Origin of the sequence: Agromyces sp. NPDC056523, assembly GCF_042794545.1 — a bacterium.
Lineage (GTDB): Bacteria > Actinomycetota > Actinomycetes > Actinomycetales > Microbacteriaceae > Agromyces.
Map to the genome: position 1 here is coordinate 595,023 of NZ_JBHTTM010000002.1, position 56,823 is coordinate 651,845.

The 56,823-nt window shown below is 71.5% G+C and carries 54 protein-coding genes, 2 tRNA genes and 1 riboswitch (2 of these 57 running past the window's edge); of the genes, 19 read left to right on the forward strand and 37 right to left on the reverse strand.

What is annotated here, in order from left to right:
• A protein-coding gene (locus ACFQ58_RS09735; RefSeq protein WP_376951119.1) for a globin crosses the window boundary here: on the forward strand, positions 1–339 show its 3' portion. It extends 45 nt beyond the left edge of the window; 339 of the gene's 384 nt are visible here — the last part of the coding sequence; its start codon lies beyond the left edge, outside the window; it ends in the stop codon at positions 337–339.
• Positions 340–432: 93 nt separating this feature from the next.
• Positions 433–2,112, forward strand: a complete 1,680-nt coding sequence (locus ACFQ58_RS09740; protein ID WP_376950870.1) for an FAD-binding dehydrogenase — start codon at positions 433–435, stop codon at positions 2,110–2,112.
• A 39-nt stretch (positions 2,113–2,151) separates the two neighbouring features.
• On the opposite strand, the gene ACFQ58_RS09745 is transcribed toward ACFQ58_RS09740, so the two are convergent.
• Complete coding sequence (locus ACFQ58_RS09745) at positions 2,152–2,841, reverse strand: hypothetical protein (protein WP_376950871.1); 690 nt, start codon at positions 2,839–2,841, stop codon at positions 2,152–2,154.
• A gap of 98 nt (positions 2,842–2,939) precedes the next feature.
• Here ACFQ58_RS09745 and ACFQ58_RS09750 point away from each other — a divergent pair, with 98 nt between their 5' ends.
• The 3 genes from ACFQ58_RS09750 to ACFQ58_RS09760 all read left to right on the forward strand — a co-directional run bounded on the left by ACFQ58_RS09750 (position 2,940) and on the right by ACFQ58_RS09760 (position 4,962).
• Complete coding sequence (locus tag ACFQ58_RS09750) at positions 2,940–3,821, forward strand: acyl-CoA thioesterase (protein ID WP_376950872.1); 882 nt, start codon at positions 2,940–2,942, stop codon at positions 3,819–3,821.
• A gap of 126 nt (positions 3,822–3,947) precedes the next feature.
• Positions 3,948–4,403, forward strand: coding sequence for a ubiquinol-cytochrome c reductase iron-sulfur subunit (locus tag ACFQ58_RS09755; RefSeq protein ID WP_376950873.1), 456 nt, complete (start codon positions 3,948–3,950; stop codon positions 4,401–4,403).
• A 7-nt stretch (positions 4,404–4,410) separates the two neighbouring features.
• Positions 4,411–4,962, forward strand: coding sequence for a hypothetical protein (locus ACFQ58_RS09760; protein WP_376950874.1), 552 nt, complete (start codon positions 4,411–4,413; stop codon positions 4,960–4,962).
• Positions 4,963–4,983: 21 nt separating this feature from the next.
• Here the strand turns inward: ACFQ58_RS09760 and ACFQ58_RS09765 are convergent, their stop codons facing one another.
• The 5 genes from ACFQ58_RS09765 to msrA all read right to left on the reverse strand — a co-directional run bounded on the left by ACFQ58_RS09765 (position 4,984) and on the right by msrA (position 8,978).
• Complete coding sequence (locus ACFQ58_RS09765; protein ID WP_376950875.1) at positions 4,984–5,463, reverse strand: acyl-CoA thioesterase; 480 nt, start codon at positions 5,461–5,463, stop codon at positions 4,984–4,986.
• Between the two features lies 1 nt (position 5,464).
• Positions 5,465–7,147, reverse strand: a complete 1,683-nt coding sequence (gene ettA / locus ACFQ58_RS09770) for an energy-dependent translational throttle protein EttA (protein WP_376950876.1) — start codon at positions 7,145–7,147, stop codon at positions 5,465–5,467.
• Positions 7,148–7,150: 3 nt separating this feature from the next.
• Positions 7,151–7,645 (reverse strand): DUF6993 domain-containing protein, encoded by a 495-nt coding sequence (locus ACFQ58_RS09775; RefSeq protein ID WP_376950877.1) that lies wholly within the window; start codon positions 7,643–7,645, stop codon positions 7,151–7,153.
• 98 nt (positions 7,646–7,743) lie between these two features.
• Entirely contained in the window at positions 7,744–8,277 is a 534-nt protein-coding gene (locus tag ACFQ58_RS09780) for a single-stranded DNA-binding protein (RefSeq protein WP_376950878.1), read from the reverse strand.
• A 176-nt stretch (positions 8,278–8,453) separates the two neighbouring features.
• A complete protein-coding gene (gene msrA, locus ACFQ58_RS09785; protein ID WP_376950879.1) occupies positions 8,454–8,978 on the reverse strand; it encodes a peptide-methionine (S)-S-oxide reductase MsrA in 525 nt (174 codons plus the stop codon).
• A gap of 17 nt (positions 8,979–8,995) precedes the next feature.
• Between msrA and ACFQ58_RS09790 the strand changes: the two genes are divergently transcribed.
• The gene (locus tag ACFQ58_RS09790; RefSeq protein WP_376950880.1) at positions 8,996–10,003 is read left to right on the forward strand and encodes an aldo/keto reductase; all 1,008 of its coding nucleotides are present in this window, start codon (positions 8,996–8,998) and stop codon (positions 10,001–10,003) included.
• A 66-nt stretch (positions 10,004–10,069) separates the two neighbouring features.
• Positions 10,070–10,780: a hypothetical protein gene (locus tag ACFQ58_RS09795; protein WP_376950881.1), complete on the forward strand. Its 711-nt coding sequence runs from the start codon at positions 10,070–10,072 to the stop codon at positions 10,778–10,780.
• A 21-nt stretch (positions 10,781–10,801) separates the two neighbouring features.
• On the opposite strand, the gene nadE is transcribed toward ACFQ58_RS09795, so the two are convergent.
• Positions 10,802–11,626, reverse strand: coding sequence for an ammonia-dependent NAD(+) synthetase (gene nadE / locus ACFQ58_RS09800; RefSeq protein WP_376950882.1), 825 nt, complete (start codon positions 11,624–11,626; stop codon positions 10,802–10,804).
• A gap of 132 nt (positions 11,627–11,758) precedes the next feature.
• On the opposite strand from nadE, the gene ACFQ58_RS09805 reads away from it, so the two are divergent.
• Positions 11,759–12,940, forward strand: coding sequence for a cation:proton antiporter (locus tag ACFQ58_RS09805; RefSeq protein WP_376951120.1), 1,182 nt, complete (start codon positions 11,759–11,761; stop codon positions 12,938–12,940).
• Here the strand turns inward: ACFQ58_RS09805 and ACFQ58_RS09810 are convergent.
• Positions 12,902–12,974 (reverse strand) — tRNA-Arg (locus ACFQ58_RS09810). The genes ACFQ58_RS09805 and ACFQ58_RS09810 overlap by 39 nt on opposite strands.
• A gap of 87 nt (positions 12,975–13,061) precedes the next feature.
• Between ACFQ58_RS09810 and orn the strand changes: the two genes are divergently transcribed.
• The 4 genes from orn (at position 13,062) to ACFQ58_RS09830 (ending at position 15,685) form a co-directional block, all read left to right on the forward strand.
• Positions 13,062–13,727, forward strand: a complete 666-nt coding sequence (orn, locus tag ACFQ58_RS09815) for an oligoribonuclease (protein ID WP_376950883.1) — start codon at positions 13,062–13,064, stop codon at positions 13,725–13,727.
• Positions 13,728–13,765: 38 nt separating this feature from the next.
• Positions 13,766–13,841: transfer RNA gene (locus ACFQ58_RS09820), tRNA-His, on the forward strand.
• A 224-nt stretch (positions 13,842–14,065) separates the two neighbouring features.
• Positions 14,066–14,413 carry a metallopeptidase family protein gene (locus tag ACFQ58_RS09825; protein ID WP_376950884.1) on the forward strand — a complete coding sequence of 116 codons (348 nt, stop codon included), beginning with the start codon at positions 14,066–14,068 and terminating at the stop codon, positions 14,411–14,413.
• Between the two features lie 24 nt (positions 14,414–14,437).
• A complete protein-coding gene (locus ACFQ58_RS09830; protein ID WP_376950885.1) occupies positions 14,438–15,685 on the forward strand; it encodes a hypothetical protein in 1,248 nt (415 codons plus the stop codon).
• Between the two features lie 9 nt (positions 15,686–15,694).
• On the opposite strand, the gene ACFQ58_RS09835 is transcribed toward ACFQ58_RS09830, so the two are convergent.
• From ACFQ58_RS09835 to ACFQ58_RS09915, 17 genes are all read right to left on the reverse strand, one after another.
• Entirely contained in the window at positions 15,695–15,943 is a 249-nt protein-coding gene (locus ACFQ58_RS09835; RefSeq protein WP_376950886.1) for a hypothetical protein, read from the reverse strand.
• Between the two features lie 50 nt (positions 15,944–15,993).
• Entirely contained in the window at positions 15,994–16,557 is a 564-nt protein-coding gene (locus ACFQ58_RS09840) for a hypothetical protein (RefSeq protein ID WP_376950887.1), read from the reverse strand.
• On the reverse strand, positions 16,554–17,351 hold the full coding sequence (locus ACFQ58_RS09845; protein ID WP_376950888.1) for an energy-coupling factor transporter transmembrane component T family protein: 798 nt from the start codon (positions 17,349–17,351) through the stop codon (positions 16,554–16,556). Before ACFQ58_RS09845 ends, ACFQ58_RS09840 begins: the two co-directional genes overlap by 4 nt.
• Positions 17,348–18,850, reverse strand: coding sequence for an ABC transporter ATP-binding protein (locus ACFQ58_RS09850; protein WP_376950890.1), 1,503 nt, complete (start codon positions 18,848–18,850; stop codon positions 17,348–17,350). Before ACFQ58_RS09850 ends, ACFQ58_RS09845 begins: the two co-directional genes overlap by 4 nt.
• A gap of 3 nt (positions 18,851–18,853) precedes the next feature.
• Positions 18,854–19,525, reverse strand: a complete 672-nt coding sequence (locus ACFQ58_RS09855) for an ECF transporter S component (RefSeq protein ID WP_376950891.1) — start codon at positions 19,523–19,525, stop codon at positions 18,854–18,856.
• A 38-nt stretch (positions 19,526–19,563) separates the two neighbouring features.
• Positions 19,564–19,674: riboswitch (TPP riboswitch) on the reverse strand.
• A 56-nt stretch (positions 19,675–19,730) separates the two neighbouring features.
• Entirely contained in the window at positions 19,731–20,063 is a 333-nt protein-coding gene (locus ACFQ58_RS09860) for a hypothetical protein (RefSeq protein WP_376950892.1), read from the reverse strand.
• Positions 20,064–20,128: 65 nt separating this feature from the next.
• Positions 20,129–21,430 (reverse strand): DNA polymerase IV, encoded by a 1,302-nt coding sequence (locus tag ACFQ58_RS09865; protein ID WP_376950893.1) that lies wholly within the window; start codon positions 21,428–21,430, stop codon positions 20,129–20,131.
• 37 nt (positions 21,431–21,467) lie between these two features.
• Entirely contained in the window at positions 21,468–22,133 is a 666-nt protein-coding gene (locus ACFQ58_RS09870) for a hypothetical protein (RefSeq protein WP_376950894.1), read from the reverse strand.
• A gap of 66 nt (positions 22,134–22,199) precedes the next feature.
• A complete protein-coding gene (gene gatB / locus ACFQ58_RS09875; RefSeq protein WP_376950895.1) occupies positions 22,200–23,717 on the reverse strand; it encodes an Asp-tRNA(Asn)/Glu-tRNA(Gln) amidotransferase subunit GatB in 1,518 nt (505 codons plus the stop codon).
• A complete protein-coding gene (gene gatA, locus ACFQ58_RS09880) occupies positions 23,717–25,246 on the reverse strand; it encodes an Asp-tRNA(Asn)/Glu-tRNA(Gln) amidotransferase subunit GatA (protein ID WP_376950896.1) in 1,530 nt (509 codons plus the stop codon). Before gatA ends, gatB begins: the two co-directional genes overlap by 1 nt.
• Positions 25,243–25,542: an Asp-tRNA(Asn)/Glu-tRNA(Gln) amidotransferase subunit GatC gene (gene gatC / locus ACFQ58_RS09885; RefSeq protein WP_376950897.1), complete on the reverse strand. Its 300-nt coding sequence runs from the start codon at positions 25,540–25,542 to the stop codon at positions 25,243–25,245. The genes gatA and gatC overlap by 4 nt, the downstream gene beginning before the upstream one ends.
• A gap of 37 nt (positions 25,543–25,579) precedes the next feature.
• A complete protein-coding gene (locus ACFQ58_RS09890) occupies positions 25,580–27,346 on the reverse strand; it encodes an alkaline phosphatase family protein (protein ID WP_376950898.1) in 1,767 nt (588 codons plus the stop codon).
• Positions 27,347–27,358: 12 nt separating this feature from the next.
• A complete protein-coding gene (ligA, locus tag ACFQ58_RS09895) occupies positions 27,359–29,650 on the reverse strand; it encodes an NAD-dependent DNA ligase LigA (protein ID WP_376950899.1) in 2,292 nt (763 codons plus the stop codon).
• A gap of 147 nt (positions 29,651–29,797) precedes the next feature.
• Entirely contained in the window at positions 29,798–30,637 is an 840-nt protein-coding gene (locus ACFQ58_RS09900) for a hypothetical protein (protein ID WP_376950900.1), read from the reverse strand.
• 189 nt (positions 30,638–30,826) lie between these two features.
• On the reverse strand, positions 30,827–31,540 hold the full coding sequence (locus tag ACFQ58_RS09905) for a hypothetical protein (RefSeq protein WP_376950901.1): 714 nt from the start codon (positions 31,538–31,540) through the stop codon (positions 30,827–30,829).
• Between the two features lie 107 nt (positions 31,541–31,647).
• On the reverse strand, positions 31,648–32,769 hold the full coding sequence (gene mnmA, locus ACFQ58_RS09910; RefSeq protein ID WP_376950902.1) for a tRNA 2-thiouridine(34) synthase MnmA: 1,122 nt from the start codon (positions 32,767–32,769) through the stop codon (positions 31,648–31,650).
• Between the two features lie 52 nt (positions 32,770–32,821).
• On the reverse strand, positions 32,822–34,057 hold the full coding sequence (locus ACFQ58_RS09915; RefSeq protein ID WP_376950903.1) for a cysteine desulfurase family protein: 1,236 nt from the start codon (positions 34,055–34,057) through the stop codon (positions 32,822–32,824).
• Positions 34,058–34,107: 50 nt separating this feature from the next.
• Here ACFQ58_RS09915 and glgX point away from each other — a divergent pair, with 50 nt between their 5' ends.
• A complete protein-coding gene (glgX, locus tag ACFQ58_RS09920; RefSeq protein ID WP_376950904.1) occupies positions 34,108–36,273 on the forward strand; it encodes a glycogen debranching protein GlgX in 2,166 nt (721 codons plus the stop codon).
• A complete protein-coding gene (gene ybaK, locus ACFQ58_RS09925; RefSeq protein WP_376950905.1) occupies positions 36,273–36,770 on the forward strand; it encodes a Cys-tRNA(Pro) deacylase in 498 nt (165 codons plus the stop codon). The genes glgX and ybaK overlap by 1 nt, the downstream gene beginning before the upstream one ends.
• Positions 36,771–36,902: 132 nt before the next feature.
• Here ybaK and glgP read toward each other — a convergent pair whose 3' ends face one another.
• Entirely contained in the window at positions 36,903–39,467 is a 2,565-nt protein-coding gene (gene glgP / locus ACFQ58_RS09930) for an alpha-glucan family phosphorylase (protein WP_376950906.1), read from the reverse strand.
• A gap of 110 nt (positions 39,468–39,577) precedes the next feature.
• Here glgP and ACFQ58_RS09935 point away from each other — a divergent pair, with 110 nt between their 5' ends.
• The 3 genes from ACFQ58_RS09935 (at position 39,578) to glgB (ending at position 45,061) form a co-directional block, all read left to right on the forward strand.
• Positions 39,578–40,780 (forward strand): Fic family protein, encoded by a 1,203-nt coding sequence (locus ACFQ58_RS09935; RefSeq protein ID WP_376950907.1) that lies wholly within the window; start codon positions 39,578–39,580, stop codon positions 40,778–40,780.
• A gap of 64 nt (positions 40,781–40,844) precedes the next feature.
• Positions 40,845–42,860, forward strand: a complete 2,016-nt coding sequence (locus tag ACFQ58_RS09940) for an alpha-1,4-glucan--maltose-1-phosphate maltosyltransferase (RefSeq protein WP_376950908.1) — start codon at positions 40,845–40,847, stop codon at positions 42,858–42,860.
• A complete protein-coding gene (glgB, locus tag ACFQ58_RS09945; protein ID WP_376950909.1) occupies positions 42,857–45,061 on the forward strand; it encodes a 1,4-alpha-glucan branching protein GlgB in 2,205 nt (734 codons plus the stop codon). Before ACFQ58_RS09940 ends, glgB begins: the two co-directional genes overlap by 4 nt.
• Position 45,062: 1 nt before the next feature.
• On the opposite strand, the gene ACFQ58_RS09950 is transcribed toward glgB, so the two are convergent.
• Entirely contained in the window at positions 45,063–46,025 is a 963-nt protein-coding gene (locus tag ACFQ58_RS09950) for a co-chaperone YbbN (protein ID WP_376950910.1), read from the reverse strand.
• Positions 46,022–47,905, reverse strand: coding sequence for a hypothetical protein (locus tag ACFQ58_RS09955; protein ID WP_376950911.1), 1,884 nt, complete (start codon positions 47,903–47,905; stop codon positions 46,022–46,024). The genes ACFQ58_RS09950 and ACFQ58_RS09955 overlap by 4 nt, the downstream gene beginning before the upstream one ends.
• A gap of 246 nt (positions 47,906–48,151) precedes the next feature.
• On the opposite strand from ACFQ58_RS09955, the gene ACFQ58_RS09960 reads away from it, so the two are divergent.
• Both ACFQ58_RS09960 and ACFQ58_RS09965 read left to right on the forward strand, forming a co-directional pair.
• On the forward strand, positions 48,152–49,762 hold the full coding sequence (locus ACFQ58_RS09960) for a DivIVA domain-containing protein (protein ID WP_376950912.1): 1,611 nt from the start codon (positions 48,152–48,154) through the stop codon (positions 49,760–49,762).
• Between the two features lie 27 nt (positions 49,763–49,789).
• Positions 49,790–50,854 (forward strand): AI-2E family transporter, encoded by a 1,065-nt coding sequence (locus tag ACFQ58_RS09965; RefSeq protein WP_376950913.1) that lies wholly within the window; start codon positions 49,790–49,792, stop codon positions 50,852–50,854.
• A 6-nt stretch (positions 50,855–50,860) separates the two neighbouring features.
• Here ACFQ58_RS09965 and ACFQ58_RS09970 read toward each other — a convergent pair whose 3' ends face one another.
• From ACFQ58_RS09970 to rpsB, 9 genes are all read right to left on the reverse strand, one after another.
• Positions 50,861–51,598, reverse strand: a complete 738-nt coding sequence (locus ACFQ58_RS09970; RefSeq protein WP_376951121.1) for an alpha/beta hydrolase — start codon at positions 51,596–51,598, stop codon at positions 50,861–50,863.
• Between the two features lie 11 nt (positions 51,599–51,609).
• Entirely contained in the window at positions 51,610–51,918 is a 309-nt protein-coding gene (locus ACFQ58_RS09975) for a hypothetical protein (protein WP_376950914.1), read from the reverse strand.
• A gap of 46 nt (positions 51,919–51,964) precedes the next feature.
• Complete coding sequence (locus ACFQ58_RS09980) at positions 51,965–52,627, reverse strand: lytic transglycosylase domain-containing protein (protein ID WP_376950915.1); 663 nt, start codon at positions 52,625–52,627, stop codon at positions 51,965–51,967.
• A 155-nt stretch (positions 52,628–52,782) separates the two neighbouring features.
• Complete coding sequence (locus tag ACFQ58_RS09985; RefSeq protein ID WP_376950916.1) at positions 52,783–53,337, reverse strand: DivIVA domain-containing protein; 555 nt, start codon at positions 53,335–53,337, stop codon at positions 52,783–52,785.
• A 20-nt stretch (positions 53,338–53,357) separates the two neighbouring features.
• The gene (locus ACFQ58_RS09990; protein ID WP_376950917.1) at positions 53,358–54,350 is read right to left on the reverse strand and encodes a phosphatidate cytidylyltransferase; all 993 of its coding nucleotides are present in this window, start codon (positions 54,348–54,350) and stop codon (positions 53,358–53,360) included.
• Between the two features lie 7 nt (positions 54,351–54,357).
• The gene (gene frr, locus ACFQ58_RS09995) at positions 54,358–54,912 is read right to left on the reverse strand and encodes a ribosome recycling factor (protein WP_092669610.1); all 555 of its coding nucleotides are present in this window, start codon (positions 54,910–54,912) and stop codon (positions 54,358–54,360) included.
• Between the two features lie 30 nt (positions 54,913–54,942).
• Positions 54,943–55,674: a UMP kinase gene (gene pyrH / locus ACFQ58_RS10000; RefSeq protein WP_376950918.1), complete on the reverse strand. Its 732-nt coding sequence runs from the start codon at positions 55,672–55,674 to the stop codon at positions 54,943–54,945.
• Positions 55,675–55,857: 183 nt separating this feature from the next.
• Positions 55,858–56,688 (reverse strand): translation elongation factor Ts, encoded by an 831-nt coding sequence (gene tsf, locus ACFQ58_RS10005; RefSeq protein WP_376950919.1) that lies wholly within the window; start codon positions 56,686–56,688, stop codon positions 55,858–55,860.
• Positions 56,689–56,716: 28 nt separating this feature from the next.
• On the reverse strand, positions 56,717–56,823 hold the final stretch of the coding sequence (gene rpsB / locus ACFQ58_RS10010) for a 30S ribosomal protein S2 (RefSeq protein ID WP_376950920.1). 808 nt of this gene lie beyond the right edge of the window; 107 of the gene's 915 nt are visible here — the last part of the coding sequence; the start codon falls outside the window, past its right edge — the gene reads right to left on this strand; its stop codon occupies positions 56,717–56,719.

Below are 56,823 nucleotides of genomic sequence, written 5' to 3' on the forward strand. Positions count from 1 at the left end.
TTCGTACGGCTCGTGCACGAGTTCTACCGTGGTGTCGCAGACGACCCGGTGCTTCGCCCGATGTACCCCGAGGAGGACCTCGGCCCGGCGGAGGACCGCCTGCGCATGTTCCTCGAGCAGTACTGGGGCGGCCCGACCACCTACAGCGAGCAGCGCGGGCATCCGCGCCTCCGCATGCGTCACCTGCCGTTCAAGGTGAACCCCGATGCGCGCGACCGCTGGCTCGCGCACATGCGCGCCGCGGTCGACACGCTCGACCTTTCGCCCGTCGCTGACGCGACGCTGTGGGACTATCTCCAACGGGCGGCCTTCGCGATGGTCAACACCTTCGAGGAGTAGTCCCGGCGACCGCCCACCCCCGCACCTCGCGGCATCCTTCGAGCCATCCGGCCGACCGCATGCCGCGACCCGCCCGAGACGAAGGAGTCCCACGTGGCCGCACCCTCCCCCGCCCCGCACCCCGAGTTCGACGCCATCGTCGTCGGCCACGGCCTCTCGGGCCTGGTCGCCGCCGCCGAGCTCGTCGATGCCGGCAAGCGGGTCGCCGTCCTCGACCAGGAGTCCGAGGCGAACCTCGGCGGACAGGCATGGTGGTCGTTCGGCGGACTGTTCCACGTCGACTCGCCGGAGCAACGCCGGCTCGGCGTGCACGACTCGCTCGAGCTCGCGCGCGAGGACTGGCTCGGCAGCGCCGGCTTCGACCGCGACGAGGACGAGTGGGGCCGCCGCTGGGCGGAGGCGTACCTCGAGTTCGCCGCGGGCGAGCAGCGATCGTGGCTGCACGAGAAGGGAGTGCGGTTCTTCCCGATCGTCGGCTGGGCCGAGCGCGGCGGCGGCATGGCGATCGCGCACGGCAACTCGGTGCCGCGCTTCCACATCACGTGGGGCACGGGCCCGGCGCTGGTCGCGCCCTTCGAGGCGAAGGTGCGTGCGGGCGAGGCGGCCGGCCTCGTGGCGCTGCGGCCTCGGCATCGCGTCGACGAGCTCGTCGTCGAGGACGGCGCGGTCGTCGGCGTGCGCGGCGCCGTCCTCGCAGAGGACGACGCTCCGCGCGGCGAGCGCTCCAACCGAGAGGAGGTCGGCGGGTTCGAGCTCCGCGCGCCGGCGGTCGTCATCGCCTCCGGCGGCATCGGCGGCAATCACGAACTCGTGCGCGCCGCGTGGCCCGAGCGGCTCGGTGCTCCGCCGGCCACGATGCTGTCCGGCGTGCCGGAGTACGTCGACGGTCGCGGGCTCGGCATCGCCGAGGCATCCGGCGCACGCCTCGTCAACGGCGACCGGATGTGGCACTACACCGAGGGGATCGAGAACTTCGACCCGGTGTGGCCCATGCACGGCATCCGCATCCTGCCCGGCCCGTCGTCGATGTGGTTCGACGCGACCGGCCGACGGCTCCCACCGCCGCTCTTCCCGGGCTTCGACACGCTCGGCACGCTCGAGCACCTCGCGAAGACCGGCCACGACCACTCCTGGTTCGTGCTCACGCAGCGGATCATCGAGAAGGAGTTCGCGCTGTCGGGCAGCGAGCAGAACCCCGACCTCACCAACAAGGACGTGATGCTCCTCACCCAGCGGGTTCGCGCCGGGGCGACCGGGCCGGTGGAGGCGTTCAAGCAGCAGGGCGCCGACTTCATCGTCGCCGACACGCTGCCCGAGCTGCTCGACGGCATGCGTCGGCTCTCCCCCGAGGGGCTGCTCGACACCGCGAACGTCGAGCGCGAGCTCGTGGCGCGCGATCGCGAGGTCGCGCACGAGTACTCCAAGGACCTCCAGCTCACGGCGGTCCGCGGGGCCCGGAACTTCGTCGGCGACAAGCTGCTGCGCGTCGCGCCCCCGCATCGCATCCTCGATCCGAAGGCCGGGCCGCTCATCGCGGTGAAGCTGCACATCCTGACGCGCAAGAGCCTCGGCGGCATCCAGACCGACCTCTCGTCGCGCGCGCTCGGCGCTGACGGCACGCCGGTGCCCGGCCTCTACGCGGTCGGCGAGGCCGCGGGCTTCGGCGGCGGCGGCGCGCACGGGTACCGCGCGCTCGAGGGCACGTTCCTCGGCGGATGCCTGTTCACGGGGCGCGCCGCCGGGCGGGCGATCGCGGGGCGCTCGCCGGCATGATCCCGAGCGGATGGCGCGACGCCGCGCCATCCGCCGGCCTCACGACTTGAGCGACCAGGCCTTGCGACGAACCAGCACGTGACCGCGCCGCGAGCTGAGTCGGGTCCACGGTCCGGTCTCGAAGACCGCGATCGGGTCGTCGCCGAGGAATCCGAGGCTGAAGGCGGCGAACGCCGCACCGGCCGGCACGTACTCGAGCCCGTCGATCCCGCGACCCCACACCTCGGACCGGACGCGCTGCACGAGCTGCTCGCCCGTGCCGTCGGGGATCGCCTTCGCCACCTCGTCGATGCCCTCGCGCGCCGCGCGCTCGACCGTCGCGGCATCGGTCTCGCCCAGGGCACGCCAACCGCCGCGCGGCGGCGAGATGCCCGCCCACGTCACCGTGTTCACCTCGGGAGGGCGGGTCATCGTAACCGGGCGGCCCTCGGCATCGTCGTCCTCCTCGCCGATCGCGCCGCGCGCGCGCACGATGCGATCGACGACCGAGCGCATCGGGACCACGACGTCGAAGTCCTCGGTCTCGAACAGCTGGAAGGTCCGCAGGCCCAGCACCGTCGGGCTCTCATCGAGGATGCCGCGCGGATACAGGATCGCGGTGTACACGGCGAGGATGCCGTTGCCGGCCACGAGGCGCACCGCACCGTCCTCGACGCGCGCCGCACGCTGGAGGTAGGTGTGAAGGTCGCCGAGCGACAGGCTGTCGGCGAGCGTGAATTGCTGGACCATGGCCTGTCTAGACTACCGAGAGAGCGGCGCGGCCCCCGCCGCAGCGCGCCCCGCCCGCGCGGGCGATGAGGCGGCCGACGGACCCAGACGGAGGAACGATGAGCGGTTCGATCGACGGCCTGCTGAGCACGCTGCGGCTCACCGACACGGGCGCGCGCACCAACGAGGACATCTTCACCGGTCCCTCGCAGTGGATGCCGCTCGGTCGCGTGTTCGGCGGCCAGGTGCTCGCGCAGTCGATCGTCGCCGCGACCCACACGGTGCCCGACGAGCGCAGCATCCACTCGATGCACGGGTACTTCCTCCGACCCGGCGACGTCCAGCATCCGATCACGTTCTCGGTCGACCGCATCCACGACGGCCGGTCGTTCTCGACCCGCCGCACGCAGGCGTTCCAGCACGGCGAGCCGATCCTGTCGCTCATCGCGTCGTTCCAGAGCCACGACGACGGGCTCGAGCACCAGCTCGAGATGCCCGACGACCTCCCCGACCCCGAGGGCCTGCCCACCACGGCCGACATCCTCGGCCACCTCGAGCACGACGTGGCGCGGTACTGGTCGAGCGAGCGCGCGTTCGACGTGCGGCACATCCCCTCGCCGGTGTACCTGACCGTCGACGGCGAGCGGATGCCTCGGCAGGCCGTGTGGATGAAGGCCTTCGGCCGCCTCCCCGACGACCCCCGACAGCACCGCGCGGCGCTCGCGTACGCGAGCGACTACTCGATCCTGGAGCCCGTGCTGCGCGCGCACGGCGTGGCCTGGGCGACGCCCGGCCTCAAGGTCGCGAGCCTCGACCACGCGATGTGGTGGCACCGCGATGCGCGCGTCGACGAGTGGCTGCTGTTCACGATGGAGTCGCCGTCGGCGAGCGGGGGTCGCGGCCTGTCCCTCGGTCGCATCTACACGCGCGAGGGCATGCTGGTCGCCAGCGTCGCTCAGGAGGGCATGGTCCGTGTGCGCGACCCGGAGGCCACTCCCTGACTCGGCCCCGCATCCCGCGGCGCGCCGCGGCTGGATGATCGCCGCACAATCCAGCGCGACGGACCCCGGGTATCGCAGAATGGCAGGAGTGCCGCGGGACCGGCGGATCGACGAGGAGGCAGCACGATGGACGACGCCCGTGATCTGACGCGCCGGACGGCGATCGCCCTCGGCGGCGCCGGCGCGCTGGCCCTCGCCGGCTGCGCGCCAGGTGGCGACGGCGGAGGCGGCACTCCCTCCGATGACGCTCCGGACGGCACAGGTTCGGGATCGACGCCCAGCGCGGCCGCCGGCGAGGAGATCGCCGCGCTCGCCGACATCCCGGTCGGCGGCAGCATCTCCGCGACGATCGGCGACGAGCCCGTGCTCCTCGCGCAGCCCACTGCCGGTGAGGTCGTCGCGTTCAGCGCGATCTGCACGCACCAGAATTGCGTGGTCGCCGCCGCCGGCGAGCGGTTCGAGTGCTCGTGCCACGGGTCGGCGTTCGACGCGGCGACCGGCGAGGTGCTCAACGGACCGGCGCTGAAGCCGTTGCCATCAGTCGCCGTGGCGGTCGAGGGCGACCGCGTGGTGACGGGCTGATCCGCTCATGCTCGACTTCCAGTTCGCGGGGCTCCCGCTGCACGTCCTGCTCGTGCATGTCATGATCGTCGGCGTACCGCTCGTTGCGATACTCCTCGTGGTCGTGTGCGCGTGGCCCGCAGCGCGGCGCGTCCTCTGGCTGCCGACACTGCTCGGCGCGCTCCTGCTGCTCGGCGTGATGAACCTCACGATCGAGGCGGGCAAGTGGCTGCAGGCGCGCGTGCCGGAGGCGCCGCTCATCGAGGCGCACACCGCCCAGGGCGAGGACATCATCCCGTGGATGATCGGGCTTGCGACCATCGCGGCGCTCGTCGGCGCGCTCGCGATCGTCGAGAACCGCGAGCGACGCGGGCGCACCGACCCCGAGGTCGCTGCGAACCGCGGTATGTCCGTGCCGCCATCACGCAGGCGCCCGGGCCGCATGGCGATCGTGGCCCTGCTCCTGATCGCCTCACTCGGCGCCGGCGCGGGCGCCGTGTGGACGATCGTCCAGATCGGCGAGTCCGGAACGCGCGCCGTCTGGGAGGGCTCGTTCAGCGACCAGCCTCTCTCGGGCTGAACCCGCGACCCGACAGCGGACTCAGCGTCGGCGGAACTCGAGCGACTCGCCGAGGTACGGCTCCCACGCGGCGCGCTCCGCGTCGGTGATCCGCCGCGGCCGCTCGGTGGCGGCATCGACGAGCACGATCGTCGTCACTGCCCGCGTGTAGAGCGTCCGGTTCTCGGCCGCTATCGGCGAGTAGACCTCGTAGCAGACGTCGAGGCTCGCGCCGCCCATGTGGCCGATCCACAGCTCGATGTCGAGCGGGAGCCGCTGGTACGGGATCGGAGCGAGGTACTCGACCTCCTGCCGGGCGATGAGCGTGAGCGTGGCAGAGCCGGGCGTCGCGTCGAGCACCGCGGTGGACGCGCCCACCGCGTGCTCGGCGGTGCCGTCGTCGTTCACCCAGAACGCCTGGATGCGAGCCTCTTCGAGGAGGCTCAGCATCCGGGCGTTGTTGACGTGCCCGTACGCGTCGAGGTCGCTCCACCGGAGTGGAGACGGCACGTGCAGTCGCACGTCAGTCCCTCGTGAGCTTGCGGTACGTGGAGCGGTGGGGCTTCGCGGCCTCGGGGCCGAGGCGCTCGACCTTGTTCGCCTCGTACGCCTCGAAGTTGCCCTCGAACCAGTACCAGTTCGCGGGATCCTCGTCGGTGCCCTCGTACGCGAGGATGTGCGTGGCGATGCGGTCGAGGAACCACCGGTCGTGCGTGATGACCACGGCGCAGCCGGGGAACTCGAGCAGCGCGTTCTCGAGGCTGCCGAGCGTCTCGACGTCGAGGTCGTTCGTCGGCTCGTCGAGCAGGAGCAGGTTGCCGCCCTGCTTGAGGGTGAGCGCGAGGTTCAGTCGGTTGCGCTCGCCGCCCGAGAGCACTCCGGCGCGCTTCTGCTGGTCGGGGCCCTTGAACCCGAACGTCGACACGTAGGCACGGCTCGGGATCTCGGTCTTGCCGACCTGGATGTAGTCGAGCCCGTCGGAGACGACCTCCCACAGGGTCTTGTTCGGGTCGATGCCGGTGCGCGACTGGTCGACGTACGAGATCTTGACGGTCTCGCCGATCTTGAGGTCGCCCCCGTCGAGCGGCTCGAGGCCGACGATCGTCTTGAAGAGCGTGGTCTTGCCGACGCCGTTCGGGCCGATGATGCCCACGATGCCGTTGCGCGGCAACGAGAAGCTCAGCCCGTCGATCAGCTGGCGGTCGCCGAAGCCCTTCTCGACCTTCTTGGCCTCGAGCACGACGTCGCCGAGCCGGGGACCCGCGGGGATCTGGATCTCCTCGAAGTCGAGCTTCCGCGTGCGCTCGGCCTCGGCAGCCATCTCCTCGTAACGCGCGAGACGCGCCTTGGACTTGGCCTGCCGGCCCTTGGCGTTCGAACGCACCCACTCGAGCTCGTCCTTGAGGCGCTTCTGGAGCTTCTGGTCCTTCTTGCCCTGGACCTGGAGGCGCTCGGCCTTCTTCTCGAGGTACGTGGAGTAGTTGCCCTCGTAGGGGTACAGGCGTCCGCGGTCGACCTCGCAGATCCACTCCGCGACGTGGTCGAGGAAGTACCGGTCGTGCGTGACGGCGAGGACGGCGCCGGGGTACTTCGCCAGGTGCTGCTCGAGCCAGAGCACGCTCTCGGCGTCGAGGTGGTTGGTGGGCTCGTCGAGCAGCAGCAGGTCGGGCTTCTGCAGCAGCAGCTTGCAGAGCGCGACGCGACGCTTCTCACCGCCCGACAGCACCGACACCGGGGTGTCGCTCGGCGGGCACCGGAGCGCGTCCATCGCCTGCTCGAGCTGCGAGTCGAGGTCCCACGCGTCGGCCGCGTCGATGTCCTCCTGCAGCGTGCCCATCTCGGCCAGCAGTGCGTCGAAGTCGGCGTCGGGGTCGGCCATGGCCGCGGAGATCTCGTTGAACCGGTCGATCTTCGCCTTGATCGGGCCGACGCCCTCCTGGACGTTCTCGAGCACCGTCTTGGACTCGTCGAGCTCGGGCTCCTGCATGAGGATGCCGACCGAGTATCCGGGGGTGAGGCGTGCCTCACCGTTCGAGGGCTGGTCGATGCCGGCCATGATCTTGAGGATCGTGGACTTGCCCGCGCCGTTCGGACCGACGACGCCGATCTTCGCCCCGGGCAGGAACGCCATCGTCACGTCGTCGAGGATGACCTTGTCGCCGACCGCCTTGCGGGCGCGCACCATTGAATAGATGTAATCCGCCATTTGCTACCAGTCTATGGGGCGCGTCTCGCCGATCAGGCAGTCGCCCGTGCCGAGCGCGGAGCCGACGCCGCTGTGGTACCCCTCGGACCGCGGTCCGTACTGGCCGATGAGGCACCCTTCCCCGAACCGCACCGAGAACTGGATCGAATCGGCGGGATCGCCGATGGTCGTCGCGTCGGCGGTGACCTCCATCGTCGCCTTCTCGAAGCCCGCCGCGACGAGGGCGTCGACGAACGCGCGCCCGCCCGCGCCGGCATCGGCGTCGATCACCGCACGGTTGATCGCGTCGAAGTAGGGCAGGTTGTCGGTCGCCGAGCCGTCAGGGAGGAGGGCCGGCGGCGCGGAGCCGGGTGGGGCGGTCGCGCCGGCCGACGCCGTCGCGGTCGGACTCCCCGAGGCCGGAACCATCGGATCGGCCTGACCGCCTGACGTGCACGCGGCGGCGGCGAGCGCCGTCAGGACGGCGATCGCCGCCGCCCACGCCACCCTCCGCCGCATGCCGCCCCTCGTGTGCCGGTCGTCGCCCGACGCGTATCGCTCGCTCGGCAGCGCCGAGTCTATGGCCGACGGGTCGGCCGTGCGCGCCGCCCCGCGCCTCAGGCGGGGACGTGCTCGACCACGTCCTCGTCGGCATCGAGTATCACGGCTTCCGGTGCCGAGTCCTCTTCGGACACAGCCCAGCCCGCGCCCGGCGTCGCCCATGCATCGGCAACGAGACCGCCTTCGGTCGTGGATTCCACGGTCGAATCCTCGGACGACGACGCCGACGCGCGGGCCGTCGACTTCGTGTACTCGGACGTGCCCCACGCCAGGTCGTGGCCCACCGAGTCGGCCTCGAGCTCGATCGCCAGGCCGGACTTCTCGGCGGTCTGCCACTTGCGGACGCGGACGCGCCCGTGGACGACGACGCGCTGGCCCTTCCGCAACGACTCGGCGGCGTTCACCGCGAGCTGGCGGAAGGTGGAGACCGTGTACCAGTTGGTCTCGCCGTCGGTCCACTGGCCGGTCGCGCGGTCGAAGTAGCGGCGCGTGGAAGCCAGTCGGAAGTTCGTGATCGGCAGTCCGGCGGGGGTGACGGTGTGGCGCGGGTCGCTGCCCACTGCGCCGGTCACGGTGATCTGGTCGGTCATGATGTGCTCCTCGGGTCGGCGCCGCCGCGGATCGGCGACTCGCGGCATCCGGGGCCCTCGTGCCGGGACGACCCCGGATGCCGCTGACCACAGCGTCGCGCTCGCCCCGTGGCATCCGTCGCCCTCACGATCGGCCCGTGGGGAACCGCACGTGCCGCGCGGCTGTCGAGGAGGACTCAGGCGACGACGTAGTCGGCGTACGACCGCCGGATCTTGTTGACCTTCGGCAGCGCGACCGCGAGGCAGTAACCCTGGCCCGGGTTCTTCGCGAAGAAGTCCTGGTGGTAGTCCTCAGCCGCGTAGAACTCGCCGAGCGGGTCGATGGTGGTCACGACCTCGCCCGGCCACCACTCCGCCGCGCGCTCGCGGGCCTGCTCGAACAACTCGCGCTGCGCGTCGCCCTGGAAGAACATCGCCGACCGGTACTGGGTGCCGAGATCGGCGCCCTGGCGGTTCAGTTGCGTCGGGTCGTGCAGCGTGAAGAAGACATCGAGGATCACCTCGCGCGGGATGACGTCGGGGTCGAAGTCCACCCGGACCGCCTCGGCGTGACCGGTGGCACCGGTGCAGACGAGCTCGTAGGACGGGTCGGCGACGGAACCGCCCGTGTAGCCCGAGACCACGTCGTGCACGCCGCGAAGCGTGCGGTAGACGGCATCCAGGCACCAGAAGCATCCACCGGCGAGAACGAAGCTTTCCATCGCCTTAGGCTACCCACATGACCTTCGCCGCCTCCCCCGATCGCTACGACCAGATGACGTACAACCAGATCGGGAGAAGCGGGCTCAAGCTGCCGGCGCTGTCGCTCGGGCTCTGGCACAACTTCGGCCACGACCGGCCGCTCGACACCCAGCGCGCGATCGTTCGTCGCGCGTTCGACCTCGGCATCACGCACTTCGATCTCGCGAACAATTACGGCCCACCGCCCGGCAGCGCCGAGGAGAACTTCGGGCGCCTGCTCGCGACCGACCTGAAGCCGTACCGCGACGAGCTCATCGTGTCGTCCAAGGCCGGGTACCTCATGTGGGACGGCCCGTACGGCGAATGGGGCTCGCGCAAGAACCTGCTCGCGTCGCTCGACCAGAGCCTCGGACGTCTCGGGCTCGACTACGTCGACGTCTTCTACTCGCACCGTCCCGACCCCGAAACCCCGGTGGAAGAGACGATGGGTGCGCTCGCGCACGCGGTGCGCCAGGGCAAGGCGCTCTACGCCGGCATCTCGAACTACTCGCCCGAGCAGACCCGACGCGCGGCCGAAGCGCTCGCCGCCGAGGGCGTCCCGCTCACCATCCACCAGCCGCGATACTCCATGTTCGACCGGCACATCGAGGACGGCCTGTTCCCCGTGCTCGACGAGGTCGGCGCATCGGCGATCGTGTTCTCACCCCTCGCGCAGGGCCTGCTGACCGACCGCTACCTCTCGGGCGAGGTGCCCGCCGGGTCTCGGGCCGCGACGAGCCACTTCCTCCCCGCCGACCGGATCAGCGAGGACTACCTCGAACGCGCCCGCGCCCTCAACGACATCGCGCTCGGGCGAGGACAATCGCTCGCGCAGCTCGCGCTCTCGTGGGTGCTGCGCGTGCCGCAGGTCGCCAGCGCCCTCATCGGCGCATCGAGCGTCGCCCAGCTCGAGCAGAACGTCGCAGCCCTCGATGCCGCCCCGCTGACGAGCGACGAGATCGACGCGATCGAGCCGCACGCGGCCCACGGAACCGCGCTCGGCTGATCCGCGAGCCGGGGCACGCCGCGCGGCCTGCCGAGGGGCGGACGCTCGCGGCGCTAGCCTGCGCACATGCAGTGGTGGAACGACTTCGTCGACTGGCTCATCTCGGATGCCGCACGCCCGATCCTGTTCGCGGCGGCGGTCATCTTCGTCTCACTCCTCGCCGCCGGCCTGCTGTCGGCATGGATCGCCCGGCGCGCGGTGCGCGGCATCATCCGCCAGCGCGATCGCGAGCTGCGCAACTCGGCCGTCGCGGCGCTCGTCGACGCCGCCATCGAGGCGTCCGTGTGGAACTCGCTGACACCGCAGGAGCAGGTGCTCGCCGACCGGGCCGTGGGCCAGGCCGACATCCAGCTGCGCCTCCTGCCCATCCGAGGGGCGGATGTCGCGGCCGACTGGGCCGCCCACCAGCTCCACGAGCTCAAGCGCGCGTCGGCGACGTTCGGGTACCAGCTCGACCCTGCGGTGGTCGAGTTCCGCGAGCGGATGCTCGAGTGGCAACGGCATCCGTCTCGCACGCGGCGCGACTTCAAGAACGACCTCGAGCGCTGGCGTATGCAGCGTGACGAGCCCGGCGAGCAGCTCGTCGACGCGCAGGACTCCTGGGTGGCGACCCAGCATCACGACCGGTACTCGCCGCCGATGGTCGATGAGACGCAGCCGGTCGCGGAGACGCAGCCGGTCGCCTTCGACGGGTCGCCGTCCGACGACGACGACGTGGCCGACGCCGACACCGACCGGCGCCCGGTCGGCCACCGCGACGCCGTCAGCGCCGACTGATCATCCGGCCGACGCCGGCGGTCATTCCTGCCACCACTCGTCGAACATCGTGACCGGCTCGGCGCGCTTGTGTCGCGTCTGCAGGAAGCGCGCCTCGATCTGTTCGGCCACCGCCGCGTCGATCTCGCCGCCCTCGAGGAACTCGTCGATGTCGGCGTAGCGCAGCCCGAGGTTCGCCTCGTCGGACTGCCCGGGGTCGTGGTCGAGCAGGTCGGCGGTCGGCACCTTGTGGTAGAGACGCTCGGGTGCGCCGAGGTGCACCATGACCTCGCGACCCTGTCGCTTGGTCAGGCCCGAGAGGGGCAGCACGTCGGCACCGCCATCGCCGTACTTGGTGAAGAACCCGGTGACGGCCTCGGCTGCGTGGTCGGTGCCCACGACGAGCAGGCCACCCTCGCCGGCGAGCGCGTATTGCGCCACCATCCGCATGCGCGCCTTGATATTGCCCTTGCCGAAGTCGCTGATCGGCGCGCCGAGCGCCTCGGCGTAATCGCTCGCGAGGCCGTCGACGCCGCCCTTGACGTTGAAGTCGACGACCTCGGCGGGCTGGATGAAGTCGAGCGCGAGCTGCGCATCGGCCTCGTCGCGCTGCACGCCGTACGGCAGGCGCGCGGCCACGAATCGGGCGGCTCGGCCCGCAACGCCCAGCTCCTCGACGGCGAGCTGGCACAGCCGACCGGCCAGCGATGAATCCTGCCCGCCGCTGATGCCGAGGATCAGGCCCTTCGCGCCCGAGGCGGCGAGGTAGGCCTTCAGGAAGTCGATGCGCCGACGCACCTGCTCGGCCGGATCGATGGAGCGCTCGACGTGCAGTTCTTCGATGATCCTGGCCTGGAGGTCGCGCATGCCACGACCCTACGGCACGCATGTGACGGGCGGATGTCGCGGCGACCGGGGCTGCCCGGCGGCGCCGTCGTCGGCTAGCATGCCGACCAGCGCGAGAGGGGGATCCGCGTGACCGTCGACCTGTCCACGCTCGTGCTCGTCCCGGCGATCGCGGCGATCGCCCCGCTCGCGACTCGGGCCGTCGGGCGCTGGCTCGCGATCCCGCTCGTCGTGTTCGAGATCACGCTGGGCATCCTGCTCGGCCCCGACATGCTCGGCTGGGTCGAGCCCGACGCGTTCATCTCGCTGTTCGCCGACTTCGGCCTGGCGATGCTGTTCTACCTCGCCGGGCGCGAGATCGACTTCGCAGCGATCCGGGGGACGCCCATCGTCCGCGCGGGCGTCGGCTGGCTCGTCTCGCTCGCGCTCGCGCTCGCGGTCGCCCTCCTGATCGAACCGGGCGTCGGCGCCGCCTTCGTCGCGGTGGCGCTGACCTCCACGGCGCTCGGCGCGCTCCTGCCGATCCTGCGGGACGCCGGGCTCGTACGCACGCCGTTCGGGGCATCCATCCTGGCGATCGGCGCCGTCGGCGAATTCGGGCCGCTCCTGGCCATCTCGCTGTTCCTCAGCGGCCGCTCGCCGCTGCACGCGGCGCTCGTGCTCATCGCCTTCGCCGTGATCGCGGGCGTGCTGATGGTCATCGCCGCGCGGGGCGACGGGGCCCGGCTGCATCGCGCCATCGAGGCGAGCCTGCACACCAGCGGTCAGTTCGTGGTCCGGCTCGTCATGTTCGTGCTGCTCTCGCTCGTCGCGCTCTCGATCTTCCTCGGGATCGACATGCTCCTCGGTGCCTTCGCCGCCGGCGTGCTCGGCAGGCTGCTGCTCGAGGGTGCCCCGAAGCGCGAGGCCGAGATCACCGAGGCGAAGATCGAGGCGGTGGGCTTCGGGCTCCTCGTGCCGGTGTTCTTCATCAACACGGGCATCACGTTCGACCTGCACGCGCTCGTGAGCGACACGCGCACCCTCGTGCTGCTGCCCGTGTTCGCCGTGCTGCTGCTGGTGACCCGCGGCATCCCGACCGCGCTGCTCGCGCCGAAGGGCTCGACCGTGCGCGAACGCGTCTCGACCGGCTTCTTCGGGGCGACGGGCCTGCCGATCATCGTCGCCGTCACCGCGCTCGGCGTGGACGCCGGCGACCTCGACCCGGGCATGGCCGCCGCGCTCGTCGGCGCCGGGCTGTTCTCGGTGCTGGTGTACCCGCTCGTGGCCCTGAGCGTCCGAACGACGCAATCCCGGCGCCCTCGGCAGGAATCGAACCTGCGACCAAGAGATTAGAAGGCTCCTGCTCTATCCGCTGAGCTACGAGGGCCGATCGCCACCACGATACCCCAGCCGCCCGCGACCCTCCGGGCACCGGCGCCCGGTCGGTGTCGGGCCACCGGATTAGACTCGCGGCATGGCATCCTCGAGCGACCGACTGGTCTGGATCGACTGCGAGATGACCGGGCTCGACCTCGAGGTCGACGAGCTGGTCGAGATCGCGGTGGTCATCACCGACTACGACCTGAACCCCGTCGACGCCGGGATCGACATCGTGATCAAGCCCGACGCGAGTGCACTGGTGTCCATGAGCGACTTCGTGCGCGCCATGCACACCGAGTCGGGCCTGATCGACGAGATCCCGAACGGCGTCTCGCTCGCCGAGGCCGAGTACGAGGTGCTCGAGTACGTGCTCAAGCACGTTCCCGACGAGCAGCGCGCGCCGCTCGCCGGCAACTCGATCGGCACCGACCGCGCCTTCCTCTCGCGATTCATGCCGCGGCTCGACGCGCACCTGCACTACCGCAACGTCGACGTGTCCTCGATCAAGGAGCTGGCCAAGCGCTGGTACCCGCGTGCGTACTTCAACGCCCCGGCGAAGGACGGCGGTCACCGCGCCCTCGCCGACATCCTCGAGTCGATCCGCGAGCTGCAGTACTACCGCCGCGCGGTGTTCGTCGCCGACCCCGGGCCGACCAGCCAGGAACTGCAGGCCATCGCCGCCGACATCGTGGGCGAAGGTGCTCCCGAGGCCTCGGCCGAGCCCTCCCCCGTGTCAACGACCACGCCCAACGTGGTGTAATCTCGTAGGGTTGCCGATCGCGACGCGATCCGCACATGGTGGGTATAGCTCAGTTGGTAGAGCGCCTGGTTGTGGTCCAGGAGGTCGCGGGTTCAAGCCCCGTTACTCACCCCAATGAGCGCCTGGTTGTGGTGCAGTACTCTGGGACGGGTCGCGGGTTCAAGCCCCGTTACTCACCCCAATGAGCGCCTGGTTGTGGTGCAGTACTCTGGGACGGGTCGCGGGTTCAAGCTCCGTTACTCACCCCAAAGAGCGCCTGGTTGTGGTGCAGTAGTTTGGGACGGGTCGCGGGTTCAAGCCCCGTTACTCACCCCGAAGACTCCCGAACGGAGCCGCCCGTGGAACTCGACGCCGAGGCCTTCGAGCGGCTCGTGATCGATGAGCTCGACGAGCTCCCCGACGACATGGTCGACGGCCTCGAGAACGTCGTGTTCGTCGTCGAGGACCGCCCCGAGGACGGCTCGCTCGACCTGCTCGGCCTCTACGAGGGCACCGCTCTGACCGAGCGCGACCGGTACGGGTTCGGCGAGATGCCCGACCGCATCGTGCTGTACCGCGAGCCGCTGCTCGCGGTCGCCGACAGCGAGGCCGAGCTCCGCGATGAGATCCACGTGACGCTCGTGCACGAGATCGCGCATTTCTACGGCATCGATGACGACCGGCTGCACGATCTCGGCTGGGCGTGACCGGCGCCGGGTTAGCCTGAGCGCATGAGTCCCTCCCCCGCCCGCGTGATCGGCATCGCCGTCGGCACGCTCGCGATCCTCGCCGTCGGCGTCTACGGCCCGGCGATGCTGCTCGGGCCCCTTCCTGCCGTCACGGTCCGCGTCGACGAGGCGCAGGCGGCCGCTGCCGAACCGGCCGCCGTGGTCCTGCCCGACGACGGCGCGTCCGCCGTCGCGCTCGTCGGCGAGTCCGGCGAGGCAGCGCTCGTCGCGTCGTTCGCCGACGACGAGCCGGCCCCGATCGGCGGAGCGGCCAAGCTCGTCACCGCGCTCGTGACCGTGGACTCCCTGCCGCTCGAAGAGGACACGAGCGGTCCCGACATCCGGATCGGGGCCGCCGACTACTCGGCGTACCTGAAGTACCAGGCCGAGGGCTCTCGCGCCCTCCGGGTCTCGCCCGGCGAGACGTGGAGCGAGCGTGACGTGCTCCGCGCGCTCGTGCTCGCCTCGAGCAACAACCACGCCGACACGCTGGCGACGTGGTCGTTCGGCAGCGTCGAGAACTACGTCCGCGAGGCGAACGGATGGCTCGAGGAGCAGGGCTTCGCCACACTCCGCATCGCCGACGCGACGGGCCTGTCGGGCGAGAACGTGGGTACCGCCGCCGAACTCGCACGACTCGCGGCCCTGGTGCTCGCCGACCCCACCCTCGGACCGATGTTCCTCGCCGGGGATGGACCGCTGGCCGCCGATGACCGCCGCATCCCCGACGTCATCGCGCACCTCGGGAGCGACGGCATCCGCGCGATGAGCCGCAGCTACACCGACGAGGCCGCGCTCTCGTTCGTGTTCACGTCCGAGGTCGAGGTCGGCGACGAGACGCGGCGAATCGTCGGCGCCATGACCGGCGTCGACGACTACGAGACCCTCGACCCGGCCGTCCTGGCCGCGGTCGAGAGCATGCAGGCCGCCTCGGCGCCCATCGAGATCATCGCCGCAGGCGCACCGTACGGTGAGGTCGAGGCCGCATGGGGCGAACGGGCGCGCCTCGTCGCCTCAACCGCCCGGACCGATGCGGCCTTCGGCGCGGCGCCCGACGATGCGACCGTCGCCGTCGAGGCGTTCTCGACCGCGGCCGCGGGCCGGCAGGTCGGCACCGTGACCGTGCGCCTCGGCGAACGCGATGTGAGTTCGGCGCTCGAACTGGATGCGGCGATCCGCGACCCGGGTCCGGTCTGGCGGCTCACCCATCCCGGCGAGCTGATCGGCGCGTTCCTCGACGGCAACGCCTGACGCGACGCCTCAGTCGTTCTCCTCGTCGTACTCGACCGGGTCGGAGTCGTCGGCATCGAAGCGGAATCGCACGCGCAGCTGCCCGTTGACCTCGTGCTCGTCGACCGCGTCGTACCAGAACAGGGACTCGAGCCCGTCGACGGCGGCGACCATGCCCACGCGCTTCTCGGGCTTGCCGCCGACGAGCGCGCGCTGCTCGAAGTCGCCCTCGAGGGGGCCGTCGATGAACTCCGCGACGTAGGTCGATGCATCTGCCATGCCCCCACCGTAGTCCCGCGCGACGGCTCCGGTCATGCGCCGCGCGCGGCTCAGCGGCCGAGTCGGACCCGGACGACCGACTCCTCGCGCAGGCGCGCCTGGCCAAGGTACCGGCGCCAGTCCGCCTCCCAGCCGTCCCAGTACGGGTCGAATGCCCCGCAGTCGCGCGCGAGCGCCCGCTCGCGGCGCTCGGCGTGCGGCGCATCGAGCCAGACGCGGATCGCGTCGGGCCGCTCCCGTCCGGCCAGGAACGCGCCGCACCCGTCGATGACGACCGGCCCGCCCGGACGGATCCGGTGCACGCCAGCCGGCCCGTCCGCGAGCCAGTCCCACCGGTGCACGGCACCGGTCGTGCCGCGCGCATGCGGCGCCAGGAGCGAGGTGGCGAGTGCGTCGGCGCCCCGACGGAGGCCGCGCCATCCGGGTATCGCCTCGTCGACCCGCACCGCGATCGGTTGGATGCCCGGCCACGCATCGATCAATGCCGCGGTGAAGGTCGACTTGCCGGCACCGCTGGGTCCGTCCACGAGGACGAGCGGATGGCGCCGCGCCGCTGCACCGCGTCGGACGATCCGCACCGCAGGCTCGAGCGCCAGCAGGCCGCCGCGAGTCACGCCCACACCGGGTGGAAGGTTCCCGCCCAGACCGAGCCCGCGATCGCGACCGCGGCGATCGCGGCCGCCAGCACGAGGAGCACGGCGTCGGGTGTCCCGACGCGCGATGGACGCGCCCAGGTGCGCGCCGTGTCGGCGCCGAAGCCACGGGCCTCCATCGCGGTGGCGAGCTTCGAGCCGCGGCGGATCGCCAGCACGAGGAGTGCGAACGCCATCGTGGCGGCCCGGCGGACCGCGCCGTGGTCGCCGATGCCGCGCGCTCGCCTGGCGAGCGACATCGCGCGCCAATCCTCGACGAAGAGTCCGACGAGGCGCGTCGCCGCCAGTGCGCCGAGCACGAAGCGGGCCGGGAGCCGGGCGATCTGCGCCAATCCGTCGGCGAGGTCGGTGGGGTCGACGCGCATGAACAGCAGTGCTGCGGGCAGGCCGATCGCGAGCACGCGCACCGTCACGGCGATCGCGAGCTCGATGGAGCCGTCGGTCACGCGCGCGAGCCAGAACTCCCAGTACACGGTGCCGGATGGTTCGCCGTAGAGGAGCATGCTGAGCCCGGCGACGGGAGCGGCGATCAGGATCGGCCAGGTCCGTCGCACGAGCAGGCTCGGTGTCACGCCGGCGATGGCGAACAGCACGAGCTGGATGCCGAGCGCGATCGCCGCGCTCACCCAGTCGACGGTGAGCAGCAACGGGGTCGTCAGTACCATCGCGGCGGCCAGCCGGGTGACCGGGTTCACGCGGTCGACGAACCGCAGCGTCGGCTGGGGCTGTGCGGTGTCGAGTTCGTGCGCCGTCACGAGCGGCTCCCAGCGCGATCGCGCACCCCGAGCTCGAGCCGCCGCGCTCCGAGCGAGGCCGTGAACGCGACGTCGTGGGTGACCGAGAGCAGCGTGGTGCCGCCGGCGACGAGTTCGTGCAGCAGCCGCACGAGCTCGACCCAGCCGAGGCGGTCCTGTCCGAACGTCGGTTCGTCGAGGATCACGACCTCGGGACGGGTCGCGAGGACCGATCCGACCGACAGCCGTCGAGCCTCACCGCCGGAGAGCGTGAACGGGTTGGCACCCGCGAGGTGGCCGAGCCGGAGGCGTTCGAGGATCTCGCCGACGCGCGCGTCGACCTCGGCGGCAGCGAGACCCAGCGCTCGCGGCGCCACGGCGACCTCGTCGCGCACGGTCGCGGCCACGAACTGGTGCTCGGGCTCCTGGAAGACCGTCCCGATCCGCGTGAGCAGGTCGCGGGAACGCCACCGCACGGGGCTGCTCGGGAGCCCGCGCGCCAGCCGCTGCGAGGCGAGGACCGCACCGCCGCGCGGTGGGAGCAGGCCACCGAGCGTCAGTGCGAGAGTGGACTTGCCGGCTCCGTTCGGACCGGTGAGCACGGTGGAGGTCCCGCCCGGCAGCGCGACCTCGAGTCCGTCGTGAAGCACCGCCCCGCGCGGTCGGCCGATGGCGAGCTCGCGCGTCGAGAGCACGGCGCCGCCGTCCGCGACGCCGACAGCCGCTGCGTCCGCCTCCATTTCGGGCACGCCGAGAGGTACCCCCGGCACCCAGACGCCGCCCGCAGCCAGCTCCGTGGCCTGAGCGGCGAGGACGTCGGCGGGCGCCCCGTCGGCGATGATCCCGCCGTCGACGCCGAGGACGACGACACGGTCGACGAGGTGCTGCCACACGTCGACGCGGTGCTCGACGACGACGAGCGTCGCGCCGGTGCGCTCGAGCACGCGGCCGACGGCCTCGCGCACCTCTGCGACACCCGCAGGATCCAGGTTGGCCGTCGGCTCGTCGAGCAAGAGCAGCCCGGGACGCATGGCGATCGCGCCGGCGAGCGCGAGACGCTGCTTCTGCCCGCCCGACAGACGCGACGTCGGATGGTCCAGCGGAAGGTCGAGTCCGACCGCGTCCACGGCGTCCGCGACGCGGCGCCAGATCTCCTCACGGGGCACCCCGAGGTTCTCGCACCCGAACGCGGCATCGTCGCCCACGCGCGCCAGGATGACCTGGGAATCCGGGTCCTGGAGCACGAGCCCCGCCCGCCCGCGCGCCGCGGCCGCTGGCCGGCCGTCGACGCAGAGCGAGCCGACCTGCTCGCCCTCGTCATCGCCACCGAGGACGCCGGCGAGGGCATGCAGCAGGGTCGACTTGCCGGAGCCCGACGCTCCGAGCAGCAGGATGCGCTCGCCCGGCTTGATCGCCAGATCGATGCCGTGCAGCGCCGGACGAACGCGGCCGGCGTGCCGCCAGCCCCACCCGGTGGCGTCCACACGGGCGGGGCGGGTCAGCGGCGAGATGACCACCACGGATCAGACCCGTCCGGTCACGTCCCGTCCGGCGGCGAACCGGTTGAGTGCGCCGGTCGCCGCCAGCGCGCGGACGACGAGCCATCCGAGGAGCCCGGCGAGGATCGCACCGGAGACCACGACGGTGCCTAGGTAGAGGAACAGGAATTCGGCCGACTTCTGCAGGTTGCCGGAGGTGAACAGCTCGAGCGTCCAGGCTCCCAGGCCGGCGGCCGCGCCGGCGAGCATCGCCGTCACGACGCCGAATCGGCGATAGCCCGTGGCGAGGAAGACAAGCTCGGCGCCGAGTCCCTGCGCGAGCCCGGAGTAGATCGTCTCGATGCCCCACTGGTTGCCGATGAGCGCCGAGACGATCGCGGCGAGCAGTTCGACGTAGAGCGCTGCTCCCGGCTTGCGGATGATCAGGCCGCCGAGCACGCCGCCGATGAGCCAGATGCCCACCGCGATGCCCCCGAGTCCGGGCGTCAGGGCGTCGGCCGCGCTGAACCAGGCGTAGCCGACGTTGTTCCAGAACAGGAACACCAGGCCGGTCGCGACGCCGATGACGCTGGCGACGACGATGTCGACGACACGCCAGCGCGTGGGTCGTGAAGAACCGACGGTCGCGTCGGTCGTGGTGCCGGCTGAGTCGCCGACCGCGTTGCCGCGGTCGGTGCCGCGCGTGGTCTCGTGCACGATTCGTGCCCTTTCTTCAGGTGGAAAGCGGCACGGGAGATGAGATCGGATGCCCTCCCTGCGCTGGCATGACCCAGATCAGGTTCGACGGTCGAAGGTTGGAGAACCTTCCTCTCAGCCCGGCTCACCGGACTCCCGTGTTCGAGCACGAGTATACGCCCGCCGCGGCGGCATGACGCGACGGCGGAACGCGGTGGGGACGCGGCTACTTCTTGAGTGCGCGGATGATGAGCTTCAGCGCCTTGCCGGTGACGGCGATGAACGGGATCGCGACGATGAGGACGCCGAGGATGTTGGGCTCGAACCGGACGTCGCCGCCGCGGCTCACGTACGCGCCGAGCGGCACGGACCATCCCCCGCCGCCCCCGCCGGAGCCCTCGCCCTGCTCCGGGGCGCTCCCGGAGCCGCCGCCGAAGCCGTACGCGCCGAGCGCGACGGGCACGACGTCGACGCCGCCCAGTTGGACCTTGTCGGCGTAGGAGGTGCGGACCCCGACGCCGGCGACCTTGTCTGCGAGCTCGAGCACGAAATCAGCCATGCCGCCACGCTACCGGCGCCGAACCGGCCTCGGTAGGCCTTGACGGATGCCGCGGCGCATTCGGGTCACTGGCGTGGCCGCTCCGACGACGACCGCTTCGGTTGCTCGGCGTCGTCGCGTTCCCATCCGGCGCCCGCCGTCGGCAACAGACCGGGCCCGCCGGGACGGACGAGCGCGGCCGGGCGGACGGCCCCGCGACCGAACCTCCTGGTCACCTCGTCGATCGTGCGCTCGGCGTCCCGCCAGTCCTCGTCGGGATCCCAGAGCGGGGCGCCCCCGCCAGTGGCGCGCAGCTGTTCGGCCCGGACGCCGATGAGCCGTACCCGCCGCCCGTCACCCACGAGCTCTGCGAGCGGTACGAGCGCCTCTTCGTAGATGCGGCGGGCGACGTCGGTCGGCTCGGCGAGCGTGCGCGACCGGGTCACCGTGGTGAAGTCGCCGTAGCGCAGCTTCAGCGTCACGGTGCGCGCCACCATTCCCGCCTTGCGCAGCCGGACGCCGACGTCGGCGGCGAGGCGGAGCAATTCCCTCGCGATGTCGTCGTGATCGACGAGGTCGTGATCGAACGTCGTCTCGTGACCGATGCTCTTCTCGACCCGCCGGGTCTCGACCTCGCGCGGATCGATGCCGTTCGCCAGTTGCGAGAGCCGCGCCGCAAGCGCCGGTCCGACCGCGCGGGTCAGCGCGTCGGCAGGCATCTCGGCGACGTCGCCGACCGTTCGCAGGCCGAGCTTGAGCAGTGATTCCTCGGTGACCCGACCGACGCCCCAGAGCGCCGAGACGGGCAGCGGATGGAGGAAGGCGGTCGTCTGGTCGGCCGGCACGACGAGCATGCCGTCGGGCTTCGCGCGGCTGGATGCGACCTTCGCGACGTACTTGCTCGCTGCCACGCCCACCGAGCACGTGAGGCCGGTCTCGCCGTGCACGCGACGCCGGATGGTCCAGGCGATCTCGGCGGGTGTGCCGTGCAGTCGGCGCGCCCCGGACACGTCGAGGAACGCCTCGTCGATCGACAGCGGCTCGACGAGCGGCGTGAGCTCGCGGAAGATCGTCATGACGCGATCGGAGTACTCGGCGTATCGGCGGTAGTCGCCGCGAAGCACGACGGCATTCGGGCACCGCTGCAACGCGACCGACATCGGCATCGCGGAGTTGACCCCGTACCGTCTCGCCTCGTAGCTCGCCGCCGCCACGACCCCGCGACCTGCCGTGCCGCCCACCAGCACGGGCGTGCCGCGCAGCTCAGGTCGGCGCAGCAACTCGACGGAGACGAAGAACGCATCCATGTCGACGTGCAGGATCGGCGTCGCCGAGTCATCGACGGGACCCGTCGTGACCTGACGCGACGAGCCGTCCTGCTTGCTCATGCTGCGACCCTAGCGGGGACCGCGGACTCGGGTCGGATCAGAATCCGCCGAAGTCGCCGCCACCGAAATCGCCGCCGCCGAAGTCGCCACCCGAGCCGCCCCAGTCGCCACCGGAACCGCCCCAGTCGCCACCCGCGTCGCCGCCGCCTGCGTCACCGGCGCCGGCGTCTCCGCCGTCCGCGTCCGACCCATCCGCGCCGTCCGCGCCGGCCGCATCGAACGACGAGGCATCGGGCAGGAACGCCTGCGCGATGGCCGAGCCGATCACGACGCCGGCCACGGTGCCGAGCAGCGAACTGCCGACCATCGAGCCGAACGACGGACCGCCGCGGCCGTACGCGCCGCCGCCTGCCGGCGCACCGGCGAAGGCCCGCTCCATCGAGCCCGGCTGGCGCAGCTCCTGGCGGGTCGCCGCGCGCGCGAGCGACTGCGGGTCGTCGGAGGTGAGCTGCTCGCCCGGAGGCGCCTGCTCGGCGAGCGAACGGTAGACCTGCTGCCGCTGCTCGGGCGTGAGCTTCGCGAACGCCTCGGCGTGGACCGCTTCGATCGACTCGGGCGGTGCGGTGCGCAGGAGGTAGCGGTAGCGCTCGATCGCCAGCTCGTCCTCGCTCAGCCGACGCTGCTGAGGCGCCTGCGGCACCGGCGGCGCGGACTGGCGGGCGCGATCGTCGCCGCCGCCGAAGAGTCGGTCAAGGAATCCCATGATGTCCTCACTCTCGTAGGGATCGACAGCGTAGCCGAGCCCGCCTCGAACGGGCTGGGAACCGCGCTACTCCTCGCTGCCGGCCCGCTCGAGCACGAGCTCGCGGACCCGCGCCGCGTCGGCCTTGCCCTGCATGGCCTTCATGACCGCGCCGATCACCGCGCCGGCGGCCTGAACCTTGCCGTCGCGGATCTTCGCGAGCACGTCGGGCTGCGCCGCGAGCGCCTGGTCGATCGCGGCGACGAGCGCACCGTCGTCGGAGACGACGGCGAGGCCGCGCGCGTCGACGATCTTGCGCGGCGAGCCCTCGCCGGCGATCACGCCCTCGAGCACCTGGCGGGCGAGGCGATCGGTGAGCGCGCCCTCCTCGACGAGTGCGGCGAGCTCGGCGACATCCGCGGGCTCGACCAGCTCGCTGGCATCCGTGCCCTGCGCGTTCGCGATGCGGGTCAGCTCGCCCGTCCACCACTTGCGCGCGGCGGCAGGCGTGGCGCCCGCCTCGACCGTGGCGAGCACCTCGTTGAGCAGGCCGCCGTTGACGACGCCCTGGAAGTCGATGTCGGTGAACCCCCAGTCGGCCTTCAGCCGGCGCCGGCGCGCGGCGGGCGGCTCGGGCAGTGCGGCGCGCAGCTCCTCGATGAGGGCCGGGTCGGGCTCGACGGGAAGCAGGTCGGGCTCGGGGAAGTACCGGTAGTCGTCGGCGTCGGACTTCGGCCGGCCGGGGCTCGTGGTGCCCGTGTCCTCGTGCCAGTGGCGCGTCTCCTGCGTGATCGACCCGCCATCGGCGAGGATCGCCGCCTGGCGCTGGATCTCGTACCGCACCGCGCGCTCGACCGAGCGCATCGAGTTGACGTTCTTGGTCTCGGTTCGTGTGCCGAAGGCCTCCTGGCCCTTGGGTCGCAGCGAGACGTTCGCGTCGCAGCGGAGGTTGCCCCGCTCCATCCGTGCCTCGGAGATGCCGAGCGAGAGCACGATGTCGCGGATGGCGGCGACGTACGCGCGTGCCAGCGCCGGCGCATCCGCCCCGGCCCCGACGACGGGCTTCGTCACGATCTCGACGAGCGGCACGCCCGCCCGGTTGTAGTCGACGAGCGAGTACTCCGCGCCGTGGATGCGGCCGGTCGCGCCGACGTGCGTGAGCTTGCCGGCGTCCTCCTCCATGTGCGCTCGCTCGATCGCCACCTGGAAGACGCGGCCGTTCTCGAGCTCGACCTCGACCGACCCCTCGAACGCGATGGGCTCGTCGTACTGGGAGATCTGGTAGTTCTTGCCGAGGTCGGGGTAGAAGTAGTTCTTCCGCGCGAACCGGCTCGACGGCGCGATCGAGCAGCCGAGCGCGAGGCCCAGCGAGATCGAATGGCGTACTGCCGTGCCGTTGACCACCGGGAGGGAGCCGGGCAGGCCCATGTCGACCGGCGCGACGAGCGTGTTCGGCTCGGCGTCGTGGTACGCGCTGTTCGCCGGGTTCGGCGCCGGGGAGAACATCTTGGTGGTCGTGTTCAGCTCGACGTGCACCTCGAGGCCGATCACCGGCTCGAATCGTGCGAGGGCCTCGTCGAAGTCCATCAGTGCCGCGCGTGCCATCAGACCACGCCCTCCTCGGTCGCCATGAGTTCGTGGGTAGACAGGTCGGGCGCCTGGGCGAGCAGCGGACCGCCCCACTGGTCGACGAGCAGTGCCTCGAGCGCGCCGCCGACGTTGTAGAGGCGGGCGTCCTCGCGCGCGGGCGCCAGGAACTGGATGCCGACGGGCAGCCCGTCTTCGGGCGCGAGGCCTGCGGGCACCGAGATGCCGGGCACGCCCGCGAGGTTCGCGGGGATCGTCGCGACGTCGTTGAGGTACATCGCGAGCGGGTCGTCGAGCTTCTCGCCGAGCTTGAACGCCGTGGTCGGCGCGCTGGGCGTCGCGAGCACGTCGACCTTGCCGAACGCGGCGTCGAAGTCCTGCTGCACGAGCGTGCGCACCTTCTGCGCGCTGCCGTAGTACGCGTCGTAGTAGCCGGCCGACAGCGCGTAGGTGCCGAGGATGATGCGGCGCTTGACCTCGGGACCGAAGCCGGCCTCGCGCGTCGCCGCCATGACCTCCTCGACCGTGCCGCCGCCTTCGGGCACGACACGCAGGCCGAACCGCACGGAGTCGAACTTCGCGAGGTTGGAGGACGCCTCGGCAGGCAGGATCAGGTAGTAGGCGGCGATCGAGTACTCGAAGCTCGGGGCCGCCACCTCGACGATCTCGGCGCCGTTGCGCTCGAGCAGCTCGAGCGCCTCGTGGAAGCGCTGGCGCACGCCGGCCTGGAAGCCGTCGGTGTCGAGCTCCTTCACGACGCCGATGCGCAGGCCCGAGACATCCGCTCGCCGCACGGCGTCGGCCATGGACGGCCACGGGTCGGGGATCGACGTCTGGTCGTGCGGGTCGTGCCCGGCGATGACGTCGTGCAGCAGCGCCGCGTCGAGCACCGTGCGGCTGACCGGCCCCACCTGGTCGAGCGACGACGCGAGTGCGATCGAACCGTAGCGGCTCACGCCACCGTACGTCGGCTTGGTGCCGACCGTGCCGGTCACGTGCGCGGGCTGGCGGATGGATCCGCCGGTGTCGCTGCCGAGCGCGAGCGGCGCCTCGAACGCCGCGACCGCCGCAGCCGACCCGCCGCCCGAGCCGCCGGGGATCCGCTCGAGGTCCCACGGGTTGTGCGTCGGGCCGTACGCGGAGTGCTCGGTGGACGAGCCCATCGCGAACTCGTCCATGTTGGTCTTGCCGAGCAGCACCATGCCGGCCTCGCGCACCTTGCGCACGGGCGTCGCGTCGTACGGCGGCACCCAGCCCTCGAGGATCCGCGAGCCGGAGGTCGACGGCATGCCCTTGGTGACGAGCACGTCCTTGATCGCGATCGGGACACCCGCGAGCGGGCCGAGCTCGTCGCCGGCGGCCCGACGACGGTCGACTTCGGCGGCCGCGTCGAGTGCGGCATCGTTGACGTGCAGGTAGGCGTGCACGGCACCGTCGACGGCCGCGATGCGATCGAGATGGGCCTGCGTCGCCTCGACCGAGGACACCTCGCGCGACGCGAGCCGGTCGGCGAGGTCGGCGGCGCTCAGCCGGATCAGGTCGCTCACTGCTCCTCCCCCAGGATCGCCGAGACGACGAAGCGCGTGCCGTCGTGCTCGGGGGCGCCGGAGAGCACCTGGTCGACGGTCAGGACGTCGGAGGGGACGTCCTCGCGGAGCGGGTTGTGCAGCGGGATCGGGTGGCTCGTGCGCGCCACGTCGGGCGTGGCCACCTCGCTCACCTTCTCGACCGCCTGCATGATCTGGCCGAGTTCCGTGGTCAGGTGGCCGATCTCTTCCTCGGTGAGCGCGATGCGAGCGAGGTTCGCGAGGTGCGCGACCTGCTCGGCGCTGATTTCAGACATGCTGCTCCGTCGTGTGGGGATGGGGATGCCAGCGATTCTATCGAGGCGCGCCGAACAGGCCGACGCCGTATTTCTGCAGCGCGTCGAACGCGTCGCCGTAGGTCTGCGGCTCGGGTTCGCCTTCATCGCCGTACTTCGCGATGAGCATGCCGAGCAGCCCGCGCGCCGGCGGGCTGAGCGGAGCCGTGCGATGCGCCTCGGCCGGGTGCGGCGCCGACTCTGGGTTCGGCGGGGTGTACTGGGGGGTGGTGGCCGGCCAGGTGAGCGGATGCCGCGGGGCGTCGAGGGTCAGGGCGTTGCGGATGTCGGGTGCACCGTCGTCGCGGTCGGTCAGCGGGTCGAGCTCGTGCAACGTGCACAGGGTCGCGATCACCGATCCGTGGTGCATCTGGTCGTGGATGATGCCGCCCTCGGCGGTGTACGCCGAGATCGCGATCGCCGGGACGCGGCAGCCGAGTCGGTCGAACGTGAACCCCATCTCGCCGGGCTTCGCGTCGGGATGCGGCGGGGTGGCCGCCGGCGGCGCGACGTGGTCGTACGTCCCGCCGTGTTCGTCGAAGGTGAGGAGCAGCATCGTGTTCATCGCGTTGGACCCGCCCTCGGTGGCGCTCTCGCGGATCGCGGAGTAGATGCGGTGCAGCAGGGCCTCACCGGCACGCACGTCGGAGATCGCGCTGTCCGTCACCTCCTCGCCGTCGACCTCGGACTGGCGGAGCGGACCCACCGGCGGGTGGAAGTCGTTGTGGTCGTAGATCATGCGCGGCTCGACGAACGCGTACGGCGGCAGCTTCCCGCCCGCCACGTCGGTCCAGAACTGCGACATGGGCGCGAAGTGGTCGGTCCGCCAGTACTTCTCGAGTGCCGGCGCGTGGATGAAGCCGGTCAGCGAGATCAGCTGCAGGTCGTCGAAGTAGATCCGCCAGTCCAGCCCGGCGTCCTCCAAGCGGTTGAAGATGGTCGGCGCGGCCTTCGCCTCGAGCCATTTGAGGTAGCCGTCGTCGCCGCCGCGGTTGGTCACGAACCCGTGCGAGGTCGAGGCGTGGAAGAACGAGCGGTTGCAGAACGTCTGGCTCGGCACCGCGCAGTGCCAGGCGTCGTACACCGCGAAGCCCTTCGCGAGCATGGCGGTGACGGGGAGCATCTCGGGCGAGAACGAGCCCATGATCTGGTGGATGTCGCGGTCACCGTCGTGACGGACGTCGTGATCGACGTGGTGGGCGTAGTCGACGACGAAGCCGCCCATGGTGGGTGTCGTGCCGGCGTCGGGCGCGTTGTAGGGCTCGCGCATCTCGTCGATCGGCACCGAGGCATTCGAATCGGGGCGGATGGTGCCGAACAGTTGCGTGTTGACGTGGGGGTACTCCTCGCCCGGGTCGGGGTCGGGTCGACTCATGATCACGTCGGTCGGGCCGGCGTAGACGTGCGCGGCGATGCTCGTGCCGTCGGGCGCCGTGTTCGCGTACTCGCCGAACGCGAGCCCGTCGAACGTCGCGCCGTCGGGAAGGGAGTCGGCGTCGTAGAGCCAGCCGAGGAAGTTGTCGAACGAGCGGTTCTCGCTCATGACGACGACGAGGTGGTCGAAGCCGGGCCTGGCGCGCGCGGTCGGCGGAGGCGGGAGCGCCGCGATGCCGGCCGCTCCCTCGGTCACCCCCGCGGAGTGCCCGACGCTCCCACCCACCGCAGCGGCGCCGCCCCCGGCGACGACGGCGGCGGCACCGGCGACGCCGCCGAGCTTGAGGAATTCGCGGCGCGAGGCGCCGATCGCCGGGCCACCGTCGTCCCTGACGTCCTCGTCGTCCGCCATGCGGCCCCCCTCTCAACCGAGCGCGTCGGGTCCTTCCGTGACGAGCACGGCGAACTGCGCGGCGTCGATGACCCGCACGCCGAGCTCTTCGGCCTTCGCCAGCTTGGAGCCGGCCCCCGGACCGGCCGCGACGAAGTCCGTCTTCTTCGACACGCTCGACGCCGCCTTGCCGCCGGCCGCGATGATGGCCTCCTGCGCGCCCTCGCGCGTGAAGCCGTCGAGGCTGCCCGTCGCCACGACGGTGAGCCCGGAGAGCACGCCGTCGGTGTCGCCGGCCCGGCCGGGCCCGGCGTGGCCGGGCGTGGCGAACTGCACGCCCGCGGCGGTCCATCGTTCGACGATCTCGCGATGCCAGTCGGTGTCGAACCAGTCGAGGAGCGAGTCGGCGATGATGCCGCCCACGCCCTCGACGTGGGCGAGCTCCTCGCGACTCGCGGCCCGGATCGCATCGAGTGAACCGAAGTGGTCGGCCAGGGCGCGCGCCGCGACGGGGCCGACGTGCCGGATGTTGAGCGCGACGAGCAGCCGCCACAACGGCTTGGTCTTCGCCTTCTCGAGCTCGTCGAGCAGCTTGGTGGCCGCGCCGGATGCCCCGTACTCCGCGGGACGCGACTTCGAACCCTGGCGGAGGATCTTCTGGAACGGCGCGCGTCGGACGGGCTCACCCGTCTTCTCGTCGACCTTGAACTCGCCCGTCTCGGCGTCGCGCACCACCACCTGGATCGGGACGAGTTCGTCGAGCGTCAGGTCGAACAGTCGCGCCTCGGTCTCGAGCGGCGGCGTCGAGGGAACGGACGGCTGCGTGAGCGCCGCGGCCGTGACCTCGCCGAGCGCCTCGATGTCGAGCGCGCCGCGGGACCCGATGTGCTCGACACGGCCGCGCACCTGGGCCGGGCACGACCTGGCGTTCGGGCACCTCAGGTCGATGTCGCCCTCCTTCATCGGGCGAAGCGGCGTACCGCACTCCGGACACTCACCCGGCATGTGCCACTCGCGTTGCGTGCCGTCGCGCAGTTGCTCGACCGCCCCGAGGATCTCGGGGATCACGTCGCCCGCCTTGCGGAGTACGACGGTGTCGCCGATCATCACGCCCTTGGCCTTCACGATGCCCTGATTGTGGAGGGTGGCCTGGCGCACGGTCGAGCCGGCGACCTTCACGGGCTCCATGATCGCGTACGGCGTCGCGCGCCCGGTGCGGCCCACGCCCACTGCGATGTCGATGAGCTTCGTGTGCACCTCTTCGGGCGGGTACTTGAACGCGATCGCCCATCGCGGCGCTCGGCTCGTGGAGCCGAGCTCGTCGTGCAGGGCGAGCTCGTCGACCTTGACGACGATGCCGTCGATCTCGTGCTCGATGTCGTGCCGGTGCTCGCCCCAGTGCTCGATGAACGCGATGACCTCGTCGACGGATCCGAGCACCCGGCTGTAGGGCGACACCGGGAGTCCCCACCCGGCGAGCAGCGCGTAGATATCGGACTGCCCCTCGACGGGCGGTCGCTCCCACGCCCCGATGCCGTGCAGGTGCAACGAGAGCCGGCCGAGCCGGTCGCGCATGAGCTCGAGATCGAACGCGCTCTTGCGCTCGCGCCGTTGCCTGAGGCTGCCCGCCGCCGTGTTCCGCGCGTTCGCGAACTCGGGGAACCTCGTCTTGATCGATGCCTCGGGCTTGCCCTTGCCGAGTTCGTTGGCCGCATACGCCGTCTGGAGCTCGCGCTGCCGGCGATTGAGCGCCTCGAACTCGTTCGTGGCGAGGAACACCTCGCCCCGCACCTCGAAGAACGCGGGGAACCCCTCTCCGGTGAGCCTGAGCGGGATCGCCGGGATGAACTCGATGTTCTCGGTGATGTCTTCGCCGACGCGGCCGTCGCCGCGCGTGGTGGCAGTCTCGAGCACGCCGTCTCGGTAGGCGAGGCTGATCGCGAGCCCGTCGATCTTGAGTTCGCTGAGGAAATGGACGGGCCGGCCCGCATCGCGCTCGACCTTCACGGCCCACTCGCGGAACTCGTCGACCGAGAACACGTTGTCGAGGCTCAGCATGCGCTCGGCGTGCTCGTGCTCGGGGAACCCCGCCGACGCGACCACCGCGCCGACCTGCTGCGTGGGACTGTCTTGTCCGACGAGCTCGGGGAACGCGCGCTCGAGCGCCTCCAACCGGTGGAACGCCGTGTCGTACTCGGCGTCGGAGAAGGGCGAGTCGCCGTCGCCGTAGTACGCGAGGCGCGCCCGATCGATCAGCTCGGTGAGCCGTTCGGCCTCGGCGCGCGCGGTCTCGAAGTCGGCTGGGATGTCGCTCACAGGGGCCATCCTAGGAGCCGCCTCCGACGTCCGGGCGGGCGCGGACCGGTGGCGACGGAGAATGGCGGGCGGCCGCGTCCCCGCGCACGGACACGAGTGGGGTGCGCGGCCTCAGCCGCGCACCCCTCTTCGGCGCCGCGCCCTACCCCCCGGGCGTCAGGCCCCGAAGCCGGCGGCGTCCACCTTGCGGTGGTACCGCGTGCCTGCCTTGCCGCCGAGGATCGCTCCACCGAGGCTCGCGAGGATGACCAGGGCCAGCGTGACGATGCCGGCGATGGTCAGTTCACCCTCGGTCACGGGGATCCGCGGGAAGGTGTTGAGGCTCGCGAGGATGTCGTACTGCGATCCCGCGACGGCAGCGATGATCGCGCCGATGATCGCGACGACGATCGCCCACAGCCACACGGCGAGGCCCTGCTTCATGCCGTTGAAGCGCGCCATCCGCCCTGCCACGTAGCCGCCGGCGAAGTATGCGACGAACAGGATCACCAGCAGCGCGATCGCGCCGACGATGCCGATGGTCTGGGCGTTCTCGGCCGCGGCCTCGTCGACCGCCTCGCCCAGTGTGCCGAGACCGATCGCCGCACCGGTCGCGGCGAGCAGCGCCGTGAGGAGCACGGCGACGCCGACCGCGGTCAGCCAGCCGAAGAACGCCGCGCCGAACTTGATCCCTCCGTACCGCTCGCGCTCGCGGTCCACGACTGCGGCTCGCAGTGCCGGGTCGGCCACGAGTCGCTCGTCGTGTGCGGCGTCGCGGTGGCGACCGGCGACCTCGCGGTCGTCGGGGACGCCGTCCCGGTCACGGTCCATCGCGACCTCGCGGTCGTCGCGGACGCCGTCCCGGTCACGGTCCACCGCGACCTCGCGGTCGTCGCGGACGCCGTCCCGGTCATGGTCCACCGCGACCTCGCGGTCGTCGCGGACGCCGTCGCCGTCGCGGTCCGCCGGGGTGGGCGGGTACGGATCGCGGCCGGGTCGATCGGATGAGGTGCTCATGACAGGTCCCCTCTCGTGGTGTGCGCCGCACACGGGTGGTGCCTGCGGCGCCGACCTCGACGATACGACGATGCACGAGCGTCGTCAGGGGCCTTGACAGCGGGCGTGCGACCGCACTCGCGGTGCAGCGAACGCTCGGCCGACGCTCAGGTTCGGGGGTGGACCGCGCGAACGACCGCGGGGATCGCCCTAGTCGTCGAGGCCGACGCGATCGACGCGGCGGTGGTACCGGACGCCGACGGTCCCGCCGAGCACGGCACCGCCGAGGCTCACGACGACGAGCGCGACCGCCCCGGCGATCCAGGCGACGGTGACCAGGTCGGGCGAGACGGGAATGCTCGGCACGGCGTCCCGTCCGGCGGCCACGAAGCCGAACCGCCCGTCGAGCAGCGCGATCGCGACGGCGACGGCGATGCCGGCGACGAGCGCCCACCCCCAGACGGCGAGGCCTTGCGCGGCGCCGCTGAACCGCGCCATCCGCCCGGCGACGTACCCGCCGCAGTAGAACGAGACGAACCCGACCGCGAGCAGGACGCCGATCACGATCCATCCGGCGGTCAGCCCGTCGAACGGGCCGATGCCGCCCGTCGCCCACGGGTCGGGGATGACATCCAGTCCGGTCACGGCCGCCACGACGACGACGGCTCCGGCGAGGATGGCCGCGCTCGCCATGGCGGTGAGCCAGCCGAAGAACGCGGAGCCGATCTTGGGTCCGCCGAACGCCTCGCGCTGCCGTTCCGTGACCTCCTCGGACGTGATCGGGCGGTCGTCGACCAGGTCGTCCCACGGCTGGGGCGCGGGGTTGATCACGGCGGTCGACGCCGTGGTCGTGGCCGGTTCCAGGTTGCGGAACGGTTCGGCGGGGTCTCGGTTCGGGTCGGCGGGATAGAGCGGGTAGGACACGGGGGCTCCTCGGGTTCACGTGGCGCCGAGGTTTCGGGCTGCGGCGCCAACCCACGAGAATCTACGCGAGTTCGCTGGGAGGATCGAAGTGGGTGACGTTTGTGCGGTCAGGCGCCGGCCGGCACGGCGCTGACGGTCCGGTCGATCGTGCACTGGCCGAGGACGCGCGTGCCGACGTAGACGACAGCGGTCTGGCCGGGTGCGACGCCGTCGAGCGGCACGTCCGGAATGACGACGAGTTCGGTCGTGCCGGAGGCATCCGTCTCGACGCGGGCGACGGCCGGCACCGGATCGGCGTGCGCGCGGATCTGGACCTCGCACGCGAACGGCGCGGCCGGGTCGGCGGGCGGCTCCCCTGCCCACGTGAACCGCGAACCCGCGATCTCGGCGATCGCGAGCGCCTCCTTCGGGCCCACCACCACGGTGTTCTCCTTCGGGCGCACCTCGAGCACGAAGCGCGGCTTGCCGTCGGGTGCGGGCGTGCCGAGCCGGAGGCCGCGGCGCTGCCCGACCGTGTAGGCGTGCGCGCCCTCGTGCGAGCCGACGACGGCGCCCGTGCGGTCGACGATCTCGCCCTGGGCGACGCCGACCTTCTCGCCGAGCCAGCCACGCGTGTCGCCGTCGGGGATGAAGCAGATGTCGTGGGAGTCGGGCTTCTGCGCGACGCTCAGTCCGCGCCGCGCGGCCTCCTCGCGCACGAGCTGCTTCGACGGCGTGTCGCCGAGCGGGAAGTAGGCGTGCGCGAGCTGCTCGGCGGTGAGCACCCCCAGCACGTAGGACTGGTCCTTGGCCCACGCGCTCGCGCGATGCAGCTCGCGGTGGCCCGCGGCATCCGTCACGATCGTCGCGTAGTGCCCGGTGCACACGGCGTCGAACCCGAGCGCCAGCGCCTTTTCGAGCAGCGCGGCGAACTTGATGCGCTCGTTGCATCGCATGCACGGGTTGGGCGTGCGGCCCGCGGCGTACTCCGCGATGAAGTCGTCGACGACGTCGGCCTTGAACCGCTCGGAGAAGTCCCACACGTAGTACGGGATGCCGAGCACGTTCGCGGCACGCTGGGCGTCCATCGAGTCCTCGATGGTGCAGCAGCCGCGGCTGCCGGTGCGCAGGGTGCCCGGCATGCGGCTGAGCGCGAGGTGCACGCCCACGACATCGTGACCGGCGTCCACGGCGCGCGCGGCCGCGACGGCGCTGTCGACGCCGCCGCTCATCGCTGCCAGAATTCGCATGGGTTCCAGTGTACGAAACGGGTCCTGAGCGGATGCCTCGCGGCCGGCGCGATCAGCGGTCGAAGCTCGTGACCCTGCCCGCCATGCCCGCACGCGCCGCGCGCTCGTACGCCGCGGGCAGTGCCGCGAGGAACGCGTCGACGTCGGCGTCCGTCGTCGACCACCCGAGCGTGACGCGCAGCGCCCCGCGCGCCTCCGCCTCGGAGCGACCCATCGCGAGCAGGACGTGCGACGGCTCGGGCACGCCGGCCTGACACGCCGATCCCGTCGAGACGGCGACGCCCGCGGCATCCAGCAAGAAGAGCAGCGAGTCGCCCTCGCAGCCCGGGAAGGAGAAGTGGGCGTTGCCCGGGAGCCGCGAAGCGGGGTCGGGATCGCCGGAGAGGCGTGCGTCGGGCACGGCGTCCGCGACGCCGGCGACCAGCCGGTCGCGCTGCCGCGACATCCGGTCGTGCTCGACCTCGCGCTGCTCGGCAGCGACCCGGGCAGCCGCCGCGAAGCCCGCCGCAGCGGCGACATCCTGCGTGCCCGAGCGGATGCGACGCTGCTGGCCGCCGCCGTGCAGGAGCGGCTCGATGTGCGTCGACCGGTCGAGCACGAGCGCGCCGATGCCGACCGGCCCGCCGACCTTGTGCGCCGACACGCTGATCGCGACGAGCCCGGCGCCCGCCGGTGCGCGCGTCTCGTGTCGCAGCGCGTGCAGGTCGATCGGCACGTGCCCGTACGCGGCGATGGCGTCGACGTGCAGCGGCACGCCGGCCCGCGCGCACGACTCGGCCGCCTCGCGCACCGGCTCGATCGTGCCGACCTCGTTGTTCGCCCACAGCATCGTGACGAGGGCGACGGATGCCGCGTCCCGCTCGAGCGCGGCGGCGAGCGCGTCGACCCGCACCCTGCCCAGCTCGTCGACGGGCAGTTCCTCCACCTCGGCGCCCTCGACCTCGGCCAGCCATCCGACGGTGTCGAGCGTCGCGTGGTGCTCGCCGCCGGGCAGGAGGATGCGGCGTGCTCCGGTCTCACGGTGACGGCGCCAGTAGAGCCCCTTGATCGCGAGGTTCACGGCCTCGGTGCCGCTTCCGGTGAAGACGACCTCGATCGGGTCGGCGCCGAGCGTCGCCGCGACCTGCTCGCGGGACTCCTCGAGCAGTCGCTTGGCGTTCTGGCCCGCGCTGTGGATCGACGCCGGGTTACCGACGAGGTGGAGCGCGCTCGTCATCGCGTCGATCGCCTCGGGGCGCAGCGGGGTGGTCGCCGCGTGATCGAGGTACACGGAGTCGCGGCCGACCATCGCGCACCTCCTGATCGGGAACAGGTTCCCTTCGAACTACTGTAGTTCGCATGTCTTCGGCCGATCCGCTCCACGACCTGGGCGTGCGCACCGGACCGGACGGCGGCACGATCCGCGTGTGGTCCGAGCACGCGACGGCCGTGGAACTCGTCGTGTTCGATCCCGACGACCTCGATTGGGCGGCGAGCCGAGTGCCGCTCGCCCAATCCGAAGGCGGCGTCTGGGAGGGCGCGTCCTCGGCCCTCGTCACCGGCGCCCGGTACGGGCTGCGGATCGACGGTCCCGCCGGGATCGAGCACGCGTTCAATCCCGTGCACACGCTCCTCGATCCCTGGGCGCGCGGACTGCAGATGGCGGGCGACGGCTCCTGGCGGGGCATCGTGCTCGACTCGCTCGCCTCGGAGGGATTCGACTGGGACGGCGCGGCGAAGCCGCGGGTCCCGCTCGACCACACGGTCGTCTACGAGGCCCACGTGCGCGGGTTCAGCCGGCTCAACCCCCGCATCCCCGACGCGCTCCGCGGCACGTACGCCGGCCTCGCGCACGACGCGTCGCTCGAGTACCTGACCGGGCTCGGCGTCACGACCGTCGAGCTCCTGCCGGTCCAAGCGTTCGTGCCCGAGCAACGGCTCGTCCGCCAGGGGCAGGTCAACTACTGGGGATACAACACCCTCGGATTCTTCGCGCCGCACACCCCGTACGCGAGCGCCGCCGCGCAGGCGGGCGGCCCCGCGGCGGTGCGGCGCGAGTTCGCCGGAATGGTCAAGCGGCTCCACGAGGCGGGCCTCGAGGTCGTGCTCGACGTGGTCTACAACCACACCGCCGAGGAGGGTCGGCAGGGTCCGACGTACAGCTTCCGTGGCATCGACAATGCGACGTACTACCGGCACGACGTGCACGGCCGCTATGTCGACACCACCGGCTGCGGCAACACCCTCGACTTCGGCCACGACGCGCCGGTGCGGCTCGTCCTCGACTCGATGCGGTACTGGGCCGAGGAACTGCAGGTCGACGGCTTCCGCCTCGACCTCGCGGCCACACTCGGCCGCGACGCACTCGGCGCCTACTCCCCCGACCATCCGCTCCTGCAGGGCATGCTCGCCGACCCCGTGATCGGCGCCTCGAAGCTCATCGCCGAACCGTGGGACGTCGGTCCGTTCGGCTGGCAGACCGGCAACTTCCCGGCCGGTTTCAGCGAGTGGAACGACCGCTACCGCGACCGCATGCGGGACTTCTGGCTCGGCGACCTGCGCCGCGAGCGCGCCGGCGAGGCGGGCAGCGGCATCGGCCGCTTCGCGACGCGCCTCGCCGGCTCGTCGAACACGTTCGCCCAGGAGCGCGGACCGCTCGCGAGCCTCAACTTCATCACCGCGCACGACGGGTTCACGCTCGCCGACCTCACTGCGTACGACGTCAAGCACAACCTCGGCAACGGCGAGCACAACCGCGACGGCGCCGACCACAACAACTCCTACAACCATGGCGTCGAGGGGCCGACGGACGACGCGACCATCGCCGGGGCGCGACGGCGCAGCATCCGGAACCTGCTCGGAACGCTGCTGCTGTCGGCCGGCGTGCCGATGCTCACTGCGGGCGACGAGTACGGGCGCAGCCAGCGCGGCAACAACAACGCGTACTGCCACGACTCGGAGCTGACCTGGCTCGCGTGGGACTCGGCCGATCGCGATGCCGCGCTCGAGGCGACTGTGCGGCACCTGCTGCGCCTGCGTCGCGAGAACCCGGCACTGCGGCCCGTCCGGTACGGCCGCTTCGGCGAGACCGTGCCGAGCGCCTCGCAGATGGACTGGTACAACGCCGACGGCGAGACCATGACCATCGACCACTGGAACGACGCCTCGCAACGCACCCTGCAGTTCATGGCCGCGTCCACGCCCGAATTCGAGGAGTACAACCGGATCCTGCTCGTCGTGCACGCCTCCGAGACCGGTACCGAAGTGCTGCTGCCCGCGCATCCGGGCGTCGACGACTACGAGCTGCTCTGGGACTCGTCGCGTGAGGAGCCCGATGGCGAGCTGGGCGCGCGATACGACCCTGTCGAGCGGATGGCGGTGGCGCCCCAGTCGATGCGGCTGTTCCGCGCGCACGGCGAGCCCTCCCCCGGGCCGTCGGATGCCGCGGCCGCGAGCATCGACGTCGACGTGCTGCCGGACGCCGATGATGCGACCGCGCCCGACGAGCGGACCGCGGCGCACTGATGGGCAGGAAGGCGGATGCCTCGGCCGGCACGCCGGCGACGGTCGCGCTGTCGCGCGCCGGCATCGCCTTCACGGCGCACGCGTACGATCACGACCCGCGCGCCGCGGCATTCGGCCTCGAGGCCGCGGAGAAGCTCGGTATCGAACCGGCGCGCGTGTTCAAGACGCTGCTCGCGACGGTCGACGGCGGGCTCGCGGTCGGCATCGTGCCGGTCGCCGACCAGCTCGACCTGAAGGCGCTCGCGGCGGCGCTCGGCGGCAAGCGCGCCGAGATGGCCGACCCGGCGGTCGCCGAGCGCAAGACCGGCTACGTCGTCGGGGGCATCAGCCCGATCGGGCAGAAGACGCCCCTTCCGACGGTGCTCGACGAGAGCGCCATCCTGTGCGAGACCGTGTTCGTCTCGGGCGGGCGCCGCGGCCTCGACCTCGAACTCGCGCCCGACGACCTCCTCGCGATCACCGCCGGCCGCTACGCCCCCATCGCCCGCCCCCGCTGACCGCTCGGGCACATGAGCGCCCGGCGCGACCACCACAAGGCGCGCCGGTTTCAGGAAGACGGAGGCCTCTCAGGAGCATCCCGTCGATGCGGTCCTGATCAGCCTCCGAGTTCCTGAAACGAGGCGGCGACCTCAGGACGCGGAGGCGACGAGGCCGAGCTCGGCGGTCGTGAGCAGCAGCGGATGGCGCGGCACCACGCGGACCGTGTACCCGAACGCGCCGGCGCGATCGAGCGTGATCGTGCCGACGTAGACGCGCGTCGCGGCATCCGTCGTCGAGTCGCCGTCGGCATCGAGCACCGCCACGCGCGCATCCTCGATGCGGTCGTCGCCGTGCGAGTGCCCGTACACCACCTCGACGGAGACGTCGTCGGGGCTGAGCCGACCGAGCGCGACATGCGCGCGCAGGTGCAGCTGGTCGCCCACGTGCGGTGTCGAGTCGAGCCCGCCCGACTCGACGTGCGAGACCTGCACGCCCTCCCAGGCTGCCCGGACGCCCGCGACCCACTCGGCGAGCCCGCGCGCTGGCTTGGCGCCGTTCGCGGCGACGAGCTCGGCGTGCTCGGCCGCCGGCCGGTACAGGCGCTCGACGTACTCGCGCACCATCCGGTCGGCGCCGAGCTCGGGCGCGAGGTGGGCGAGCGTGCGGCGCACGCGCGTCATCCACTCGGTCGGCACGCCGTCGTGGTCGCGGTCGTAGAACAGCCGCGTGATGCGGTGCTCGATGAGGTCGTACAGGGCGGATGCCTCGAGCCGGTCGCGCTCGGCGGCGTCGGGCGCCGCATCCGCCGTCGGGATGACCCAGCCGTGGTCGTCGGCCGCGTACTCGGCCCACCAACCGTCGAGGACCGACAGGTTGAGCGCCCCGTTCAGAGCGGCCTTCATGCCCGACGTGCCGCAGGCCTCGAGCGGCCGCAGCGGGTTGTTCATCCACACGTCGCAACCCGGGTACAGCGTCTCGGCCATGCCCATGTCGTAGTCGGGGAGGAAGACGATGCGCTCCCGCAGCTCGGGCCGCTGCGCGAACTGCACGAGGCGCTGGATCAGGCGCTTGCCCTCCTCGTCGGCCGGGTGCGCCTTGCCCGCGATCACGAACTGCACGGGCCGGTCGGGGTTGGTGAGGATCGCGGCGAGGCGCTCGGGATCCTGCAGCATGAGCGTGAGCCGCTTGTAGGTCGGCACGCGACGTGCGAAGCCGATCGTGAGGACGTCGGGATCGAGCACGCGGCGCACCCAGTCGGGCGCGACCGCGCCGGCGTGCTGGTCGGCCCACGCGGCCGCCAGGCGGCGGCGGGCGTCCTCGACGAGCTGGAGGCGCATGCCGCGCTTGACGCTCCACAGCTCCGCGTCGCTGACCGCGGGGCTCAGCCAGTCGGCGTGCTCGGTGTCGCCCGTCCCGAGACGCTCCTCGGCGAGCTCGAGCAGGGCGGGGTCGGTCCAGGTGGGGGCGTGCACGCCGTTCGTGATCGACGTGATCGGCACCTCGTCGGCGTCGAAGCCCGGCCAGAGGCTGGCGAACATGGATCGGCTGACCTCGCCGTGCAGCTTCGAGACGCCGTTCGCATGCTGCGCGAGGCGCAGGCCCATCATGGCCATGTTGAACGCGCTGTCGTCGGGGTGGACGCCGGGTTCGAGGCCGAGCGGCAGCGCATCGGCGGGATCGACACCGGGCAGCAGGCCCGATTCGAGGTACTGCGCGACGAGCGCGCGATCGAACCGGTCGATGCCCGCGGGTACCGGCGTGTGGGTCGTGAAGACCGTGCCGGCACGGACGACCTGCAGGGCCTCGTCGAACGTCAGCCCCTCGCCGATGCACGCCGAGATGCGCTCGAGGCCGAGGAAGCCGGCATGTCCCTCGTTCATGTGGAACACGTCGGGGAACGGTCGGGCGACGAGCTCGGACCACGCGCGCAGCGCCCGGACGCCGCCGATGCCGAGCAGCAGTTCCTGCTGCAGCCGATGCTCGCCGCCGCCGCCGTACAGCCGGTCGGTGACCTGGCGCAGGTCGTCGTCATTCGCGGGGATGTCCGTGTCGAGCAGCAGCAGCGTCACGCGACCGACGGCGGCCTGCCAGACCCGCGCGTGCAGGCTGCGGTCGCCGGGGACGGCCAGCGTGACCTGGACGGGCGTGCCATCCGCCCGTCGCAGGACCGAGAGCGGCAGCCCGTCGGGGTCGAGGGCCGGATAGCGCTCCTGCTGCCAGCCGTCGGGCGCGATGGCCTGCGCGAAGTACCCGGCCTTGTAGAACAGGCCGACCGCCACGAGCGGCACGCCGAGGTCGGAGGCCGCCTTCAGGTGGTCGCCCGCGAGGATGCCGAGGCCGCCCGAGTACTGCGGCAGCGCCGCCGTGATGCCGAACTCGGGCGAGAAGTACGCGATGGTCCTCGGCGTCTCGAGGTCGAGCGACTGGTACCACCGCGGCTCGGCGATGTACGCGCGCAGCGCATCCCGCTCCCGGTCGGCCCAGCCGAGGTAGCCCTCGTCGTTCGCGAGCTCGTCGAGCCGGCGCGGGTCGATGTCGCCGAGGAACGCGATCGGGTCGCGCTGGGAACGCCGCCATCCGACCGGATCGATGTGCTCGAACAGCCGACGGGTGGGCTCGTGCCACGACCAGCGGAGGTTCGCGGCGAGCTCCTCGAGCGCGCTGAGCTGCGGCGGCACCACGGCCCGGACGGTGAACTTGCGGATGGGCTTCACGGGGTCAACCCTAGGCGGGGGCGTGTGTCGGGCAGGTGAACGGATGGCTCGGCCCGCCATCCCTACGGCTAAGCAAAGGTTCTGCGCGAAACCTTTGGTAAGCTGGCGATATGGCATTCGATGTCACCGCGTGGCCGCCGGTCGGATACGAGTCCCGTCCGTGGGACCGCACCGGTGCCGAGGTCGCCTCGCGCCGTGCCCTGCGCGCGGCACGAGGACCGTATCGCGCGTCCGTTCCGCCCATGATCGCCGATCGCCGCGCGATCCTGCCGCCCGAGGTGGTGGCGACGGCCGACGACGCGAGCCGCGAGCTCACCCGCTTCGACACCGAGGTCGGCCACATCGCGGCACCGTTCGCCGCGATCCTCCTTCGCACCGAGAGCGCGTCGAGTTCCGAGGTCGAACGGCTCACGGCGAGCGCGAAGCAGGTGGCGCTGGCCGAACTCGGGCAGGCACGATCCGGCAACGCGCGCCTCGTGGTGGCGAACGTGCACGCGATGAGTGCGGCGATCGAGCTCGCAGACCGGCTCGACGGGACCGCGATCATCACGATGCACCGAGCGCTCCTCGAGGAATCGACGCCCGCCGTCGTCGGCGCCTGGCGCTCCGAGCAGGTGTGGATCGGAGGCGGATCGATCTCGCCGCACTCGGCCGAGTTCGTCCCGCCTCATCACGATCGCGTCGGCGGGCTCATGGCCGACCTCATGCAGTTCGTGCAGCGCACCGACCTGCCGGTGCTCGCCCACGCGGCGCTCGCGCACGCGCAGTTCGAGACCATCCACCCGTTCCCCGACGGCAACGGCCGCACCGGCCGCGCGCTCATCCAGTCGATGCTGCGCGCGGGCGGCGTGACCGAGAACGTCGCCGTGCCGGTCTCGGCCGGGCTCCTGCACGACACCGAGGGGTACTTCAGCGCCCTCGACGCCTACCGCGCAGGCCGGCCCGACGCGATCGTCGACGCGGTCTCGGAGGCCTCGTTCGCCGCGGTCGAGAACGGTCGGGCCCTCGTCGCCGACATCCGGCAGGCGTCTGCGCGCTGGGACGCCGTCGTGACGGCGCGCGCCCATTCCTCGGTGCACCGCGGGAAGGCGTACCTGCTCACGCAGCCCGTCGTGAACGTGCAGGCCGTGGCCGCGGCCCTCGGGGTCAGCGAGGTCGCTGCCGCGGGTGCCCTGACGCGCCTCGAGGAGGCGGGCGTCCTGAGCCGGACCTCGAGCGGACCCCGCTACCGCGTGTGGCAGGCCGACGAGATCTTGGCGGCGCTCGACGCGTTCGCCGCGCGCGCGCGGAGGCGGCGGCGGCAGCCCCACTAGCTCGCCGCGCCACGCGGCGCAACCCGGCCTGCCGTTCCCCTGGCATCCACGCTACGGTCGGAACGTGACCAGCCGACCTGTTCGTGCCGGCCGGATCCCCGTGACCCGGCTCACGCCCGCCCTGCCAGATCCGCGTTGGAATCCGAAGGCGTTCGCCGGGGAGGTGGTCCCGTTCCGCGCCACGGTGTTCCGCGAGGGACACGACCTCGTCGGCGCGATGCTCGTGCTGACCGATCCGTCGGGCGCGGTGCAGCGGCACCGGATGGCGGCGCTCGCCGCGGGCACGGACCGGTGGGAAGCGCAGGTGCGACTCGACGTGATCGGCACCTGGCAGTGGCACGTGACCGGCTTCGGCGACGAGGTCGGCACGTGGATCCACGACGCCGAACTGAAGATCGACGCGGGCGTCGACGTCGAGCTCATGTACGAGATCGGGGCGCGCCTGGCTGAGCGGGCGGCGGCCCAGTCCGAGCGGCCCGCGGCCGTGCGCAAGCGCCTGAAGGCGTACGCGGCCGCCCTTCGCGATACGGCGGCCGCACCATCCGCCCGCCGTGCCCTGCTGCACGACCCGGTGCTCGCCGAGTTCGACGCGCGACCGCTCGCCCGGTTCGCGACCGACTCCGAAGAGCAGTCGCTGCTCGTCGAGCGCCGCCGTGCGGGCGTCGGCTCCTGGTACGAGTTCTTCCCCCGGTCCGAGGGTGCGCGGAAGCTGAAGAAGAACGGTGCCTGGAAGTCCGGCACGTTCCGGACCGCGCAGAAGCGGCTCGACGGGGTGGCGGCCATGGGCTTCGACGTCGTGTACCTGCCCCCCATCCATCCGATCGGCGTCGCGTTCCGCAAGGGACCGAACAACACGCTCACGCCCGGGCCGCACGACCCGGGCTCGCCGTGGGCGATCGGATCGGCAGCCGGCGGCCACGACACCGTCCACCCCGACCTCGGCAACCTCGCGGACCTCCGCGCATTCGTGCGTCGCGCCGCCGCGCTCGGCATCGAGATCGCGCTCGACCTCGCGCTGCAGGCTTCCCCCGACCATCCCTGGGTCACCGAGCACCCGGAGTGGTTCACGACCCTGCCCGACGGCACGATCGCGTACGCCGAGAACCCGCCGAAGAAGTACCAGGACATCTACCCGGTCAACTTCGACGACGACTTCGACGGCCTCGTCGCCGAGGTGACGAGGATCGTGCGGCTCTGGATGAAGCAGGGCGTGCGCATCTTCCGCGTCGACAACCCGCACACCAAGCCGCTCGCGTTCTGGGAGCGACTCATCGGCGACATCAACGCGACCGACCCCGACGTGGTGTTCCTCGCCGAGGCGTTCACTCGACCGGCGATGATGCAGGCGCTCGCGATGGTCGGCTTCCAGCAGTCGTACTCGTACTTCACGTGGCGGAACACGAAGCAGGAGCTCGAGGAGTTCCTCACGTCGGTCTCGCAGGAGACCGCCGACTTCATGCGGCCCAACCTCTTCGTGAACACGCCCGACATCCTCACCGAGTACCTCCAGTTCGGCGGCCCGGCGGCCTTCACCGTGCGGGCGACGATCGCCGCGACGGCGGCGCCGCTCTGGGGCGTGTACTCGGGCTTCGAGCTGTTCGAGTCGGTCGCCCGCCCCGGGGCCGAGGAGGCGATCGACAACGAGAAGTACGAGTACAGGCCGCGCGACTTCGCCGCGGCCGAGGCCGAGGGCCGGTCGCTCGCGCTGTATCTCGGCATCCTCAACCGGATCCGCAACGACCACCCCGCGCTCGGGCAGCTGCGAAACATCCGATTCCACCACAGCGAGGACGACTCGGTGCTCGTCTACTCCAAGCACCTCGAGGGCCGTTTCATCGACGGGCGCGCCGACGACGACCACGACACGATCCTGGTCGTCGCCAACGTCGATCCGCACTCGGTGCGCGAGACGACCGTGCACCTCGACCTCGCGGCCATCGACCTGCCCGCCGGCGCCCCGTTCGCCGTCGAGGACCTCGTCACCGGCGAGCGCTGGGACTGGGGCGAGCACAACTACGTCCGGCTGGACGCGTTCACCCAACCGGTCCACATCCTCCGAGTGATTCGAGGCGCCTCATGACCGACACCTCCCCCGTCCAGGCGCCGGCGGTGTCCGATGACCTGCTCCTCGCGATCGCCGAGGGACGCCACCACGAGCCGCATGCGGTGCTCGGCCAGCACGGGTTCGACGCAGCCGGGCAGGGCGGTGCGCACACCGTCATCCGCGTGCGTCGCCCGCTCGCGGCATCCGTCGACGCGCTGCTCGACGACGGCTCGGAGCTGCCGCTCGACCACGTCGCGCACGGCGTCTGGGCGGGCTCCGGCTCGTTCGGGCCGACCGGCTACCGGGTGCGGGCACGCTACGGCGACGGCACCGAGTGGACGAGCGACGACCCGTACCGCTACGCCCCCACGATCGGCGAGGTCGACCTGCACCTCATCGGCGAAGGCCGCCACGAGGAGCTCTGGAAGGTGCTCGGAGCCCACCATCGCGACTTCCCCTCGGTGACGGGCCCGCTGCGCGGCGTCTCGTTCACCGTCTGGGCGCCCCGCGCACGCGCCGTCCGCGTCGTCGGCGACTTCAACCGCTGGGACGGCACCGGACACGCCATGCGGAACATGGGCTCGAGCGGCGTGTGGGAGCTGTTCGTGCCCGACCTCGAGCCGGGTGCCGCCTACAAGTTCGAGATCCTGACCCAATCGGGCGCCTGGATCATGAAGGCCGACCCGATGGCCCGTCGCGCCGAGGTGGCGCCCGCGACCGCGTCGATCGTCGCGAGCTCCCGGCACGACTGGGCCGACGGCGACTGGATGGCACGGCGCGCGCAGGTGAACCCGCACGAGCTGCCCATGAGCATCTACGAGCTGCACCTCGGGTCGTGGCGCCCCGGCAAGGGCTATCGCGACATCGCCGACGAGCTCATCGAGTACCTGGAGTGGCTGGGCTACACGCACGTCGAGTTCCTGCCCCTGGCGGAGCATCCGTTCGGCGGCTCATGGGGCTACCAGGTGACGGGCTACTTCGCGGTCACGTCGCGGTTCGGCTCGCCCGACGACCTCAAGTACCTCATCGACCGGCTGCACCAGGCCGGCATCGGCGTGATCATGGACTGGGTGCCCGGCCATTTCCCGAAGGACGAGTGGGCGCTCGCGCGCTTCGACGGCGAGCCGCTGTACGAGCACGCCGACCCGCGCCGCGGCGAGCAGAAGGACTGGGGCACGCTCGTCTTCGACTACGGCAACCCGCGCGTGCGCAACTTCCTCGTCGCCAACGCGCTGTTCTGGCTGGAGGAGATGCACGTCGACGGACTGCGCGTCGACGCCGTCGCCTCGATGCTCTACCTCGACTACTCGCGCGACGAGGGCGAATGGCTGCCCAACTGGTACGGCGGCCGCGAGCACCTCGAGGCGATCGGCTTCCTGCAGGAGGCGACCGCGACGGCGTACAAGCGCAACCCCGGCGTCGTCATGATCGCCGAGGAGTCCACGTCGTGGCCGGGAGTCACCGCACCCACCTCATCGGGCGGCCTCGGCTTCGGCTACAAGTGGAACATGGGGTGGATGCACGACACCCTGCAGTACATCCAGCGCGACCCGATGTACCGCTCGCACCACCACGGCGAGCTCACGTTCTCGTTCCTGTACGCGTTCAGCGAGCACTTCATCCTGCCGATCAGCCACGACGAGGTCGTGCACGGCAAGGGTTCGCTCGTGCGCAAGATGCCCGGCGACCACTGGCAGCAGCTCGCGAACACGCGCGCGTACCTCGCGTACATGTGGGCGCACCCCGGCAAGCAGCTCCTGTTCATGGGCCAGGAGTTCGGACAGCTGTCGGAATGGAGCGAGGAACGCGGCCTCGACTGGTGGATCCTCGACCAGCCGACGCACCGCCAGCTCGCCGAACTCGTGGGCCGGCTCAACCGCGCCTATCGCGAGACGCCCGCGCTCTGGCAGCTCGACGACGATTCCGACGGCTTCGACTGGGTCGAGGGAGGCGCGGCCGACCTGAACGTGCTCGCGTTCCTCCGCTACGACCGCGAGCGCCGCCCGCTGCTGTGCGTCGTGAACTTCGCCGGTCGCCCGCACGAGGGCGTGCGCCTGGGCCTGCCGTCCGCGGGTCGCTGGCGCGAGGTCCTGAACACGGATGCCACGGAGTACGGGGGCTCGGGCGTGGGCAACCTCGGCGGGGTCGACGCGACCGACGAGCCCTGGGGCGGCAAGCCCGCCTCGGCGACGTTCACGCTGCCGCCGCTCGCGGCCGTGTGGTTCCAGCCCGAGTAGGTCAGTACAGCAGCGAGGCGAGCCGTCGTCGTGCCGTGGCGACGCGCGGGTCCTCGACGCCGACGACCTGGAACAGCTCGAGCAGCCGTTCGCGCACGGTGTTCTTCCCGGCGGCGTCGAGCGTCGGGAACAGCTCGAGCAGGCGCGCGAAGGCGTCGTCGACGTGGCCGCCCGAGAGGTCGAGGTCGGCGACGTCGAGCTGCGCGTCGACGTCATCGGGGGCGGATGCCGCGCGATTGCGGATCTCGTCGAGGGTCTTGCCCTGCAGCCGCCGGAGCAGGTTCGCCTGCGCCAGGCCCGCGACCGCGAGGTCGTCGCGCGGGTCCTGCGCGATCGCCGTGCGGTAGGCGGACGCCGCCGCGACGTAGTCGCCCCGGCTGATCGCGTCGAACGCCTCCTGGTGCAGCGGCGGCAGGGGCTCCTCGGCCGGCTCCTGCGGCTCGTCGCCCTCCTCCGCCCCCTCGGGCGCGGGCACGCGGCCGCTCACGCCGTTGCGCTCCGCGATCTCGAGCAGCTGGTCGAAGACCTGCTCGATCACGTCGTCGGGCTGCACGCCCTCGAAGAGCGGGACGGGCTGGCCGCCCACGAGCGCGACGAGGGTCGGGATGGCGCGCGCCTGGAGAGCCTGCACGAGCTGCGGGCTGGCGTCGGCGTCGGCGGCGGCCAGCACGAGCCGCCCGTCGCGCGCGCGGACGAGTCGCTCGAGGGTCTCGACGAGCTGGACCGACGGCTCGCTCCAGGAGGCCCACAGCGCCACGACGACGGGGATCGAGCGGGACAGCTCGAGGACCTGGCCGAAGCCCTGGTCGTCGGTCGCCACGACCACGCCTGCCGGCGCGGGGCCGCGACCGGCGTCGCCGTTCGCGGCATCCTGCGCCCGGCGCTCTTCGCGGTGCACGAGCCCGGACAGGTCGACCGCACCGCGGAGGTTCGCGGGCTGCTGCGGGGGAACGGCGTTCGTCACGGGACCTCCGATGCTCCGATGAGGGACTCCGACCAGCCGAGCAGGCGGATCTGCTCGTCGGCGCCGACGGCCGGAACGTAGAACATGAGCTGGATGCCGACGACGCGCTGGACTCCCTTGGCGCTCTTGTCGTCGAAGCCCGACAGCGCACGCCCCGGTCCGGGCTCGAAGCCGACGGTCCCGCCGTCGTTCGGGGTGACCTTCTCGGTCTGGTTGATCGAGACGGTCACCAGGGCACCGGAGTCGTTGGTCGCGAGTGCGACCGTGGGGCTGTCGCCCACCGCGTTCGTGAACGCGATGTCGGCGGTGTCGGGCAGCCCCTCGGCCGTGGCCTTCTGGCCTTCGACGCCGAGCTGCTGGAGGACGACGTCGCCCTCGGGGTCGAAGAACTCGGCGAACTCGGACTCGGGGCCCTTGAGCAGCACGTCGGCGTAGGCCGCGGCCACCTGGCCGGTCGGCATGATGAGGCCCTTGAACTCGGGGCTGATCGGCGGGGCGCCGATGCTCGCGGGGGCCACCTCGGGCACGTCGGCGTCGGGAACGAGCGCCGTCGCGTACACCACCTTGTAGTTCTCCCGCGGCGACTCCTGGCGCATCACGAGCGCCGTCGGCGCGACCGTCTCGTCGTCGCTGTTCTTCGCGATCGTGAGGACGGTGCGCGGCCAGCCCGTGGCCTGCTGCGGCAGCGTGAGCGTGAGCGGTGCCGCCGGGATCGCGGGCAGGGCGGGGTGGTCGGTCACGGAGCCGCGGATGACGTAGTTGGCCTTGCGCGCCTGGAACGCGGGCCCCGCGAAGCGTTCGGTGAGGCGCTGGATGTCGCGCGACTCGTCGACCTCGGTGGTGAACACCGCGACGCTCCGCATGATGCGCTCCATCTGCGGGACCGTGACGGCCGGGACGACCTCGCCCTCGGCTTCGTCGCCCTCCGCTGCCTCGTCGGCCGGCTGGTCGGTCGCCGCGGGGGTCGCGGGTGCGGAAGTCTCGGGTGCCGTCGCGAGGTCGGGCCAGTAGTCGGACGAACAGGCGGAAAGGGCGATGGCGGGGACGAGCAGGACCGGAAGCAGTGCGACCCGTCGGGCGCGACCGGACGTCCGGCGGGGGCCGGCACCGGATGCGGCAGCCCGCTGCGACCGCGTCGGGCGCGGTGCGCGCATGAGCTTGCCCTTCGGTCCCTTCGGCAGGTTGCGCCGGGGTCCGCGCGAACGCCGGTGCGCCAGGACGCCGGAGATCACGAGCGCGATGCCGACGAGGAACACGAGACCGCCGCCCGCGATGAGCGGCCCCGCCCACGGCGTGGAGTTGTCGAGCGGCCAGGCGACGACGATCCGGCCCGGGGCCGGCTCGGTGCCGTCGGAGGCCAGGATCACGGAGATGCCCTCGGGCACGTCGACCGTGGTCGTGAGCGTGCGCTCGCCGGTCAGCTCGTCGAGCCACAGGTCGCTGCCGGCGGGCGAGACCGCGGGCTCCGCCGTCTCCTCGGCATCCTCGGCCTCGGGCTCGGGCTCGGCGGTGGCCTCGGGCTCGGTCGTGGCGGGCGTCTCGCCGTCGACCGCCTGTGCGGCGACGACCTCGTTCGTGAACTCCCCCGCGTCGGCGTCGTAGCCGACCGACACGTAGGAGTCGTCGCCGAGCCACGCCTCGACGTCGTCCGTCCGCCCGTAGGCGAGGAGCACGCTCTCGGACCCGGAGACCGTGATCGTCTGCTTGCCCGGTTGCGCCGCAAGGGCCTCGGGCTCGAGCACGATGTAGTCCGCCTGCTCCTCGACGACGGTTCCGAGGGAGATCCGATCGGGCTCCAGGAAGACCGTCCGTTGCGCGATGCCGAAGCCGATCATCACAGCCGCGGCGGCGAACGCCAGAATGGCGAGAACGAATCGCACGCAGTTACCTCCAGGCCGCTCACGCGGCATCCGACAAAGACACCCCACACTACCGACGGTGTCTGGGAGTCTCCTAACCGATGACTGGACGCCACCGGCGGGTGTGGGCGAACGACCGCGGCCCGGCCGACACCATCACAGGACGGACACGGAGCACCCGCGATGCCGTGCCCGGCCGTATGATCGGAGGCGACCCGCGCGCCCCACAACCCCCCACATCGCGGGACACGGACCCCGGAGGAAGAATTGGCCGTCGAAGAGACCGAGTTCACGCAGGTATTCCGCGGATACGACAAGGACGAGGTCGACCGGAGCATCAACGCGCTCCGCCGCGAGATCATCACCGCGAACAACGCCACCGGCGAGCTGCAGAAGGAGAACAAGCGCCTCCTGACCCGCATCGACGAGCTGACCGGCGAGCTCGAGGAGGTCGGCAGCCCGACGTTCTCCGGCCTCGGCACCAAGCTCGAGAACACGCTGCGCGTCGCCGAGGAGCAGTCGACCCGCCTCATCGCGCAGGCCGACATCGATGCCGAGAAGCTCCGCCGCGCGGCCGAAGACGAGGCGCACCTCATGCGCTCCGACGCGCACGAGCTCGCCGAGCGCACCCTCTCCGAGGCGCGCGCGCAGGCCAACCGCCTGCTCGAGAACGCCCGCGCCGAGGCCGACGACATGGTCGCGCGCGCACAGGAGGCGAGCGAGCAGCTGCGCGACGACGCGAACCGCGACGCCGCCTCCATCCAGGGTGCCGCGTCGACCGAGGCTGCCGAGGCGCGCTCGACCGCGAAGCGCGAGGCATCCGCACTGGTCGCCGAGGCCGAGCGCAAGGCGGCCGAGATGCTCGTCGCCGCGAACACCGAGGCGAACGACGCGCGTGCCGCTGCCGCCGGCCTCCAGGAGGAGACCGAGCAGACGCGCGCCGAGGTCGCGATCGAGCTCGACCAGAAGCGGGCCGAGCTCGCCAAGGAGACCGAGCAGGCCCGCATCGACCTCGCCGGCGAGACCGAGCAGGCGCGACTCGACCTCGAGCGCGCGACCGCCGAGTCGCGCTCCGCGATCGAGGCAGAGGTCGAGGAACGCCGCGCCGCGCTCGAGCACGAGCTCGAGCAGGCCCGCACCGACCTCGAGCGCTCGCTCGACGCCGAGCGCGCCAAGCTCGTCGAGCAGCGCGAGCAGACCTCCGTCGACCTCGAGCGCGAGTCCGAGACGGCTCGCCTCAAGCTCCAGCACGAGCTCGACCGCATCCGCGCGAAGCACGCCGCCGAGCTCGACCAGATGCGCGCCGACCTCGCCCTCGAGCAGGAGCAGGCACGTGCCGACTTCGAGGCCGAGGCCGAGCAGGCCCGGATCGACCTCGACAACCAGCTCACGTCGATGAAGAAGAAGACGACGCACGAGGTCAACCGCATGCGCCGCGAGATCGAGCGCGCCCGCATGGACCTCGACGCCGAACTCGCGACCAAGCGCGACGAGGCCGAGCAGGAGCTCCTGACGGCCCAGCAGGACGCCGCCGACCAGACCAAGAAGTTCCTCGCCGACGCGAACGCCGAGCTCGAAGAGGCGATCGCCCGCACCAACCAGAGCCGGGCCGAGGCCGAGCGCCTCGAGACCGAGGTGCGCGGCGAGGCCGCGGCGTCCCGCGAGAAGGCCGACGAGGAGGCCCGCGAGCGGGTGGCCGCCGCGCACGCCCAGGCGCGCAAGCTCATCGCCGACGCCGAGGAGCGCACGCGGTCCCTCGTGGCCGACGCCGAGGACCGGCTCGCGCAGATCAAGATCGAGCGCGACGCGGTCGCCGGCTACTTCGAGAGCCTGCGCGGTGTCCTCACCCAGGCCGAGCAGGTCGCGAACCGGAAGTAAGCGGACGGAACGGGTCGGGGCGCGTCGGTGAGGATCCAGAACGCGTTCCGGCTCGCGCTCGTCGGCACGCTCGGCGTCGGCGTCGGTCTGCTCATCCTCTCGGCCGTCGCGAGCCTGTCGACGATCCTGACCTACATCGGAGCCGCGCTGTTCCTGGCCCTCGGCCTCGAGCCCGCCGTGAGCGGGCTCGAACGCCGGGGGCTTCCGCGTTGGGGCGCGATCGTGCTCGTCATCCTCGGCGTTGCGGCCGTCGTCGCGGCGCTGCTGCTGGCCGTCATCCCGATCATCGTCGACCAGGTGGCCGAGCTCATCGCGCAGATCCCGGGCATCGTGGCGCAGTTGAACCGCGTCGACTGGATCGAATGGCTCCAGGAGCAGTTCCCCCTGCTCAAGATCGACGAGATCAGCGAGCAGGCGGGCGCGGCGCTCACCGACTTCTTCACCAACCCCGACAAGCTGAGCGAGCTGCTCGGCGGCGTGTGGGCGGTCGCCCTGGCCATCGGCGGCGGCGTGTTCGCGGTCATCGTGGTCGCAGTGCTGACCGTGTACTTCACGGCGTCGCTCGACGCGATGAAGCGGGCCACGTACCAGCTCGTCCCCGCCTCACGACGCGCGCGGTTCGCCGACCTCACCGAGCAGATCACTCAGTCGGTCGGCCGCTACGTGATCGGGCAGGTGTCGCTCGCCGCCGTGAACGGGTTCCTGAGCTTCACCTTCCTGTCGATCATCAACGCGCCGTTCCCGGCGGTGCTGGCCTTCATCGCCTTCCTGTTCTCACTCGTGCCGCTCGTCGGCACGCTCACGGGGTCGATCATCATCGTGCTGCTCTGCCTCATCCCGGGGCTCGGGTCGCCCCTCACCGGGCTCGTGGCGGCGATCTACTACCTCGTCTACATGCAGGTCGAGGCGTACGTCCTCTCCCCCAGGATCATGAGCCGCGCGGTCAAGGTCCCCGGCGCCCTCGTGGTCGTGGCGGCGCTTGCGGGCGGCGCGCTGCTGGGCATCCTCGGGGCGCTCGTCGCGATCCCGATCGCGGCCGCGGCACTGCTCATCATCAAGCAGGTCGTCATCCCACGGCAGAACGAGCGCTGATCGCCCTCAGCCCTCGGGCTGTGCGACGGATGCCGCAGGCCACTGCGTCGGCAGCGGCAGCGCCGCCGGGTTCACCGCGCGAACGATCTCCTCGAGGACCCGGCGGGTCTGCGACTCCCCCACCCAGAGGTGCTTGCCGCCCTCGACGTCGACGCGTGAGAGTTGCGGGAGGCCTGCGAACCGCTCGGCCGCCTCGGCGGGCTTCAGGTAGTCGTCGTGCTCAGGGATGAGCGCCACGAGCGGCACGGGCGCCGTACGCCAGCGGGCGAGTTCCTCGTCGGTGGTGCGATGCAGCGGCGGCGAGAGCAGGATGGCACCCGCGATGCCGTGCTCCAGGCCGTACTTGAGCGCCAGTTCGGTGCCGAACGACCAGCCCACGAGCCACGGGACGGGCAGGCCGCGCTCTTCGACGAAGCCCATCGCGGCCGCGACATCCGCCCGCTCGGCCAGCCCCCCGCCGAACGCGCCCTCGCTCCTGCCGCGGGGTGACACCGTGCCGCGCGTGTTGAAGCGCAGCACCGCCAGGCCCGCGAGTGCCGGCAGCCGGGCAGCGGCCTTGCGGATGATGTGGGAATCCATGAACCCGCCGGCTGTGGGCAGCGGATGCAGCGTCACGAGCGTCGCCACGGGCGCGCGGTCGATCGGGGTCGCCAGTTCGCCGACGAGCCGCAGCCCGTCGCTCGTGCGCAGCTCGATCTGCTCGCGGCGCGCCGGGAGCTCGACTCCGGCGCGGATCTCGGTCATCGTCTCGTCGGTCACTTCGGTCCGATCCTCCAGCAGTGCGTGTGCCAATGTCGCCGCGAGGCGAGGTCGGCGGCGTCGCCGAGCACGCCGTCGGCGCGCCAGGCGACGAGGTGTGCGACGCCGGGCTCGATCTCGAGGCGGCATCCCGGGCAGAGGTACGCCTTCACGGCCTGCGCCTCGGTCACGGGCTGCACGTTCCATTCGCGGCCTGCCCGCACCTCGGTGCGGCGCCATCCGGCGGTGAGCCGTTCGACGTCGAGTTCGGGATGCGGCTCGCGGGACTTCGCCGCACGACCATGTGAGCGGTGCGAGCGAGCCATGTCCCCAAGTCTACGGGCGGCTGGAGCGTGCTCCTGCGGCCGGGGATCAGTACCAGCCGACGCTCTGGGAGTGGGCCCAGGCGCCGCAGGGCGTGCCGTAGCGGCCCTGGATGTAGCCGAGGCCCCATTCGACCTGCGTGGCCGCGTTCGTCGCCCAGTCGGCGCCGGCGGTGGCCATCTTGGAGCCCGGGAGAGCCTGCGGGATGCCGTACGCGCCACTCGAGGGATTCATGGCGTTGACGCGCCAGCCCGACTCCTTGTTCCAGAGCGCGACGAGGCAATCGAACTCGGAGCTCGGCCAGCCGCGCGCGGCGACCGCCCCGGCGGCGTACGCCTGTGCCGAGCCGGGATCGGGCACGACCGCGGGCGGCGCCCATCCGGCCCCGGCCGGCTCGGGTTCGGGCTCGGGCTTCTTCTCGACGAGGTAGCCCTCGGCGGCCACGGCGGCCGCGGCGATGTCGCCATCGACCGCGTACTCCTGCACGGCCTGCCCGCCGAACCGGTCGACCGGCGTGTAGGTCGATGAGGCCGTGGCGCCCGAGTAGGGGTCGACGATGTTCACGAGCAGGAAGCTCACGGATGCCGCGAAGGCGAACGTGACGGTCGCCGCCTGCTTGACGCGACCGACGGTGCGGCTGCGGGCGCGTGACGGGTCACTCGTCGGGCGAGCGACCTCGCGGACCCGCGGTGCCGGATCGTCGCGGCGCATGGCGGCAGGACGCACAGGAACGGACGAGTGGGACATGGCCATCGGCATGTGCTCGCGTGCGAAATCGTACGGCGCTGCGCCATGTTCACCCGAATGCCTGCCCACGATTGGACGAGTGTATCGGAGGGACCCGTCCGGGTCGAACCGGTGCGCCGTCACCGGACCGCGAGCATCACGTCGACGACCGAGTCGAGCACGAGGTCGACCTGGGACTCCCGGTATCCGCCGCGCTGCGCCGTGAACACGACCCCGCGCACGTCGTCGATCGCGATGGGCCAGCCATCACGGAAGTACCTCGTGAGGCGCTCGGCGAACCGGTCGACCTCGCGGACGCTGTAGCCGAGCGCCAGCACGCTCACCCGGTCGAAGCGCTCGCCCTCGGGACGCGCGAGGCGGTTCGCCACGACCTGCGCGGTCGTGCGGGCCTCGGCGAGCCAGGCGTCGTCGCCGTGGAGCCGGGAGGCGATCTGGCGCTCCCGGTACGCGAACGCGTCCTCGAGCCGCTCCATCGCCGCGTCGACGTGCGCCGTCGAGAAGCCGCCCTTCTGCATCGAGAAGGCGGTCAGGCGGATGTGCTCGGCGTCGAGCTCGGGGTCCTCGCGCTGGGGGCGCCCGTCGTACGCGCGCCGCGCTCGCTGGAAGAAGTCCTCGACCTCGGTCGTCTTGTAGCCCAGCTGGTTCTTGCGGGCACGGGGGAACGTGGCGTCCACCGGACCAGTATCGCGCACGTTCACCCGAACAACCGGAACGCCGCGTACGCGACCGCAGCCGACGGCAGGATCGAGTCGAGGCGGTCGAGGACGCCGCCGTGGCCGGGCAGCCAGGAGCTCATGTCCTTGATGCCGAGGTCGCGCTTGATGAGCGATTCCGCGAGGTCGCCGAGGGTGGCGCTCAGCATGATCGCGGCGCCGAGGATGAGTCCGAACCACCAGGGCTCGCCGAGCATGAACAGGGCCAGGATCACGCCCGCGAGCCCGCTCGTGAGCACCGCCCCGCCGAAGCCCTCCCACGTCTTCTTCGGGCTGATGACCGGCGCCATCGGATGCTTGCCGAAGGCGAGCCCGAACGCGTACGCACCGGTGTCGGTGGCGACCACGATGATGATGAACGCGAGGGTCCACCACTGGCCGCCCTCGGCGGCGGTGAGCACGACCGCGAACGTCGCGAGGAACGTGACGTACCCCTGGACGAACACTCCCGCCCCCAGGTCCCGGGCGAGTCCCCGAGAGCTGCTCGACGCCGCCCGGACGTTCGGCATGGCCTGCTCGGCGAGTCGCCACGCGACGACGAGCGCCATGCCGCCCAGCACGGCGATCAGCTGGCCCGCGGCCCCGCCGTAGTACGCGACGGGAACCGCAGCCACGGCGGCGACCACGCTGGGGATCCGCGGAACCAGGTAGCCGCCGTGCCGCAGGGCTGCCGCGAGCTCGGAGCTGGCGAACCCGGCCACGACGACCGCGAAGACCATGAACAGCTCTTTGACGACGAGGAGGCTGAGCAGCAGCACGCCGCCGAACGCGAGGCCGATCAGGATCGCGACCAGCAGGTTCCGTCCGGTGCGCGCGTTGATCCGTTCCTGCGCCTGGTCGAACTGCGCGCGAGAGGTCTCGAGCTGTCGCTCCAGGTCGACGCGCGCCTGGTGCATCTGCGCGCGGAACTCCGCCCGCGTCGAATGCTGTTCGTCGCCGGCGTCCGGACCCTCGCCATCGGGGACGCCTGTCATGGTGGCCCTAGACCTCGAGGAGTTCGGCTTCCTTGCGCTTGAGCGCATCGTCGATCTGGTCGACGTGCGACTTCGTGACGTGCTCGAGCTCCTTCTCGCCGCGTGCCACCTCGTCGTCGCCGACCTCGCCCTTGAGCGCCTCGAGGTCGTCCTTGGCCTTGCGACGGATGTTGCGCACCGACACGCGCGCGTCCTCCGCCTTCGACCGGACGATCTTCACGTACTCCTTGCGGCGCTCCTCGGTGAGCTCGGGGAGCGTGACGCGCACGATGTTGCCGTCGTTGGTCGGGTTGGCGCCGAGGTTCGGGGTGTCGCGGATCGCCTGCTCGATGTCCTTCAGGGCGCTCTTGTCGTACGGCGTGACGACCAGCGTGCGTGCCTCCTGGTTCTGGAGCGAGGCGAGCTGGGACAGCGGCGTCGGCGTGCCGTAGTAGCTCACCATGATCTTCTGGAAGAGCTGCGGGTTCGCGCGCCCGGTACGGACCGTGGCGAAGTCGTCCTTCGCGACCTCGACGGCCTTCTGCATGCGTGCACTTGCTTCGGACAGAACATCCGCGATCACGGGGACTCCTTCTCTCGGGCTCGGGCCAGTCTATCGAGCGAGTGCCGGCTCGCCGTTGCTCACGACGGTGCCGAGTTCCTCGCCCAGGATGGCCTTGGTGACGTTGCCGGCGGGCTCCATGCCGAACACCTGCATGGGCATGCCGTTGTCCATGCAGAGGCTGAACGCGGTCGAGTCGACGACCTTGAGGCCGCGCTGCAGCGCCTCCTGGTAGCTGATGCGATCGAGCTTGCGCGCCTCGGGGTTGGTGCGCGGGTCGTCGGTGTAGACGCCGTCGACGCCGTTCTTCGCCACGAGCACGACGTCGGCGTCGATCTCGAGTGCGCGCTGGGCGGCGACGGTGTCGGTCGAGAAGTACGGCAGGCCTGCTCCGGCACCGAAGATGACGACACGACCCTTCTCGAGGTGGCGCTCCGCACGACGCGGGATGTAGGGCTCGGCGACCTGCGTCATCGAGATCGCGGACTGCACGCGCGTCTCGGCACCGGCCTGCTCGAGGAAGTCCTGCAGCGCGAGGGAGTTCATGACCGTTCCGAGCATGCCCATGTAGTCGGCGCGTCCGCGATCCATCCCTCGCTCGGACAACTCGGCGCCCCGGAAGAAGTTGCCGCCGCCGACGACGATCGCGACCTCGACGGTGCGTGCGGCATCCGCGATCTCGCGAGCCATCGCACTGACCACGTCGGGATTGACCCCGAGCGCGCCACCGCCGAACGCCTCACCCGACAGCTTGAGCATCACCCTGCGCTTGCGTTCCGTCATCAGCGACCGATCCTTCCCCTCTGGGAGTCAAAACTAGTGGTTCGCCGGTCCGGGCCGCAGCGGCCCGACCGGTTCCGCCCAGCTCGGGGCGGGGCTGCGCCCGCGTGCCGCGACGCGCCGCGGCATCCGGACACAGCAAAGGAGTCCGGATCGCCGAGGCGATCCGGACTCCCCTGTCGCAACTTACGCGCCGACCTTGAAGCGGGCGAAGTCGGTGACCGTGAGGCCCGCGTCGGACACGACCTTGCCGACCGACAGCTTGTTGTCCTTGGCGTAGTCCTGCTCGAGCAGCGCGACCTGCTTGAAGAAGGCGCCGAGGCGACCCTCGACGATCTTCGGCAGCGCGGCCTCGGGCTTGCCCTCCTCGCGCGTGATCTGCTCGACGATCGTGCGCTCCTTCTCGACGGCCTCGGCCGGGACGTCCTCACGCGTGAGGTACTCCGGCGCGGCGAACGAGATGTGCTGCGCGATCGAGCGCGCGGTCTCCGCGTCGTCGCCCGAGTAGCCGACGACCACGCCGACCTGCGGGGGCAGGTCCTTCGAGGTCTTGTGCAGGTAGATCGAGAAGTGCTCGCCCTTGACGAGGCGAACCCGGCGCAGCTCGACCTTCTCGCCGAGGATGGCGGCGTCCTCGTCGATGACGACGGCGACGGTCTTGCCCTCGGCCGGCGCGGCCAGGGCGGCCTCGACGGAGTCGGCGCGGGCCGCGGCGACGGCGGCGAGCACGCGGTCGGCGAGGCCGACGAACTTGTCGCCCTTGGCGACGAAGTCGGTCTCGCAGGCCAGCTCGATCAGGGTGGCGGTGCCGTCGCCGTTGTCGACGGCGGCGACGAGGCCCTCGGCGGTCGAGCGGTCGGCACGCTTGGCGTTGCCCTTCGCGCCCTTCAGGCGGAGGATCTCGACGGCCTTCTCGAGGTCGCCGTCGGCCTCGACGAGCGCGTTCTTCGTGTCGACCATGCCGGTGCCGAGGCGCTCGCGCAGGGTCTTGACGTCTTCGAGGGTGAAGTTGGCCATGTGTGGCAGTCTCCTGGGACTCGTGGTCTTACTTGGACTCGGCGTCGGCGGCCTCGTCGGCAGCCGACTCCGTCTCGGCCTCGGTCGTGGCCTCCGCCGACACGACGTCGGCGATCTCCGCGACCTCTTCGGCCT

Bases quoted from the DNA above. Each gene is read 5' to 3' on its own strand.
- ybaK (WP_376950905.1), top strand. From the start codon at position 36,273: ATGGGCAGGAAGGCGGATGCCTCGGCCGGCACGCCGGCGACGGTCGCG.
- nadE (WP_376950882.1), bottom strand. From the start codon at position 11,626: ATGCGCGACCTCCAGGCCAGGATCATCGAAGAACTGCACGTCGAGCGC.
- ACFQ58_RS09915 (WP_376950903.1), bottom strand. From the start codon at position 34,057: ATGGTCGGCCGCGACTCCGTGTACCTCGATCACGCGGCGACCACCCCG.
- gatB (WP_376950895.1), bottom strand. From the start codon at position 23,717: ATGGCACGCGCGGCACTGATGGACTTCGACGAGGCCCTCGCACGATTC.
- ACFQ58_RS09900 (WP_376950900.1), bottom strand. From the start codon at position 30,637: ATGAGCACCTCATCCGATCGACCCGGCCGCGATCCGTACCCGCCCACC.
- glgX (WP_376950904.1), top strand. From the start codon at position 34,108: ATGTCTTCGGCCGATCCGCTCCACGACCTGGGCGTGCGCACCGGACCG.
- ligA (WP_376950899.1), bottom strand. From the start codon at position 29,650: ATGGCCCCTGTGAGCGACATCCCAGCCGACTTCGAGACCGCGCGCGCC.
- ACFQ58_RS09990 (WP_376950917.1), bottom strand. From the start codon at position 54,350: ATGACAGGCGTCCCCGATGGCGAGGGTCCGGACGCCGGCGACGAACAG.
- ACFQ58_RS09975 (WP_376950914.1), bottom strand. From the start codon at position 51,918: ATGGCTCGCTCGCACCGCTCACATGGTCGTGCGGCGAAGTCCCGCGAG.
- ACFQ58_RS09935 (WP_376950907.1), top strand. From the start codon at position 39,578: ATGGCATTCGATGTCACCGCGTGGCCGCCGGTCGGATACGAGTCCCGT.
- pyrH (WP_376950918.1), bottom strand. From the start codon at position 55,674: ATGACGGAACGCAAGCGCAGGGTGATGCTCAAGCTGTCGGGTGAGGCG.
- ACFQ58_RS09980 (WP_376950915.1), bottom strand. From the start codon at position 52,627: ATGCGCCGCGACGATCCGGCACCGCGGGTCCGCGAGGTCGCTCGCCCG.
- ACFQ58_RS09760 (WP_376950874.1), top strand. From the start codon at position 4,411: ATGCTCGACTTCCAGTTCGCGGGGCTCCCGCTGCACGTCCTGCTCGTG.
- ACFQ58_RS09755 (WP_376950873.1), top strand. From the start codon at position 3,948: ATGGACGACGCCCGTGATCTGACGCGCCGGACGGCGATCGCCCTCGGC.
- ACFQ58_RS09865 (WP_376950893.1), bottom strand. From the start codon at position 21,430: ATGAGCAAGCAGGACGGCTCGTCGCGTCAGGTCACGACGGGTCCCGTC.
- ACFQ58_RS09860 (WP_376950892.1), bottom strand. From the start codon at position 20,063: ATGGCTGATTTCGTGCTCGAGCTCGCAGACAAGGTCGCCGGCGTCGGG.
- glgB (WP_376950909.1), top strand. From the start codon at position 42,857: ATGACCGACACCTCCCCCGTCCAGGCGCCGGCGGTGTCCGATGACCTG.
- gatC (WP_376950897.1), bottom strand. From the start codon at position 25,542: ATGTCTGAAATCAGCGCCGAGCAGGTCGCGCACCTCGCGAACCTCGCT.
- ACFQ58_RS09775 (WP_376950877.1), bottom strand. From the start codon at position 7,645: ATGCGGCGGAGGGTGGCGTGGGCGGCGGCGATCGCCGTCCTGACGGCG.
- ACFQ58_RS09890 (WP_376950898.1), bottom strand. From the start codon at position 27,346: ATGGCGGACGACGAGGACGTCAGGGACGACGGTGGCCCGGCGATCGGC.
- mnmA (WP_376950902.1), bottom strand. From the start codon at position 32,769: ATGCGAATTCTGGCAGCGATGAGCGGCGGCGTCGACAGCGCCGTCGCG.
- ACFQ58_RS09835 (WP_376950886.1), bottom strand. From the start codon at position 15,943: ATGGCAGATGCATCGACCTACGTCGCGGAGTTCATCGACGGCCCCCTC.
- msrA (WP_376950879.1), bottom strand. From the start codon at position 8,978: ATGGAAAGCTTCGTTCTCGCCGGTGGATGCTTCTGGTGCCTGGATGCC.
- tsf (WP_376950919.1), bottom strand. From the start codon at position 56,688: ATGGCCAACTTCACCCTCGAAGACGTCAAGACCCTGCGCGAGCGCCTC.
- ACFQ58_RS09750 (WP_376950872.1), top strand. From the start codon at position 2,940: ATGAGCGGTTCGATCGACGGCCTGCTGAGCACGCTGCGGCTCACCGAC.
- ettA (WP_376950876.1), bottom strand. From the start codon at position 7,147: ATGGCGGATTACATCTATTCAATGGTGCGCGCCCGCAAGGCGGTCGGC.
- ACFQ58_RS09780 (WP_376950878.1), bottom strand. From the start codon at position 8,277: ATGACCGACCAGATCACCGTGACCGGCGCAGTGGGCAGCGACCCGCGC.
- ACFQ58_RS09745 (WP_376950871.1), bottom strand. From the start codon at position 2,841: ATGGTCCAGCAATTCACGCTCGCCGACAGCCTGTCGCTCGGCGACCTT.
- ACFQ58_RS09795 (WP_376950881.1), top strand. From the start codon at position 10,070: ATGCAGTGGTGGAACGACTTCGTCGACTGGCTCATCTCGGATGCCGCA.
- ACFQ58_RS09830 (WP_376950885.1), top strand. From the start codon at position 14,438: ATGAGTCCCTCCCCCGCCCGCGTGATCGGCATCGCCGTCGGCACGCTC.
- ACFQ58_RS09870 (WP_376950894.1), bottom strand. From the start codon at position 22,133: ATGGGATTCCTTGACCGACTCTTCGGCGGCGGCGACGATCGCGCCCGC.
- orn (WP_376950883.1), top strand. From the start codon at position 13,062: ATGGCATCCTCGAGCGACCGACTGGTCTGGATCGACTGCGAGATGACC.
- ACFQ58_RS09970 (WP_376951121.1), bottom strand. From the start codon at position 51,598: ATGACCGAGATCCGCGCCGGAGTCGAGCTCCCGGCGCGCCGCGAGCAG.
- ACFQ58_RS09790 (WP_376950880.1), top strand. From the start codon at position 8,996: ATGACCTTCGCCGCCTCCCCCGATCGCTACGACCAGATGACGTACAAC.